Here is a 57,671-nt window from a genome sequence, read left to right on the forward strand (position 1 = left end):
GGGTGGCCGCTTCGGGTTCGGATCGTTCTTTCGATCGCTGTTATCTCCGGATTTTTTCGATCCCCTTCTCCAAGGAGAAAATCCGGAGATAAAGGCGAACGCTTCGCTTCTACAGAATCGATTCCTTCCCCTCCGCTACTGATTCGCAGCTACCGGCTCGGTAAGCAAGTTGCCGCGAATATAAAACGTCATCGGATCGGTAATTTCCACTTGTACAAAGGTACCAATCAGCTCCTTAGAGCCTTCAAAATGCACCAGCTTGTTACTGCGTGTTCGTCCAGCCAGAACAGTTGAATTACGTTTACTCTCGCCTTCGACAAGCACCTCAACAATCTTGCCACGTTGCTGCTCGTTGCTACGCTGGCTGTACTCATTTACCGTTTCGTTCAGGCGTTTCAGACGTTCTTTTTTCACTTCCATCGGCACATTATCTTCCATCACTGCTGCAGGTGTACCTTCGCGTGGAGAGTAGATGTACGTATAGGCAAAATCATAACCAACTTCACGAACCAGAGAAAGTGTATCCTCAAACTGCTCGTCCGTTTCACCAGGGAATCCAACAATGAAATCCGTTGTCAGAACGACGTCTGGAATGGCCGTTTTGATCTTCGCCGCCAGATTCAAATAGTGTTCCCGCGTATATTTACGACTCATCCGTTTGAGCACTTCCGTGCTGCCTGATTGCACCGGTAAGTGGATGTGCTCCACCAGATTACCACCTTTGGCAAGCACCTCGATCAAATGATCATCAAAGTCACGCGGATGGCTCGTTGTAAAACGCACACGTGGAATATCTATTTTACGAATATCGTCCATCAAGTCACCAAAGGTGTATTTCAGATCCGTAAAATCCTTACCATACGCATTCACATTCTGACCCAGCAGTGTAATTTCCTTGAATCCCTGTCTAGCCAGTTCTCTTACTTCTGCAATGACGTCCTCTGGACGACGGCTACGTTCTTTCCCCCGGGTAAACGGCACGATGCAATATGTACAGAACTTGTCGCAACCATACATAATGTTTACCCAGCCGCGCATGCCTTCTCGTTTCTTCGGCAGGTTCTCAATGATGTCGCCTTCCTTGGACCACACTTCCACAACCATCTCTTTGCTAAAGAGCGCTTCCTGAATCAGGTGCGGCAGACGGTGTACATTGTGGGTACCAAAGATCATGTCGACAAAACCATGCTTCTGCATGATCCGGTTAACGACACCTTCTTCTTGAGACATACACCCGCATACCCCAAGCAATAAACCTGGGTTCTCCAGCTTCAGTGTTTTCAGATGGCCCAGTTCACCAAATACTTTGTCTTCAGCATTTTCACGAATCGCACACGTGTTAAGCAAAATAATATCCGCTGCTTTGCGATCTTCCGTAGCTTGATACCCCATCGTCTCCAGCAAACCTTTGATCGTCTCGGAGTCGTGTTCATTCATCTGACATCCATAGGTGTATACGATATAATGCTTGCCCTTTCCGATCGTTTTCAACTCTTCGGGAACAGCCGTCTCATACAGTACCTGAATGTCTTCCTTGCCCCTTTGTTTCTCCTGGCGATGGTTCGGTTCCGCTTTGATATTAATCTCGCGTCCGCGAATTCTAATCTTTTTGCTGAATTCATCTTGCGAAATTACTTTGGCATCGGAGAAATCAAAATATTGGGAGTAATCCTTTTTTGAGTCTTTAGCCATTTCCTTCGGTCACTCCTTACAGCCTCTATTCATAAAAAGCGTTCTTTTCATCACAAAATTCAACCATTTGGTTCCTCATGCTTCAAAAGAGCATTACAGCAAATTATAACATGAATTGGGCTGTAGTTCCACAAGCAAACATGGTCCTGTTGGCTCCATTCTACCGTCCTGATCTGCCTTGCACAAAAAAACCTGAGCGCATTGACGCACAGTTCAAGATGAACTGCCTCTGCCAGTGTACTCAGGTCATTTTTACTTATATCCGGCCTCTTCGTTGTACTGCAACGCTATAGACCGTGTAAAGTCATTAGTCAATAATTTCAGCAGTGTCGCCATTGCGAGCGCCTGCTGCATTTGCTTCATCTGTATCGATGTGCATATCCAGTGCAAAAGAATCAGATACACGAGCCAGTACATTTTCAAGTACCAGACCACGATCCCCACCCAAGCGAACTTTCAACATTTGTTTGTCCTCAATGCCCCATTTTGCTGCATCGGACGTATGGAAGTGGATGTGACGAGCCGCAACGATAACACCTTTGTCAATCGTTACTTCGCCAGCTGGACCTTTGATTGTGATTCCAGGTGTACCTTCGATGCTACCAGATTCACGCACAGGTGCTTTTACACCGATCGCAAAAGAATCCGTCATGGAGATTTCCAATTGTGTTTCTGGACGAACAGGTCCGAGGATACGCACTTTATCAAACTGTCCTTTGGAACCAATGACCGCTACGGTTTCATTGGCAGCGTATTGTCCGGGCTGGGACAGAGGTTTAAATTCAGTCAGTTCATAACCTTTGCCGAACAAAATGTCAACGTGCTCTTGGGATACATGAATGTGACGGGCGGATACGCCCACAGGTACTGTTTTACTCATCGTAAATTCACTCCTTGTTTATCTATGGCCTGTAGACAGGCTCTTAACAATCCAAGTGGTATTATACTCCTTTTTACTGTGAAATGAAAACAAACTGATGAAAATTCATGAAATACACTTATTTTCGCTAATTCATTTCCATTTTGGGACACTTATCTTGAAAAAAGCGAGATTTATTACATCCTCTTTCTTTTACTTGCATGCACTAGTCCACCCTCTGGCAAGTGTTCCCCGAGATAACGTATTGCATTCCCCCATAACCAACCATGCACAAGTGCTTCGTCATAATGCTTCAGCAATATTTCTGTCAGCTTTGGATAACATCCAGCATGCTCCAAATCCTGAATTTTGGTTGAGATCCCGTCAAAATCTGATCCCATCATCAGATGATGAGCCCCGCCTAGCGAACAGATCTGTTCGATGTGTGGTAGCAAGTCCTCTATTCGCACTTCATCCGCTTCTTTGACAAACCAGGGTACAAACGTCAGGCCAACACGTCCATCTCTCGCAACTATGGCCTGAATCTGGTCATCCTTCAAGTTACGTATATGCGGACATACGTTATAGCTGTTAGAATGCGAGGCTATGAAAGGACGTTCGCTCAGATCGGCCAGTTCCCAGAACCCCTTTTCGGATAAATGAGACACATCCAGGAGCATCCCCATCTGATTACAGAGACGCACCAGTTCCTTGCCTTTCTCTGTCAGACCCGCCCCCCGCTTTTCCATAATGCCGTCCGCAGCCCAATTCGCATGATTCCATGTAAGACCAACGACGCGTACCCCCATCTGAAAACACAATTCCAGATAAAACAAGTTTCCTTCTAGCCCATCGACACCCTCCAATGTGATTAGGCCCCATGGAGCGGTTTCCACTTCCGTTTGCAAGTTTGCTACCTGTTCACGCCAAAGCAGCGTCTTGACCCCTCCAGAGCGCTGTGCGCTATGCTCTACCTTTTTACGGTACAACTCCAGCTGTCCCATCACATGTTCAAACTTGCCTCTGCCCAGAACTTCGGGTAAATAAATCGCAAATGCCTGCAGATGAACACCACCTTCTTGCATGCGTTCCAGGTTGACATCCAGTTCGGAAGCCTTCTCAAAAGAAAGTTCAGGTTTCATCAGCAGTTTACTTAATGCATCACAATGAAAATCAGCGATACGCTGGCCTATTCTCGCCATTCCTAGCCCTCCTATTAACGTATACTTACCCATTTACACTCCAATTCTTTTGGAAAATAACGCAAAAAAACCTGTCTACTTTATTCGTAAACAGGCTCATGCGTACGTTAACTCATGTATTATCTGGGCTCCACAATCAGCTTAATGGCCGTTCGGTCCTCACCGTCAATCACAATGTCTGTAAAAGCTGGAATACAAATCAGGTCAACTCCGCTTGGTGCTACAAATCCCCGGGCAATCGCTACCGCTTTAATGGCTTGGTTCAGTGCTCCTGCTCCAATTGCCTGCAGTTCAGCATTTCCACGTTCACGAAGAACTCCTGCAAGAGCGCCGGCTACAGAGTTAGGATTGGACTTTGCTGAAACTTTTAATACATCCATGGTAAGTACCTCCCTGGGAATGTTGAAAGTTTGTTTCCACTTACTAGATGTTATTCGCGGGAGGAAAAAAAATTCCTTCTTTTTAGCAGGGTTTCCCGGCAAAATGGGACAATGCCCCTATTCCATGCGCCACTCATCTTCCATTAAACGTATTTTCTCAATCCGCGTAGCCGCACCGGTTTCTTCGTCAATATCCACGATCACGCCATGAAAATGCCATTTGCCGTCATCTACGACAAATCTCACTGGAAGCTGGGTGTAAAATTTACGTAGCACCGCATCACGCTCCATGCCCAGAATGCCGTCACGCGGTCCTACCATACCTGCATCTGTCAAATATGCCGTACCTCCAGGCAAAATACGTTCGTCGTTGCTTTGCACATGGGTATGCGTACCTACAACGAAGGATGCGCGTCCATCGAGATGCCAGCCCATCGCAATCTTCTCAGACGTTGCTTCCGCGTGCATATCCACAAGAATACACTTATAGTCTCTACGTAGCTCGTCCACAATCTCATCCGCTGCGCGAAACGGGCAATCAATCGCAGGCAAGAAGGTTCTGCCTTGCAGGTTCACGATCGCAAGTTCTTTCCCTTCTCCCTTAACTACGGTATACCCACGTCCAGGTGTACCTGGTGGAAAGTTGGCTGGTCTGATCATACGTGGTTCATCATCTATAAAATCAAAAATATCCTTATTGTCCCAAGTATGGTTGCCAAGCGTAATGCCATGCACGCCCCAGTTAAAAAACTCATTGGCAATTGCACCTGTAATGCCGCGTCCTGCTGCAGCATTCTCACCATTGACAATGATTACATGGGGTTTATATTTCGATTTCAGGTATGGTAAGTTCTCCTTAAGCGCTTTACGCCCTACGTTTCCTACAATGTCCCCAATAAACAAAACTTTCATGATTTGTTGCCTCCTCAATTCCTGCATGGCTTATCAACAGGAAAAGTGGCCCACTGAAGCGGCCACTTTTCCAAAATACTCTATTTTGCGTATTCAACCGCCCGGGTTTCCCGGATCACGGTGACTTTGATATGACCTGGATAATCAAGTTCATTCTCGATCATCTTCGTGATGTCACGAGCGAGGCGGAAAGCTTCAGCATCATCGATCTTCTCAGGCTGCACCATGACACGAACTTCGCGTCCAGCCTGGATGGCGTACGATTTCTCGACACCTTCGAAAGATTCCGAGATTTCTTCCAGCTTCTCTAGTCGTTTGATGTATGTCTCCAATGTTTCGCGGCGTGCACCTGGACGAGCTGCGGACAGCGCATCAGCTGCACCCACCAGCATCGCAATAACTGAAGTTGCTTCGCAGTCCCCGTGATGGGAAGCGATACTGTTGATAACCACTGGGTGTTCCTTGTATTTCTTCGCCAGCTCCACGCCAATTTCAACGTGTGATCCTTCCACTTCGTGATCCAGCGCTTTACCGATGTCGTGCAACAAACCTGCACGTCTTGCCAAAGTTACGTCTTCTCCAAGTTCTCCAGCCATTAGTCCTGCCAAATAAGCAACTTCCATCGAATGTTTCAGGACGTTCTGACCGTAACTTGTGCGGAACTTCAGGCGGCCCAGAATTTTGATGAGATCTGGGTGCAGACCATGCACGCCCACTTCAAAGGTAGCTTGTTCACCGTATTCACGGATACGCTCATCCACTTCTTTACGTGATTTCTCCACCATTTCTTCAATACGTGCCGGGTGAATCCGTCCATCCGCCACCAGTTTTTCCAGTGCCGTCCGGGCAATCTCACGGCGAATCGGGTCAAAGCCCGACAGAATAACAGCTTCAGGCGTATCATCGATAATGAGGTCAATCCCGGTAAGGGTTTCAAGCGCACGGATGTTACGTCCTTCACGACCGATAATCCGGCCTTTCATTTCTTCATTAGGCAGCGTTACAACGGATACCGTTGTCTCCGCTACATGGTCAGCCGCACAACGTTGGATGGCGAGTGTAATGATCTCGCGGGACTTTTTGTCCGCTTCTTCCTTCGCTTGCTGTTCAATGTCCTTGATCATTTGAGCCGTCTCATGACGAACTTCCTGTTCTACGTTGGACAGTATGATACTGCGTGCGTCTTCCATCGTGAGATTGGAGATTCGTTCAAGCTCCGTCACCTGGTTTTTGTAGATCATTTCGATCTGTTGCTGTGTTTCATCGATACGTTTCTCTTTGTTAGCCACTTGCTCTTCTTTACGTTCGAGTGATTCCAATTTTTTATCCAGCGACTCTTCTTTTTGCAACAATCGTCTCTCTTGTCGTTGAATTTCGTTCCGACGTTCACGAGTGTCCTTTTCAGCTTCGGCGCGAATGCGATGAATCTCATCCTTCGCTTCCAGCACCGTTTCTTTCTTCAGTGCCTCTGCCTCTTTTTTCGCGTTCTCCACGATTTGTACGGCAGCTTGTTCCGCACTAGAGATTTTAGCCTCTGCAAGAGATTTGCGAATAAAATATCCGACTCCGAACCCAATAACGAGCGCGGCCACAACGAGAATGATCGTGATAGCAATATCCATACTGTTCACCTCCTCGTTGGTTCCTCCAAGGCACTCCTTGGGTCAACTTTTCTGTTTTCATGCTTTACATATGTTTGGGAATAACGAATACTCACGGCGATCCCCCGCCGATTTTCATTTCACATGTACATGATTACATGTACTATCCACTGTTTCCAGTGAACCCATAATCAGGAATGGACTAAATCTGAAGAAACCGAAACCGCTTTTTTGGAAGGAAAAAGGGTTGTCCATTTCTTACAGACTCATGTCCATTTTAGTATTTGACGAAAGAAATTGTCAAGAGAATGCAGTATTGTTAGTCTCCTCGTCTAGTCCCATAACAATGCTTCATCCTCTTTGGCATCTTCTGCCCCATCCTCTTCCATTAAACGATTCATGACTCGGCGCACCAGATCCATGCTAAAACCGCGTCGCATCAAGTACGGGAACGTTTTACGTTTCTTCTCCTGCACGTCTCCTCGAACTTGTTTCCACTTCTTACGGCCAGCTGTTAATGCCGTGTCGAATTCTGCATCTGCACTAACATCATCCAGTACCTCCGCAATAAGTTCATTTGTAATTCCTTTTTGACGCAATTCTTGCCTTATCCACAGTTTTCCCTTCCGCTGCCCCTCCATACGCTGTCTTGTCCATTCCTTGGCAAACAGGTCATCATCGACAAGCTTTTCTTGCTCAAGCCGATCGAGGACCTCTTCAATAATCGGTGCCGCGAACTCCTTTTGCTTTAGCTTTTGCCGTAATTCATGACGTGTCCGCTGCTTAAACTCCAAAAAACGCAGTGACTGCACGTATGTCCTCTGGCGTTCATCCGCAATAATGATTTCCTCCAGATCTTTCTTCATAAAAATGTTGCCACGTGTCATCCTGTACTTAATCATCACATCTTCCAGAACCGTAAGCGAATAGTGACCAAATGAAATCCGGTAGCGTGCTTCACGACTCTTCGTCCGCTCTACTCTGGTGATGATAAGTTCTTCATCGTCTGGAAATTGGGAGACGGCGTTTAGTTCTGCTTCTTCTTGCAACTCTTCGTCATCATCATGTGCATCATATTCCTGCTGATATTGGCGACGTTTCACTTTGATCCTCACGCTCCCTTGTTTGTGTTTTAGGGTAAAAAAAGACTTCCTCAGCTAATCCTCTTATTTGATTTTCATTCAGGCCACATATGGCATAGATGCTAACAGCCCCTGTCCGGAATGGACAGAGGCTGTTAGCTGGCGAGAACCAATCCTATTTAGCTTCCTAAGCATTAGCACCCGCTTATTACAGGTTTTAGGACGTCAGAATACAAAGTGCCTTCCCCTGTAGAGAAAGATTACTCATTAATTTCGAATAATTCCTGTTCTTCAGCCGCTTCTTTTTCTTGCTCTTCACTCGTTGGAGCAGGAACAGCCGTTGTCAAATTGCTGGCTTCACGAATTTTCTGCTCAATCACATCAGCAATTTCTTTATGTTCTTTCATAAACTGCTTCGCGTTCTCACGGCCTTGTCCTAAACGTTCACCTTCATACGAATACCAAGCACCGCTTTTGTTGACGATATCCAGCTCTGTACCGATATCGATGATACTTCCCTCTTTGGAAATACCTTCACCATACATAATGTCAACTTCCGCTTGTTTGAACGGAGGTGCCACTTTGTTTTTAACAACTTTAATACGGGTACGGTTACCTGTAATGTCATTTCCCGATTTGATACTCTCAATACGGCGTACATCTAGACGAACCGTGGAATAGAACTTTAATGCACGGCCACCTGGTGTCGTTTCCGGGTTACCAAACATAACACCAACTTTCTCACGAAGCTGGTTGATGAAGATGGCAATCGTTTTAGATTTACTGATTGCACCGGACAATTTACGGAGTGCCTGAGACATCAAACGAGCCTGCAGACCAACGTGAGAATCTCCCATCTCTCCTTCAATCTCCGCTTTTGGTACAAGCGCTGCTACCGAGTCAATAACAATGATGTCTACTGCACCACTTCGTACAAGAGCCTCGGCGATTTCCAATCCTTGCTCACCTGTATCCGGTTGTGACAAGAGCAATTCATCAATGTTAACGCCCAGTTTGCTTGCATAATTCGGATCAAGCGCATGCTCAGCATCGATAAACGCAGCTTGTCCACCTACACGTTGGACTTCAGCAATGGCATGCAATGCCACAGTTGTTTTACCTGAAGATTCAGGTCCATATATTTCAACAATACGGCCTTTCGGCAAGCCGCCTGTTCCTAATGCAATATCCAAAGCCAAAGATCCGCTGGGAATAATTTCCACATTCATGTGAGTTGACTCACCCAATTTCATGATGGAACCTTTACCAAATTGCTTCTCTATTTGACGGAGCGCCATATCAAGCGCGGCACGACGGTCTGACAATAAACTCACACCCTTTACTGTTTATAATATAATGATACCTTGTTTTAACTCGTTTGCCAAGCTTTTTTTCGAACATACATTCGTTTTTTTGTTCAGGACGAGGCGCCTCTTCCTCATGAAAATCGATGAAAAAACAGAAAAAGAACCGTAAACAAGGCTGTAAAGCCACATTTTACGGTTCTTCCGTCTACAATCATTATACTTCCTCAATTATGCAAATGCAATCTGCCTGCGTAATCATCAATCAATAGCGACTAACTTTTGCCATAACCGATATAGAATGGCCTTTGCCGAGCGAATGCGAACCGTTTCGCGGTTACCGTTAATCCGGAGTTCATGAATCTCCGTATCCTTCCCACGCTCAGCCAAAGCGATAAACACGAGGCCTGGTGGTTTACGTTCCGAATATCCCGGACCGGCTACTCCGGTAATCGCCAATCCAAAATCAGCATCCCCAATCATACGGATCTGCTCTGCAAGCACTTTTGCCACCTCTGGGCTAACGGCACCTGGTGCATCTTCACCCTCCAGGTAACTGTGAGGCACATTTAACAGCTTTTCTTTGATCTCATTAGAGTAACATACAATGCCACCTTTTAACATCGAGGCACTTCCAGGCACCGAAGTTAAGCTCTGCATCACAAGCCCTCCTGTGCAGCTTTCAGCCGCGCTCAGAGTCAGCCCCATATCAGACATCATTGTAACAATCGTGTACTCTATAGGCACATCCTCGTTAGCGTAGAGATGTTCAGATAAACGCTCACGAATCTGCACTTCCATCGCATCCAGCTTTAGCTTGGCTTCTCCTTCGCTCGGAGCCTTGGTAGACACACGTACGGTTACTTCTCCCTCACTCGCGTAAGGAGCAATCGTAGGGTCTGTCTGTCCGTCAATCAAGTCAAGCAAACGGTCCTCCAGAGCAGATTCTCCAATGCCTGCGAATTTCAACATTCGTGAATAAATCGGCATTTCTTCTGTAAGAGCATGCTGAAGCAACCAAGGTTTGACTTCCTGCTCGAACATTGGAATCAATTCTTTAGGTGGCCCAGGCATAACAACATAATATTTATCGTTATCCGCAATCGCGTTTCCGGCAGCAAGTCCGGTTTCATTCGCCAGAGGGGTTCCACCCTCAAGCACAATGGCTTGGCGCCGATTATTTTCCGTCATTTCCACATTACGATCGAGGAAGAAACCTTCAATTTTATCCATAGCCATACGGTCAATATGCAACTTCCGATTCAACACTGCAGCCAGTGCGTCTTTAGTCAAATCATCCTGCGTTGGACCGATGCCTCCAGAAAATAAAATAATGTCTGCACGGCCCTGCGCGATGCGTATCGCTTCACTAAGCCGATTCTGATTATCTCCAACTACCGTTTGAAAATATACGTCAATCCCCATTGCAGCAAGTTCACGGGAAAGGTATCTGGCATTGGTATTTACGATCTGTCCCAGTAGTAACTCTGTCCCAACTGCAATAATCTCTGCCTTCATTTTGACTTCCTCCTGTACATATGTGGAGTAGTCAAAGGGCAATAGGATGAGTTCCTATTGCCCTTTGACCCAATGAGTCTTTCATCATTACCCGATTCAGCTTAAATCATTACGCTTTTGATAAATGAAGCAAGTTTTTGTTTTTGATAAAGTAGTCAATTCCAGACCAGATGGTGATCAGAGCCGCTACATATACCGCAATTTCATCGACATGAATACCCGTGTATGAGAAGGGGAAATTGTTCAGCAGTAGCAAAACAATGGCTACAATCTGTACTACTGTTTTCAGTTTACCCCAAGCACTCGCAGCTACAACCGAACCGTCCAACAAGGCAATCTGACGTAGGCCGGTCACGGCAAATTCACGGCTGATAATAACGACTGCAATCCATGAATCCAGCTTACCCATTTGAACCAATGAAATCAAAACAGCGGTAACCAGAAGCTTGTCTGCCAGAGGATCAAGCAGTTTGCCCAGATTGGTGACCATATTGTTTTTCCTTGCAAGATAGCCGTCTATTCCATCCGTGCTTGCAGCAACGATAAAAATAAAAGCAGCAATTAACTGATTATACGGAAGCGTAAAGCTCCCGAGATGTAACGGCTCTGGATAAAACGGAAAATCCACGAGCAGAAACACCATCAAAAAAGGGATTAAGCAAATTCGTGCAAGCGTAATCCGGTTGGGTAAATTCACAAGACGCCCTCCCTTTGTATCCTCCATTACTTCAAACAATCATCTTACATTCCGTATTCATCATCTGAAGCAAGAAATGAACGATTGAAACGTCGACTTATATTTACATAAAAGCCTATGTAGAAACGCAAAAAATAAAGTCTACCGCTCAAACGCAAAACTGCTTTTAAACGCTCCGGTGACTTCCAGAAGTGTACTGCTTTTCACAAAGTCAGCTAACGATGAAGACTGGACTTGATGCATGACTGCCAGCAATGCACATTCAGTATAATATACGTACCAATACAGTGTCAAAAAGACATTTCTGTACAAGAGTTTTATTTAAAATTAGTATATTGCAGATCTAGTGGCAAGTTAGCTCCATTAAGAAGTTGCATAACGGCTTGCAGATCATTTTTGCTCTTACCTGTCACCCGAAGCTGGTCTCCCTGAATCTGACTCTTCACCTTCAGTTTGGAATCACGGATGAGGATATTGATTTTTTTAGCCACATCTTGATCAATGCCCTGCTTGAAATTCAAACGCTGGCGAACTGTACCGGATGAAGCTGGCTCCACTTTCCCGTAATCCATATTTTTCAGCGGAAGCCCACGCTTTGCCATTTTGGATTGTAAAACTTCAATAACCGCTTTTAATTTGGTCTCATCATCAGACACAATCGTAAGAGCATCCTTATCCAGTTTCAAGCTACTTTTACTGCCCTTGAAATCATAACGAGCACCAATTTCTTTTTCCGTTTGCGTAACGGCATTGGTCAATTCTTGCAAGTCCATTTTGGACACAATATCAAATGAATTTTCTGAACTCAAACCAAGTCACCCTTTCAATTAATCATATGTTCTGTAACATTATAGAGTAAACTTCAAGCAAAAGTCTAATTTTAGTCATGTTTACTCATAGAAAAAAGCATTTTTGGAGTACCATTCGGTCACCAAAAATGCTTGCTGGTCGAGCTGCCTTAATACCGGCTACGGTTAGGCTGTCTGAACATATCGAGCACACCGAGAACGATATGCGCAAGTCCAAAACCCAATATTCCGTAACCCCAGGCATTTGGAGTCAGGTAATAACCCAGGAGGCTGACAATGATCCCTAAACCGGTTACGATCCAGCTGACTGTCACGGCCTTCCACCTCACTTCACCATAAGTTAACTGCAATTGAAGACAAGATTATTGTCCCCTGCAGTTAGCCAGGTTATTCGTTGCTGGAGCTTCCGCCTTCCGAAGAACCACTGGTCGTTGTGCCTGTCATGCCTTCTGTTCCCGTGGAAGAAGCCGTGCTATCTGTATCCAATTTAAGACGAATACGGTTGGTTGCTTTGCCGTCCGTTACGACTTGACCGCCAACATCAATTGTTGTTGCCGCCGCATAACCGGATTTAATGTACATGCCAGCGCTGTCCAATGTAAATGTGAACGTGTCACCGTCAGCAGTATTGCCATACTCGAGTTTCTCACCGCTTGAATTCTCACCTTTATACACTTCAAGCCAACTATGACCTGTCGCCTTGATCGTCACGGTTACAGGCTGACCTGTGCTTCCGCTAACTTTGAAGTTTGTAATATTGCCTGATTTTCCATCTTCAGAAACAGTAACAGAACCAGGTGTGGTTGGTGTTGTTCCCTCTGGGGTCTCACCTGTTTGGCCATCCGTTTGTCCGTCAGTTTGTCCGTCAGTTTGTCCATCGGTTTGACCTTTATTTTCTCCGTCGGTCTGACCATTCGTTTCATTACCGCCGCCGTTTCCGCCAGCATCACCTTTACCGGCATCATTCGATCCCGAGTCGGTTGCAGGCGGAGTTGCAGTTTGCCCGTTATCGGATGGTTGATCAGGTTTGTCATTAGCAGGTTTTTGACTGTCCGTAATCTTTGTATCATCCAGCCCTTGTGGATTGGTGTCATCGCCCTTGTTGTTTGCCATATACAGATACAAGAGCACGATAATCAGAATAGGGAAAGTCCACATTAGAGCAACAGACATCCAGCGGTTGCTCCGCTCCGCCGGCCGGCTGGAGCGCTTCTGGATTACCGGCTCCATCGTTGCTTCCGCCGTTTCCGCAGGTACGTCCTTTTTGTGTCCTTCCAGCAGCTCATCGGCATTAAGTCCCACCGTTTCCGCATAGGTTTTTATAAATGCACGCACATAGAAGCTGCCGGGTAACACTTTATAGTCCCCTGCTTCTATAGCCTCCAAATACCTCTTGCGAATTTTCGTCATTTCCTGTACATCGTCGAGACTCATCCCTTTTTGCAGCCGGGCCTCTCTTAACTGCTGACCCAGTTCAGACATGCCATCTCCTCCTTATGTTTAACTCTTCAGTTGTTGCTGATCTATTCCATGATTCCGTACGGAGCTTTACAGTTCGTCGGTATAGCTTGCCGTAAACGTATCATAAATAATTTCTTCGTTAGGATTATTACGCAATTCAATAATAATATCAAAATCATTATAATCATATTCGGATTCCTGCACAAAAATATCCGGATGCTCAATCACTTTCGTACTAGGCATCGACATGATATCCTGCAAAAGATTATAGTGCCGCTCACTGGAGCGAATCGTACTGACAATCCCATCGATAATAAATACATTATTCGGGTTTAACTCGTCTTCTGACATCTGGCTACGTATCGTTTGGCGAAGAAGGGTAGAAGATACAAAAGTCCAACGCTTCATGGCACATACACTGCCTGCGATGATTGACTCTGTTTTACCAACTCGCGGCATACCCCGCAGGCCGATAACCTGATTGCCCTCTCTTTTAAATACTTCACCCAAAAAATCAACTAATAACCCAAGTTCGTCCCGAGTAAAACGAAATGTTTTGCGATCATCTGAATCCCGGTCAATGTACCTACCGTGACGTACAGCCAGAATATCCACCAATTTAGGTTGACGCAATGCAGATACCGTAATGCTGTTGACTTTACCAAGCATCTCTCCCAGCAGACGAATCTTTTCGTCATCATCTGACTCGAGCAACATGCCCCGTGTTTTGCCTTCAACACCGTTGATGGTCAATATATTGACTTCAAGCATCCCTAGCATGGAGGCGATATCCCCCAAAAGACCAGGTCTGTTCTTATGTATTTTATATTCCATATACCATTGTTTAGTTTCCATGTATACACCCCGTAATGCATTATTCCACATTATTCGACAACATCCGAACGTGTCCATTGGACGCTATTTCGGGTCATCTTCTAAAAATGGGTCACGTTAATGATATATAAAATGAAAATGAATTACAAGAACAGCTCTGTAATCCGTTTGTAATCATTAGAGAAAAGCCCCCTTGCGGGAGCTCTTCATCTCTAGCCTTATGCGTTTTGTTTGGCCAATTTGACCATCAGGCACGCAATCGTACGACGCTCATCCGCATCGCCGACATCCCATAGTTCCTTCAATGCTCGGTTGGAATGGTTCGCCGGGTCAACTTTCTCATCCAGAAAGTCGCCGATCTCGTATGCCAGTTTGTTGATGGTTTCTTCACTCATCCCCATCCTCTCAGCTTGCAGTACGCGATCACCCAGGAACTTCTTCCATGTGTCGAAGTTAGAAACCACTGTTTTGTCTGTTGACATGATAAATCCTCCTTGGCTGACGCATGAGATTTAAAATCAACAGTTGTAATATGTGCTTTCGGGACATTTTATATACGAGCATTTAAAATTAAAGTTCGCAATCCACTGACTTGCAACTTGAACACGGCATTAAGTCAGCCAGCCCCCATTCGGACTGATAATCTGTCCATTGATATATCCCGACTCAGGTAGCGCGAGAAAATAAACCAGTGACGAAATTTCGTCCGGCTGCGCCAGTCGCCCCGCAGGAATCTCCTCTTCCAACATCTTCAACTCACTCTGATCCAGGTGGTCTAACATCGTGGTCTGAACAGCCCCTGGAGCAACAGCATTCACCGTAACGCCGGAGGGAGCAAGCTCTTTAGCAAGTGCCTTCGTGAAGGCATTTACCCCGCCCTTGGTTGTGGAATACAACACTTCACAAGATGCACCAGATAGCCCCCAGATGGACGACACATTAATAATTCTACCGTATCTTTGGGAGATCATATGTGGCATCATCTCTTGTGTGCATAGAAAAGTACCTTTCAGATTAATTGCCATCACTTCATCCCATATTTCCTCTGTCACATCCGCTAGCAAACCATAGTGAGATATACCAGCGTTATTCACAAGAATATCCGGCAACAACTCGTGAGCAGCCAATTTTTCCCGCATACGCTGAATCTGTTCCCTGCTGCGAAGATCAGCTGAAACCGTCATGATACGTCCATTTCCTCGCTCCATACAACGTCTTGCCGCTTCATTGGCTGCTTCATGCGATTTCATGTAGTGCAACACAACATTCATACCTACACTGGCAAACCGCTCTGCAATTGCAGCTCCTATGCCTCCACTTGCCCCGGTAACCAGAACAGTCATTTCCCCTATAGCTTTCACAATGTGTTCCCCCCATAACTTTCACTCTCAATCTAGTGAACCCTTCGATCGCTGTCCTATTCCCTCTCCATGGTTAAGGACTAACAACGAGTGATACAGCGAGCTGATCCCAACGAATATGCTCTTTCAATCTTTGATTCACATCTTGAAGTGTAATCGTTTCATACAATGAAATCATATTGAAAAAATCACCGCCACGGAAATGCTGCCGTGTGAATTCATTCGCAATGTTTTCTGGTGAATTGAGCATGCGCAAATAACCGCCAATTTTCTTTTTGCGCGCACGTTCAAAATCGGAAGCATCGAATCCTTTTTGCATAATCGCTTCGACTTCTTGGCGTATCCGTTTCAACAATTGATCCGGGTCTTTCGTATCTCCACCGACTGCAGAGAAGGCATATTGTGGTGAACTGATATAGTCATGTCCAAAACTATCCGAGATCAGATCTTCATCATAAAGCTTCTGAAACAGACGTGTGCTGGAACCAAACAACAGATCCATCATCAGCTGCGTGGTCGTGTCCCGGCGCAAAAGTGGCTCTCCTGTAAGTCCAACATCCGTTTCTTTGAATCCAAACAAACATTTCGGCAGGGAAACGGATAATTTGACCTCTCGTCTGGCCTCCCCCACCTGTTCAGGCTCTGATTCAAAGAAGCGGTGAATCGGGCCCTGCGGCTCGAAATTTTTCTGCTCCTGATTGGAACGAACCATGCTAATGACCTGCTCAGGATCAACACCGCCGACAACAAACAAGAGCATGTTACTTGGGTGATAAAATGTGTTATAACACGTATACAACGTTTCTTTGGTGATCGTGTTAATGGATTGGACCGTGCCCGCAATGTCAATATGCACCGGATGTTTTTGATACATTGCTTCAATCAACCCGAAATAAACACGCCAGTCCGGATTATCGGCATACATATTAATTTCTTGTTCAATGATGCCTTTTTCCTTATTGACGTTCTGATCAGTAAAGTACGGATTTTGCACAAAATCAACTAATGTTTGTATATTTTCGTTCATATTTTCGGTTGCCGAAAACAAATAAACGGTCTGATCAAAACTTGTGAAAGCGTTCGCAGAAGCACCGTGAGAAGCAAATGTTGCAAAAATATCACCCGTTGGCTCCTCAAACATTTTGTGTTCCAGAAAATGAGCAATACCGTCGGGCACCTTTACCTCGGCTTGCCCTTCCACCTGAAAGTGATTGTCCACTGACCCGTATTTGGTCGCAAAGGTGGCGTATGTTTTCTGAAAACCCGGTTTAGGCAAAACATAGACATGCAGTCCACTCGCCATTACTTCGTAATATAATGTCTCCTGCAAATGTTCATACCGAATGCTCTCCACGACTATTCCTCCTTCTCGTCCCGCAAGAAATAAATCGTATCCAGACGGAACTGCTCTGCGGCCTCACGAACATCCTGCTTGGTAATCTGCTCGATTTGTGCAAGTAGCTCTTCAGACGTTCTTTCCTTACCAGACAACTGACGGTTAAAATCGTAAGCAATCATCTCAAAAGCAGCATCCTGCATTTCTTTTAACAGATTACGGATCATCGCTTTCGTCTGGGACATCTCCAGATCGGTGATATGGCCAAGTTTCATTTCCTCAAGTTGCTGCTTGATGATGGTCACTGCTTTTTCATAATTGGGAATTTCAATCCCGGATTGAACAGTAGCAATGCCTTTGTGCCCGTCGTATCTGGAAGAAGCATAATAGGCGAGGCTTTCTTTTTCACGAACATTGACAAACAGCTTCGAATGTGGGTATCCACCCAGAATACCGTTATACATTAGCGCTGATGCGTATTTATCGTCTGCATAGGTAATGGAAGTGCGAAGCCCCAGGTTCAGCTTGCCCTGCCCAATGTTCAGCCGTTCAATGACCGTATTTGGCTCCTCATCCCCACGCACCGACTTCTGAGCCTGATAGTCAGAGGAAGTCTTGCGTTCAAGGTTAAAATGACGCTCTACCAGTTCCTCCACTTCTTCCAGAGTTGTATCCCCGACCACATACAAGTCCATACTGGCTTCTTTTAGCCAGTTTTCATAAGTAGCTGTTAATTCAGGAGGTTCAATGGCTGGCAGTGCTTTTCGTTCACCCAAGGGATGAAGCCGGTAAGGTTCATGCTTGCACATTTCTTCGATACACCGTTCAGCTGCATAACGCATTTTATCGTTCACAATCGACTCCAGCTTTTTACGAACCGTCTCGCGTTCTGCCTGTACATACGGCGTTTTGAAGTGTCCATTTTCCCTTGCGGGCTTGGTCAACACTTCTCCGAGAAACGCGAACGAACGATCCAGAAGTTGCTGCTCCCCACCTCCGACAAACGAATCATTAATGGTGTCCATACGAAACTGCACAATCTGATAATCACCGCGTTTATAGACGTCAAAACCAAATCCTGCTCCGTACAAGTGCTCCAATTGCTCTCGAAACTGCGTTGTTTCCGGATACGACTCCGTCCCTCTTCTTAAAACAAACGGTGTCAGTGCCACGGGAGTAACGGTGTCCTCGCGTAGCGGAACTCCAGCATACAGTGAGATAGCGAACGTCTTGAAACGTTTGGTTGGAAGCACATGGATACGTAGCTGTTTACGGCTACCTCGTTCAAATGCTACGGTATTCAAATGTCAAAACCCCTTTACGGCGTCATTTAGATAACCATTTCCTCAAGCTTAAACGTAACCACCATTTTAAACTATCCAAAAGCCAAGAAGCAACCGAAGTCATGCCTTCTGGTTGCTTCCCGCCCGATTACATGCAGAATATATGCTGCCCAATCGTTTTCACCTGCGGACGAGTCCATATCCATTTGGATGTGGCTGTCTTCGGGTTAAAATAATACAAACATCCACCGGAAGGGTCCCACCCGTTCAATGCCTGTTCTACAGCTTTTTTCGCCTGTGCATTGGGCTCCAGATAAATCTGTCCATCTGCTACGGCTGTAAAGGCTCCCGGTTGAAAGATGACCCCGGAAGGCGTAGATGGAAAACTTGTTGAGTTTACGCGATTCAGAATAACAGCGGCTACGGCTACCTGACCTTCAAACGGTTCTCCTCGCGCTTCGCCATATACGGCATTCGCCATAATTTTAAGCTCGTTCTCGGAGAGTCCGAGCGCATTGGCAGAACCCATATTGTCCTTCTCATTACTTGAAGGTTCTCCACCTCCGCCTGTGTCTCCGCCAGATGCTCCTTCTTTATGCAAAGGAGGCTCGGTAGGTGACCATTTGGTGCTGGCGTTATACAGCTTTAGCTTCGTTTTGGCTCCAACCACGCCATCTGCCTTCATGCCAAATTCAGATTGAAACCATTTCACTGATTTCAGCGTGCTACTGCCGAAATTACTATCGATTTTGCCATTGTAGAAACCGAGATACTTCAATCGTCCCTGAAGCTCGTAGACATCCTGACCGTAACTGCCATATTTCACGGTATTGTTACTGAAGGTCGGCACTGCTTTTTCCTCTACTGGAGGGTTGTTCTGAGCAGCGCTTTGAGGTGCTGTATGCTCAGGAAGCAAATAACGGATTCCAAGCGCGGTTATCAGCAAAATAGCAGTGAAAAGCCATAGGTTCATTTTTCGCATCGACTATGCTCTACCTTTCTCTTGTGGGATTTAACAGAATCGCTACCGTTATTATGACAAGCAGTGTTGTTTCCTATGCACCAAACGATCCGAACTCTGGAGCAAATGGCAAAACCTCAAAAGCTGTGAAACAGCAAAAAACCTTCAACCATAACGGTTGAAGGTTTTCTAATGCTTTGCTATGAGCTTATTTTGTTCTGTTGATACTGTTCCAGCGAAACAAGGACTTCGCGCGGTTTGCTGCCTTCATATGGCCCAATCACACCTCTGGCTTCCATCGAGTCAATCAAACGCGCTGCACGCGTATAACCTACCCGCATTCGACGTTGCAAGAGTGACACCGAAGCCTGCTTCGCTTCCAGAATGATCTGTACAGCCTGTTCGTATAGCTCATCCTGTACTTCTTCCGTTGCTTGATTGGAATCATCTACCTCAGGTACAAGGGATTCATCATACTGCGCTTCACCTTGACCTCGGACATAATTCACAATATTTTCAACTTCCTCATCGCTCATAAATGCACCCTGAACACGAATTGGCTTGGAAGCACCCATTGGCATGAACAGCATATCGCCCCGACCTAACAGTTTCTCCGCTCCGCCCATATCCAGGATCGTCCGTGAATCGACTTGTGAGGATACGCCAAATGCAATCCGTGAAGGAATATTGGCTTTGATTACCCCTGTAATAACATCAACGGAAGGACGCTGCGTCGCAATGATCAGGTGAATGCCGGCTGCACGAGCCATCTGCGCAAGACGCGCAATCGCATCCTCTACATCTCCAGCAGCTACCATCATCAAATCAGCAAGCTCGTCCACAATAACCACAATGTAAGGCAGTACCGCCGCCGGATTATCTTTCATCAGATTGTTATATCCCTCAACGTTACGTGTACCTGATTTGGAGAACAACTCATACCTTTTCTCCATCTCGACTACGATCTTTTTGAGCGCAAGCGACGCTCTTTTCGGATCGGTCACAACGGGTGCCATCAGATGCGGAATTCCGTTATAAACATTCAACTCAACCATTTTGGGGTCAACCATCAGAAACTTGACCTCATCCGGCTTTGCTTTATACAAAATGCTGGTAATAATGCCGTTGATACATACCGACTTTCCTGATCCGGTAGCACCAGCCACTAACAAGTGGGGCATACGGGCCAAGTTGCCAATGATCGTCTGACCTGATATATCACGTCCAAATGCGATCGTTACTTTGGATTCAGCATCCTGGAACGTGGCTGTTTCCATCACTTCACGCATGGTCACAACGGATACCTCGCCATTCGGAACTTCAATGCCAATTGCCGATTTCCCTGGAATTGGTGCCTCCATCCGAATATCCTTCGCAGCCAGAGCTAGAGCGATATCATCGGTAAGACTGACGATCCGGCTAACCTTGACCCCGATATCTGGCTGAATTTCATACCTTGTGACCGCTGGACCTCGGACAACCTCCAGAACTTTGGCACGTACACCGAAACTTTCTAGCGTCGCTTCCAGCTTGCGTGCTGTCTGCATATAATCCTTCTGGTCGGCGCCTTTTCCATTATTATTAGGCTTGGACAAAAGACGGAACGAAGGAAGCTTGTATGGCTTCGGCGGTGGTGGTGGCGGTACGACCGGTTGCGCATTCTCTCCTGTCACACCATCCTGCTCCGTTCCTGAGTTCAGCGTTTCACTCGGTCCGTCTGCTCCATCCGTTATCTCTTGCTCAAGATCGGCTTGAAGCTTGTCTGTTGCGTCATACTCAGCTTCTACCAGTTCATCTGTAAATTTAATATCCGCTTTGTCTACCTGATCCAGAGTGCTGTCGTTATGATTCAGATCCTCTGGGAACGGATATGCATCATCCAGATCATCATCTTTGTCAGAGCCATCTGATCTGACATGTTCAAAGAAGTCACGAATGATCGGTGCCGAATCAGCCTTGGTCTGCGTTACTGATGCTGTTGCACCAACAGCTGCTACACCAGAACCTTTGATCACAGGTGACTCGGGCTCCCCAGACCATGCCTCGGTTGGCAACTCCTGCCCAGCACGATAAACGACCTGTTCCGATTCAAGCACATCTGTTTCCGATGATTCATCAGCCTGCTTCGCGGGCTGACGATCCGCCCCCCATTTTCCAAACAACTGGAAGAATATCGGTGCCTTACGTTTGGGCAGCTGTCCCTCTTGGGAATCGGGAGAATCATATTCGTCATCCTCTTCCTCATCATCAACGGGTACAGGTGCGAGTTTACGTGCGTTGTTTTTCTTAATCCCCGCAACACTGGAAGCGGAACGTTTTGCTGGTCTGGATTCCAGCTTTTTGTACATCGAGCTGCCAGCATCCCAAATCTTTGTTCGGAATATGCGTATCAAATCAACATAGGACAATCCCGTAACAAGCATAAAGCTAATCACAAACATGACGATCATGATCAATCTTGCGCCTAGACTGCCAAATAACCACAAAAATAAAGCAAACTGTCCTGCACCAAGATACCCGCCGCTAATATCCTTACCCAGCATGGAATCCCGTTCTCCAGAGGCAGCAGGTGTCAATAGTTCAATTTGCATATCATTATGTACCTGGGTCAGCACCGCACCTGGTTCAAGTGCGTCAACCGGAAGCAGCTTCTGATGCATGGCGGATATGGTGCTCATCAAGGTTAACGCAAAGACGAGCAGTACCAAACCAGTCTTGCGTGTAGTCCAGCCACTCGGCCACTTCCGATGAATCATCACCATCAAACCGTAATATATGCCCACAAGCGGAATCGCAAAATAAAACTTGCCAAGCATCAGTCCAAACATCTTGGAAAGCGAGCGTCCCACTGTAGCTTCACCCGATAGTGCTATAACTGCCAGTGTGATTAGCACAATGCCATAAATTTCATATTTTAAGACGCCGCTAAATCCGGCACCCTTTTTTTTCCTCTTTTTTCTTCTGGCCAAAATCAGGTCACCCCCAGAAGAATATTATACCATACAAATATATTCCGTACATATGTTCTTTTTCTGCACCATTTGTCTGAATTCGTCGCGTTATGTTGGACTTGTGTTACCCGAAAGCGGAACGGTTGCGCCCGGCAGATTGGACGGGTCCAGATACGCTTCAAGTGGGCAGTCAAGTAAACGCACAATAACAGCCTCGGTGTCGTTTACCGGTCTGACCTGCATTAACAAACCATTCATTCGAATCTCTTTCGTATCCCCCGCCTCTGTCCACATGCCTGACCATAGTTGCTCTGGAGGCATCACAGTATACATTGTCATTGCGTGTATCCTCCCGCCTGCATCGACTGTCTTTTATCTCCCATAAGCTTGTTCAATTGTGCAATGGCTTGACCAATACCACCAACAGCATCCATCAAACCGTACTTCACTGCGTCCGCACTTCCTACCGCTGTTCCAATATCCCGATTCAATTCTCCTGTCTTGAACATCAATTCTTTGAACATGTCTTCGGAAATGTTAGAGTGCGAAGTCACAAACCGTACAACACGTTCCTGCATCTTCTCCATGTATTCAAACGTCTGGGGTACACCTATGACAAGTCCGTTCATACGTATCGGGTGAATCGTCATTGTGGCACTTCCCGCAATAAGCGAGTACGTGGAAGCAACTGCGATGGGTACACCAATACTATGCCCTCCTCCAATGACAACGGTCACCGTTGGTTTGCTCAAAGAGGCAATCATCTCAGCAATAGCAAGTCCAGCCTCCACATCACCACCTACCGTATTGAGAATAATCAAAATGCCTTCAATCTTCGGATTTTGTTCTGCCGCTACCAGCTGCGGGATAATATGCTCATACTTGGTTGTTTTGTTCTGTGGGGGTAAAATCAAATGTCCCTCTACCTGACCGATAATGGTCATACAGAAAATATTAGATTCACTGGCTGGTGACTGTGTTTGTCCGAACTGCTGAATGGATTCTGTGACTGGAGAAAGTTGCTTCTCCTCCTGCACCGGAATATCTGGAGCTTCGGCCTCCGACTGATTGGATTTTGGCATTCGTTTGTTGTCATTCATCTGCTCATTCATAAAATGCTGTCTCCTTCTCCTGAAAAATATAATAGTTGTCTTTTCCTTAGTATGGGGAATCTGTCAACGACCTTATACTTTCCCTGAACAAACATTTCCATCAATCAGTCTTTGAAATTTTTGCTTCCCTCTCATACTCCCTTTTAAAAACACAAAAAAGCCCCTTCTCTACGAGGAACCGTCCAATATTACTCGTAGAGAAGGGGCGACTGTGTGCCTGATTATATGTTTTTCATTAAACTTATTTTAAACTTCCATAATGATTGGCAAAATCATCGGTCTACGACGCGTTTGCTCATACAGGAAACGTCCCAAAGCATCTTTAACATTTGTTTTAAGTGATGCCCACTCGTTTACATTTTCACTCATCAGCTTCTGCAAAGTACTGCTTACAATGCGATTAGCCTCATCGAGCAGTCCTTCTGATTCACGTACATACACGAATCCGCGGGAGATAATATCCGGACCAGAGACGATTTTACCATCCTGCTTGCTGAGTGTTACCACGACAACCAGAATACCATCCTGAGACAGCAACTTACGATCACGCAATACGATGTTACCAACATCACCTACACCCAGACCATCAATCAACACGTTACCTGCAGTTACTTTACCTGCTTTACGTGCAGCTCCACCTTGAATCTCGACAACTTCACCGATATCCGTAATGAAAATATTATCCGGGTCGATGCCTACAGATTCAGCGAGAACCGCGTGACGACGTTGCATCCGGAATTCACCGTGAATCGGCAGGAAGTATTTCGGTTTCATCAGGTTGAGCATAAGCTTCAATTCTTCCTGACTGCCGTGACCAGATACGTGAACGCCACTGTTAGCACCGCTGTAATGTACGTTAGCTCCCAGACGGAACAGTTCGTCAATTGTACGGCCTACATACTTCTCGTTTCCTGGTACTGGTGTTGCCGCAATGATAACAGTATCTCCAGGAAGGATGTCCACTTTACGATGCGTAGAACGCGCCATACGTGTCAATGCGGACATTGGCTCACCTTGGCTACCTGTGCAAAGAATAACTACACGATCTGCAGCCATTTTGCCAACTTCTTCTGGCTCAATGATCATTCCGTCTGGAATTTCCAGATAACCTAAATCCGAAGCAATCCCCACCACATTTACCATGCTACGTCCGATCACTGCAACTTTACGTCCAGTAACCTCTGCTGCATTGATAACCTGTTGAATACGGTGCACGTTGGAAGCAAACGTTGCGACAACGACACGTTGGCTAGCTTTGCGGAAAATATCTTCCAGCACAATGCCTACGTTTTTCTCAGATGGAGTAAATCCAGGTTTCTCCGCATTGGTACTGTCAGACAGCAGCGCAAGTACGCCGTTGGTTCCGATCTGTGCCATACGTTGAAGATCTGCATACTGACCATTCACTGGCGTATGATCAAATTTAAAGTCTCCCGTGTGAACAACTGCGCCTTCCGGCGTTTCTACACATACCCCGACGGAATCCGGAATACTATGGTTAGTAGCAAAGAATGATGCTTTCAGCGTTGTTCCCAGTTCGAGCTCTGAATCTGCGTTGATGAGGATACGTTTCGTCTCACCAAGCAAATTTGCTTCTTTCAGTTTGTTCTCGACAAGACCAAGTGTAAGTCTTGTTCCGTAAACAGGAACATTCAAGTGTTTGAGGACATATGGCAAACCGCCGATGTGATCCTCGTGTCCGTGAGTTAAAATAATGCCGCGTACTTTATCACGGTTCTCAGTCAAGTACGAAATGTCAGGGATGACAATATCAATACCAAGCATATCTTCTTCAGGGAATTTAAGACCAGCGTCTACGACTACAATGTCGTTCGCGTATTGGATAACATACATATTTTTACCAATCTCGCCTACGCCGCCCAATGCAAAAATCATCAGCTTCTCGTTATTATTATTTTTCTTAGACAAATGAATCTGAACCTCCTATGGTAGTTGGACGTCGTACCTTATTATTTATTGTAAGTTAAGAAAAGTAGTTCAAACATCACACCCCTAAGAATTAGGGATGAATGCAAAAGAACACCTTTATTCACGATATCTGGAAGAAGTTCTTCGAAGTTATACCCCATCACCAACAGGTTGGATCCGAATTTCCCCTCTTAGCCGTTCCTTCCTTTTTCACCGCAAAGCCACACCAACGAAACGATGTCGCTTTCAATTTCAAAAAAATACCGCACCCAGTCACTTGACATCATTATACATGATTAAAAACAGAAAAAACAAGTCACTCTCTCGTTAACCTGTAGGTTTCCCTTCCTGCAAAAAAAGAAACCTTACATCGCTCGTCAAAAAAAGAACCGCTGCCTCAACTTGAGAGGTGCGGTTCTTTCGTTAAACAAAGCGTTCATGCTTATCATTAATAAACGTCTAAAGAATCCAACTTTTATTTACAATTGAAGCAGATTTTTAATGTAATCCTGCTCCTCCGTAGTAGGCGGAATCAAAGGCAGACGTACTGAACCTACATCCAGTCCGCGTAAAGTTAATGCATATTTTACCGCTACCGGATTAGGCAAAGGCTGTGGGCACTCAAACAGCCCTTTGAAGAGCGGGAAGAGCTTCTGATGAATGCGTCTCGCCTGTAGAGGGTCGCCGCCATAAAAGGCATCGATCATATTTTTCATCTCCGCACCTACGACATGACTCGCCACGCTAACAATACCGTGAGCACCGACTGCAATAGCAGGCAGACCTGCTGCGTCATCCCCTGTATAGACTCTGAAATGGTCAGGCGCACCCGCTGCTATTAAAGTCACCTGCTCCATGGATGCACATTCCTTCGTTGCCACAATATTCGGGATTTGTGCCAGTCGCAATGTGGTTGCGGCAGACAGGTTTGCGACAGTACGTCCAGGTACATTGTACAGCATCACTGGTAACGTCGTTGCAGCAGCAATCGCTTCAAAATGTCTAAACATACCTTCTTGGCTCGGCTTGTTGTAGTACGGTACAACTAATAATACCCCGTCTACCCCGACACGTTCAGCTTCCTCTGTCAGATGGATAGAATGCGCTGTATTGTAGCTGCCCGTCCCGGCTATAATCTTGCACCTTCCAGCCGCATGTTTCACTGCAAATTCGAATAATTGAACTTTCTCTGTATCACTAAGTGTTGGCGACTCCCCTGTTGTACCAGAAATCACGAGAGTCTCCGACTTTTGATCAACGATCAGATAATCGATGAGACGTGCCGTTTCCTCCCAATGTATCTCTCCTTGTGCATTGAACGGAGTGACCATTGCTGTAATCAATCTTCCAAAGTCCAAATCGATTCCTCCCTCAAAACAAGTCTGGCTCCGCTAACATGGGTGAGTTACAAGTGAAGTTCGAATGAGGTATGAAGTGCCCTCAAGGCCTGAACCATATCTTCTTTTTTGACAAGCACCCAGATCGTAGTATTGGAATCCGCTGATTGCAAAATCTGAATGTCTGCGAGCGTCAGTGACTCCACAATGCGGGCCATAATTCCAGGCACACCGTTAATTCCTCCGCCAATAACAGATACTTTGGCACAGCCGGACAGACTTTGAGGCTTTAGACCGATCTCCTGCAATACGCGTATAGCCTTCTCTGAATCACTATCAAACACGGTATAGACGACTCCCGAGGGGGTAACATTAATAAAATCAACGCTAATTGAATTTTCAGCCATCGTTTTGAAAACTTTTAATTGCAGTCGATCCGTCCCACCAGGCACATCCACCGTAATTTGCGTAACATTGCTCACATAAGCAATACCGGTTACATAGCGGTCAATAATGCCTGTCTGTACATCCTGAAACCCTTCCGGATGGGTAACAAGCGTACCTTCTGTATCGGCAAAAGTAGATCTTACCCGCACGGGAATTTGCGATTGCATCGCAATCTCGACGGCACGCGGATGAATAACCTTTGCCCCATGATGAGCCATGTTACAGATTTCTGCATAGCTTACTACGGTTAGTGGACGAGCATCTTCAACAATCCGAGGGTCAGCCGTTAATATCCCGTTAACGTCCGTGTAGATGTCTACCATCTCAGCTCGTAGTGCTGCACCCAGAGCTGTAGCGGATGTATCACTACCTCCGCGTCCGAGTGTGGTAAAATCGCCTTTTTCCGTTTGTCCCTGGAATCCAGTTACAATGACAACACGACCAAGTTGAAGCTGTTCCAGCACACGAACAGGACGGACATCCAATATCCGGGCATTCCCGAAATTGTCGTCCGTCACAAAACCCGCTTGTGCGCCGGTCAGCACTGAAGTTGGAATGCCTTCATGTTCAAGCAAGCTGCTGAGCGTTGTTGCAGAAATAATTTCACCACAGCACAGCAGTAAATCTTTTTCCCGAGCAGATAGAGCATTTCCGTTCTGTGCAGCCCAGTCCAAAAGTGTATCCGTAGCATACGGCTCACCGCGGCGGCCCATAGCTGAAACCACAATAACGAGGTTAAAACCCGCTTCGAGCTCACGTTTAACATGCCGGAGCACATGCTCTCTCGCTTGCACTGTAGAGAGCGATGTACCTCCAAATTTTTGTACCATAATACGCATCTTTATTCCTCCATTTGTGTACGCAAGAAGACTGGACACGGGTCAAATCAACAAATGCATAACCCTTGGGAGCGTTCCGATGCGATAATCTCAGCAATGTATACGGCATGTATGACATGTATATCAAATACATCTCTCCTGCTTGCTGCATGAAGATCATATGCAAGCAGGAATGCCCTTATGAACAGGAACGTGTTTAGAGGTAGCTGTATAGACCAGCTATCGTCCCCCATGATTTTCTTTGTCTCTCGTACCCTTCTTCATTTCTCCAAGCGCATTGCCGTTATTGCCCTGAATGCCATCCTTAAGCCTGTGGAGCACGCTCCACAATCATCGGTTGCAATTGCTTTCCTTCTAGTGCACTCCAGCAAGCCTCCGGGATAAGTTCCATTTTGGCAACTAACGAGTTTGGTTTTTTCACTGGATCATCTTGACCAAACGGTACAAAATATACATATTTGGCCACTAATAATTTAGCTATATTTGCTGCATTCAAACCAAGTCCATCATTCGTCGATATCGCCAGCACAAGCGGACGCTGATTACGCATCTGCGCTTTTGCAGCCATAAGCACCGGACTATCCGTCATCGCGTTCGCCAGCTTGCTTGTGGTATTCCCCGTACATGGAGCAATGACCAGCACATCAAGCAGCTTAGAGGGCCCTAAAGGCTCCGCCTCAACAATTGTAGAGATGATATCATTACCCGTTATATCTTTCAATTGTTTTTGCCAATTCTGCGCTGTACCGAAACGTGTATCCGTCGTCAGTACCGAGTTCGAAATAATCGGAACGACATTCGCGCCTTCGGATACAAAGCGGCTAATGACTGGCATAACCTCTTCAAACGTACAATGAGACCCCGTAATCGCGTAACCTACCGTTTTACCCTGCCAGTTCATGATTTAACCTCCCGTGCGTTCTGTTCTTCCAAAAGCAAACGGATTAACGCGTCGGCAATAATGCCGCCAGCCGTTTTGGGAGCAACAATGCCGGGGAGGCCTGGTGCGAGCAGTGCCTTGATGCCACGTTTGTCGGCATATCTGAAATCGCAGCCGCCAGGGGCGGATGCAAGGTCAATAATAACCGCTTTTTGAGGCATTCTGGACAGGATTTGTGCTGTGATTATCATAGTCGGTATCGTATTAAAAAGCAAGTCAACTTCCCCGGTTTGAGCGGCCAAATCCGTTGTCATGAAAGGCTTCCAGCCCATGATTGTTGCTCTGGCAACATCCTCATTCCGCCGAATTCCCACTCGTACATTAGCTCCAAGTCCTTGCAATGTTTTGGCTAGCGTAAACCCTGTTCGACCGATGCCAAGCACGATGCATTCAGACCCGTGAATCGTAAAATCCGTTTCTTTAATTGCAATGGCGATGGCTCCCTCCGCTGTCGGAATAGAGTTGTATAGTGCAATATCATCACGATCAAGCACTTCCACAAGCCGAAGGCCATTCTCCTCGCAAAGTTCACGCAAAAACGGCTTTGCCATACCAGTAAATACGGTGCAATGCTCCGGCAGGGCGGCCATATGTTCCTTTTTCAGAACAATCGGTTCACCACTAAACGAAGAGCTCACTTTTCCTTGATCATCACAGCTCACAACAGGCAGTACCAGTACATCTGCAGAAGCAAATACTTCATCCTTGAGTTCGCGGTGCTCAATGCCCGGAATCACTTGCTCCAGTTGATCGAAGCCTACTACACTTACCGTCGCATCGAGCTCGGCGCATTTTTGAATGACTTCAAGTTGCCTTGCATCTCCGCCAAGAACGACTATCCGGACTCCGGTCAGCATCGGGACGTCACTCCTTTCACCACATGTATGCCTTATCGTATGCAGTGGCCTACAGGGGGGTGAAACAATAAAAGAATGAAATCCTTGTTCAACATAAAAAGCCGCCCTGTAAAGGACGGCTGGGATACACAATATTATTATAGTTATCCAACTATATATTTGTAAAAAAGAAATCGGTATTGTTATTTACCTGTGTGCCCGAATCCGCCTTCGCCCCGCACGGTCTCCGAAAGTTCAGCCACTTCCGTCAATTCGATGGCAGGCACCGTCTGAAACACGATTTGAGCAATCCGTTCCCCACGCACAATCGTAAATGGCTCCTGACCCAAATTAATGAGCAACACCTTCACCTCACCACGATAATCCGCATCAATGGTTCCCGGTGTATTCAGGCAAGTAATCCCGTGTTTGAAAGCAAGTCCGCTACGTGGACGAATTTGAGCTTCCAGCCCAGCAGGCATCGCCATCGCAAGACCAGTCGGAATCAATGTACGCTGCCCCGGCTCTAGCACAACTTCTTCTTCCAAAGCCGCCACCACATCAAAGCCAGCAGCCAGCTCGGACATCTTTTGCGGCAGTTTAATATCTTCGTTACCCGGTAATTTCTTTATTTGAACGTAATGCAACCAAATCATCCCTTCTAAGTCCAGCAATCGTCTTGTCTGAAGCTCCTACCATCGCGAGCGCAAACGGCTCTGCAAACATCAGATCAAGCACAGCATCAATGTCTTTCATCGTGACTTGCTCAATCTTGGCAATCATCTCATCAAGCGTATGATGTCTGCCAAGCATCAATTCATTTTTTCCCAGTCGGTTCATACGGCTGCCCGTGCTCTCCAGACTCAGGATCAGACTACCTTTCAACTGCTCCTTGCCTTTACGCAGTTCATCTTCGGATAATCCATTTACAGCCAGATCACGTAACACTTCTTTGGTTAGATCCAGTACTTCTTTGGTCTGTTTCGGCGCTGTACCCGCATAGATCGTGAATAGTCCGCTGTCCGCATGAGAGCTATGATAAGAATAAACGGAGTAAGCGAGCCCTCGCTTTTCACGGATTTCCTGGAACAATCTGGAGCTCATACCGCCGCCAATCGCATTGTTAAGAACAACCATCGCAAATTGTAGCGGGTCTCCGATTTTGCAACCTGGAAACGAAATACAGATATGATTCTGCTCCGTTTTCTTTTTGTGGAAGAGCTGACCGCTTTGAAAAGCCGGAATGTTTACTTCCTCGGTTACACCGTTAACATCAAACGCACCAAAGTGTTTCTCCATTAGATCAATCACGCTATCGTCAATGTTACCCGCAATACTGATCACGGTATTCTCGATGGTGTAATGTTCCTTCATATATGCACGTAAATGACTGGAATCCATCGCTTTAAGACGTTCTTCAGTTCCCAGGATTGGATATGCCAGCGGATGCTCTCCATATGCAGCGAGCGCCATTAAATCGTGAACCATGTCGTCAGGCGTATCCTCGTACATTGAGATTTCTTCCAAAATTACGTTTTTCTCTTTGACCAGTTCACCGTCGTCCATTTTGGAGCGGAAGAACATATCGGACAACACATCCACCGCAATAGGCAGATGCTCATCCAGCACTTTTGCATAGTAGCAGGTATATTCCTTGGAGGTAAATGCATTTACGTTACCGCCGATCGCATCAAACTGCTCCGCAATCGCCTTCGCATCAAACCGATCCGTCCCCTTAAAAAGCATATGTTCAATAAAATGGGATACCCCGTTATTTTCTGTTCGCTCATTACGCGAACCTGTTTTGACCCAGATTCCAAATGACACGGAACGACAGGTCGGGATTTGTTCCATCACAACTCTGAGGCCATTGCCCAGCTGAATTTTTTTCACGGTTGGCCCTCCTACATCTCTATAATTGCCCTGATTTCAATAATGATGAAATTGAAATCGACATTTGGTTCCAACTTTTTGATATTAACAAAAAAACGGCGTTCACTCAACCGTATGGCCTTGCACCCGTTCAGAAGACAACGTTTCACTTACAGTTCCTAACGACAGTCCTTTAGCATGGATGGAATCGATCATACCTTTCAGTGCTCCTGCGGAGGATGCGGTTGGATGCATGAGAATTAACGATCCGGCCTCGGTTTTATTGGCAATTTTGGCTATGACAGAGTCTGGGCTGGGTTTGCGCCAGTCCACTGTATCTACCGTCCACAAGACGGTTCTTAGCCCCATAGATGCCGCGATATCCACCGTTTTTTGATTAAAATCACCCGAAGGCGGAGCGAACCAACGATTCTCCACTCCAAGGGTTTGTTGCAACAGATCCTGGGTTTTGCTAATTTCTAATCGGGCTCGCTCTGCACTCAAACGACTCATGTCGGGATGTGAATATGCATGGTTGGAAAGCTCATGTCCACGCTTCTGAATTTCCTTGGCGAGTTCTGCATTTTTGCTCAGCCAACTTCCATCCAGAAAAAATGTAGCCTTCACCTTCTCCGCGTCAAGCGTGTCCAACATTGGAACAAGGAATTCATTGCCCCAAGCGACATTAATCATAAAAGAAACCATGGGTTTACTCTCATTGCCTCGATAAATCGGATGTGCCCCCAGGTCTTTTAACTGAATTTCCGGCTGGGTCTGGCGATAGACATATGGAATTTTAGTATTCAGCGTGCCACCCAGCGCCTTGCGATACGTAGCTTCTACGTCGATCTCCAGGCCGTTATAACCCGGGATCGCTTTCCATACTCGATCAACTCTCGCATTCACCGGTGCAATTCGAGTTTCAGCTGCCTTATCTTTGATCGCAGATAACAATGACTCTTCTCCGGTCGCTTCCTTAAACATGTCAAAAGCATTCTGAGTTCCCGGACCATCACGGATCTCCGTAATGTATGTACGTACACTGTCCACTTGTCCGATTAGCATGACCGCCGCCACACCCGCAAGAACAACCGCCAGTTTTTTGGATTGGTTTCTCACAGCTCCATCCTCCTGCCGTCTTTGTCCCCATCATATGAGGACAAGGACAGGAATATGAATAAAAACTGCAATCTTATGAATGGAACGTATTTTTGTTTAAACGTTAAAAAAAGAGCCAGAAATTCACATTCTGTCTCTTCATTCAATCATGCTTATGTTATTCAAACCAACGTCAGCAACCTAGGATTGCGCAGGAGCTTCTGCTGTTAGTACTGCTTTACGAGACAAGTTGATTCGACCTTGCGGATCAATCTCGGTTACTTTTACAGTAATAGAATCACCAATCGCCACAACATCTTCTACTTTCGCTACACGCTCAGTAGACAATTGGGAGATGTGAACCAGACCTTCTTTGTTTGGCAACACTTCAACGAATGCACCGAATTTCTCAACGCGTTTTACTTTGCCGACATAGATTTCGCCAACAAGTACTTCGCGTACAATGCCTTCGATGATCGCTTTGGCTTTATCATTCATCTCCTGATTGGAAGAAGCGATAAAGACACGTCCATCCTGCTCGATATCAATTTTAACACCGGTTTCTTCGATGATTTTATTGATGATTTTACCACCAGCGCCGATGACATCACGGATTTTGTCCGGATTGATATGCATAGTCGTAATTTTAGGCGCATATTGGGACAATTGCTCACGAGGTGTTTTCATCACTTCGGTCATTTTACCCAAAATGTGCATACGTCCCTCTTTGGCTTGAGCTAGCGCTTCGGACAGGATTTGACGATCGATTCCATCAATTTTAATATCCATTTGAATCGCTGTTACGCCTTCAGGTGTTCCTGCTACTTTGAAGTCCATATCGCCCAGATGATCTTCCATACCTTGAATATCACTCAGGATAGATACATGGTCTCCGTCTTTGATCAGACCCATCGCCACACCAGCTACCGGTGCTTTGATTGGTACACCTGCGTCCATCATGGCAAGTGTACTTGCACAGATACTTGCTTGGGACGTAGAACCGTTGGATTCCAATACTTCAGATACCAAACGAATCGTGTATGGGAAGTCCGTTTCAGAAGGAATAACCTTAGACAATGCACGCTCACCAAGGGCACCATGTCCGATTTCACGACGTCCTGGCGCACGAAGCGGACGAGCTTCACCTACGCTGAACGGCGGGAAGTTATAGTGATGCATGAAACGTTTCGTTTCTTCCAAACTGATGCCATCCAGAATTTGAACGTCACCCAGTGCACCTAGTGTACAGATGCTCAGTGCTTGCGTTTGTCCACGTGTGAACAGACCTGAACCATGTGTACGCGGAAGCAGTGAAGTATCACATTCAATTGCACGAATTTCAGCAAGGCCGCGTCCATCCGGACGTACTTTATCGTGAGTGATCAGACGGCGCACTTCTTCTTTGACGATATCGTGCAGCACTTCTTTCACATCTTTTAACAATTCAGGTGATTCAATGTATTTCTCTTCAAAATGAGCAACAGTTTCGTCATTCACGACATCAATCGCATCTTGACGGGCATGTTTCTCAGCAATTTTAACAGCTTCCACCAAACGTGCACTTGCAAACTCACGCACGCTGCTGTTCACTTCTGCATTAACGGCATGCAGTTTCACTTCCATTTTTTCTTTACCAGCTACTTGTACAAGCTGCTCAATCACCGTTACGATGTTTTTGATCTCGTCATGTCCGAACATGATTGCTTCAAGCATCACTTCTTCTGGTAACTCGTTCGCTTCGGCTTCAACCATCATGATCGCATCTCTAGTTCCTGCAACCACGAGTTCAAGTTCGCTGACTTCAAGCTGTGCAATTGTTGGGTTAATGATGAACTCTCCATCAATACGGCCCACCTTCACACCGCCAATTGGCCCACTGAAAGGTACATCGGAAATGCTCAGTGCTGCTGAAGTACCAATCATTGCTGCGATTTGTGGTTCACAATCCTGATCCACGCTCATAACAATATTCAGAACTTGTACATCGTTACGGAAACCTTCCGGGAACAATGGACGAATCGGACGGTCTGTCAGACGACTTGCCAGAATTGCTTTCTCGGATGGTCTACCTTCACGCTTGATAAATCCACCTGGGATTTTACCAACAGCGTACAATCTTTCCTCATAGTTCACCGTTAGTGGGAAAAAGTCCAAATCTTTCGGCTCACTGGATGCTGTCACGGTACACAATACGACGGTATCCCCGTATGTTACCTTTACGGCAGCATTTGCCTGCTTGGCCAAACGCCCGGTTTCAAGCGTAAGCTTTCTTCCACCAAGCTGCATTTCAACACGCTGTTCCATGAAATCCCTCCTTTAATTCGTTCCTATCACAATGGATTCTGCATATTCACAGTATTTCCTGCTTGTCCAGCATTCATTAACTATAGTTGGACAGGCCGGAGACTGACTTGCAAAACAAAAGCTCCTTGCGGAGCCCTCAGCTACAAATATATGGCAACATGTTCATCTACAAAACAACCCGGCTGTAAGCTCCGCTTGTCCTTTTAGACAAAAGAAAAGCGGATAACAGCCAGGTTGATTTTGAAAACATGTACGATAATTAACGACGCAATCCGAGTTTTTCGATCAGTGCGCTGTAACGTTTAACATCTTTGTTTTTCACGTAAGCCAAAAGCTTACGACGTTGACCTACCATTTTCAAAAGTCCACGACGTGAGTGGTGGTCTTTCTTATGCGTACGCAAGTGGTCTGTCAAACTTCTGATGTTTTCCGTAAGGATAGCAACTTGCACCTCAGGTGATCCAGTATCGGACTCATGAGTTTTGTGCTCGTCGATCAGTTGTTGTTTACGTTCTTGAGTCAATGCCATCCTATTCACCTCCTTCATTATAATCGCCATTAGCCTCGTCACCGCCGGTGAGAGCGTGTAACCAAGCTAAGGTTAATGTTGCCTCATTCGACAACGTAGTACATTATACCATACTTGCCCGGACAAAGTAAATGTAAACATCCATTTTATTAAAGTTTTTAGGACAGTAAGCGAGCTGCGGTCAGTGCATCTTCACGGATCTGAGCAATCAGAGCATCGATGGAATCGAATTTTCGTTCATTTCGAATGTAATGCACCAGTTCTACTTTCAGTTCCTGATCATAGATTTGGCCGTCAAAATTGAGCAGATGTACTTCGTACGTCGGTCTCATTCCATTCTCGTGAAAGGTAGGTTTGACACCAAGGTTCATCACACCTGTCAATTCTTGATCGCCAACGTTTACTCGTACAGCATATACACCTTTGGCTGGTGTAACATAGTGATCGGTAAGTTCGAGATTGGCGGTAGGAAAACCGATGGTCCGTCCCCTTTTCTCTCCGTGAATCACAGTACCTCTGACACTATAAGGACGTCCAAGCCACTGGCTTGCCTCATCCATCTCACCACGCTTCAACAGAGCACGGATCAGCGAGCTACTTACTTTCTCCCCGCCCAGCAAAAACGGAGGCACGGTCTCTACTGTCATTTCTCCATCCCCGAGCGCACGAAGCATTTGTTCATCCCCAGCACCTTTGTGCCCGAACCGGAAATCAAATCCAACAACCGCTGTACGCGTTTGGAGAGGAAGCAACAGTTCATGAACGAATTGCTCTGGCGAGAGCTGTGAAAATGATTCATTGAACTCAACAACATAGAGTATGTCTACGCCCATGCCAGCCAAAATTTCTTCTTTGTCTCTGAGAGGCGTCAGATAACCCTCGTAATCCCCTTTGCGCATAACTTCCTTCGGGTGTGGGTGGAAGGTCATGACGGCCGCCTTCATATCCGATTCCCTAGCGATGCGAACAGCGGATAGAATGACGCTTGCATGTCCGAGATGCAACCCGTCAAATTGACCGATAGCCAGCACTTGGGGATGTGTACTCAGTTCCGCCGATTGCAATGTTTGCGGATAGGTTAGCATTACGGTTTTCACAATCATTCACCTGCATTTCACTTGATAGGCCAAGCTTGAACCTCGTCATCACGCCAAGCCATTGCCTCTTTATTCCGGTAAGAAGACTTTAACAGCCCTCACGGTTGGTTTCGATTCATCCCGTTCAAAAATACCTAGAAACGTTCCATCTTGAGCGTATAGACGGAGTAGCCCTGGCTTCTCCACAGGTGGCTCCAGTAAACGTGCTGACAGCTTTTGGCCCTGTAGAGCGCCCTTTGTCTGTTCTTCTCCAACTTTATGGGCTGGAATGGAAGAGATCGCTTCATCTACGGAAATCAATGCTTCAGAGAGAGTCCCTTCGTTCATACGCTGTTCCACGTCTTCGATACGAAGACAATGATCTGCCGAGATACCAGCAGATATGGTGCGCTCCAGCTTAATCATGGTGGAAGGGAAACCAAGTTCACGACCGATGTCTACACATAATGTGCGAATATACGTCCCTTTTGAGCACAAGGCACGGAACGATATATCCGTTGTGCCATCATGGGTTTCGATCCCGATAAGCTCAAGCTCGTAGATGGTGACTTCACGACTCTTGCGTTCTACAGTCTTACCCTCGCGGGCAAGCTGATATAGCCGTTTTCCGTCGACCTTTACTGCTGAATACATCGGCGGAACCTGCGAAATGGTACCCAGAAACTTCTGTAATACCTCTTCCACCTGATCCTGAGTTACTTCTACAGGCGATTCCGAACGTTCAATAACTTCCCCCGTCAGATCCTCGGTGTCTGTAGCAAGGCCCAACCTTAGTGTCGCCAGATATTCCTTCGGAAGTTCTTGCATATACTCCACCACCCGTGTCGCTCGTCCAAGGCATAACGGAAGAACTCCGGTTACCTGCGGATCGAGCGTGCCCGTGTGACCGATGCGCTTCATTTTCAAAATCCGACGCATTTTGGCTACAACATCATGGGAAGTGAATCCCGCTGGTTTGTATACCGGGAGAATACCTTCAAACGGTTTTACCATTGTGTATTCACCTGCTTCAACACTTTTTCCACGCTTTCTTCGACTTTGCCTTCCAGTCGGCATCCAGCTGCGAGAACATGTCCGCCGCCACCAAAAGTTTGTGCCAGTGCTGCAACATCTATTTTACCGGCAGAACGCAAGGAAGCTTTAACAGCATTATCGTTGATCACTTTGAAAAAGATGCCCACTTCTACTCCACGAATGTTACGGGTATAGTTGACGATCCCTTCCAAATCTTCGTTGGCTGCTCCACACTCCTGCATATCTTCTGGTGTAATAACAACCCAGGCAACTCTACCGTCTTCTGACATTTGCAAAGAGGACAGTGCCTTGTTCAAGATGCGGATCTGCGGGAGCGTCACCTCTTCGAGTAGCGTTTGTGCCAAATAAGGCCCATCTACACCATGCTCCAGTAAGCGGGAAGCAACAGTCATCACATTGGGACTTGTATTCGCATAACGGAATCCACCCGTATCTGTTAGCAAGCCTGTATATACTGCCGTAGCTATATCCTTATCCCATGTAATGTCAAAGAGTTGTAGCAATTCAAACAAAATTTCGGCCGTTGCTGCTGCATCGGATTTTATAATGTTCACTGAACCATATCCGTTATTCGTAGGATGATGATCGATATTCAAAATAATGGCGTCTTCTTCAAAATATTGACGGGTAAGCCCCACTCTTGCAAAGTCAGCGCAATCAACACAAATGATTGCTTTAAACTTACGCTCCGGGGGTTGTTCGGTCATGTTCACAATGGCATCCGCATGATACAGAAAACGCATGCGTGATGGGATTTCGCCCTCATTAATCATTGTGAATGTTTTTCCCAGACATGACAGCAGCCAGCCCATCGTTACCGTCGAGCTGACTGCGTCACCGTCCGGCTGTACATGCGACACGACCAGGTAATCGTCATGCTCCAGCAAGAATTGTTTTCCTGCCTGGAGCGCCTGTTCATAAGTGTGCATTGCCGTCTCCTCTATTCTGTTACTGGGATTCGTTTTTGTCGTTGTCAGAACCAATATCGCCAAGCAGCTTTTCAATTCGGCTACCATATGCAATTGATTCGTCAATCTTGAATATCAACTCGGGAACATGACGGAACCGGATACGTTTGCCCAGCTCCGTGCGCAAAAAGCCGTTTGCTTTTGCAAGTGCTTTAAGCGAGTTATCCTTTTGCTCCTGTTCACCGAAGACACTCAGATAAACTTTGGCTTGCGACAAGTCGCCAGTTACTTCAACTCCTGTCACGGTAATAAAACCGATGCGTGGATCTTTCAGTTCTGACTGGATGAGCAGACTCAGTTCTTTCTTGATCTGCTCGCCCACTCTACCTGTACGAATCTTAGCCATTGTTGTTCACCTCAAACTTCCTTGCTTATCGTTGTACGGTCTCCATGATGAAGGCTTCAATTACATCGCCTTCCTTGAGATCGTTGTATTTATCCAATGTGATACCACACTCGTAACCTTGAGCCACTTCTTTGGCATCATCTTTAAAGCGTTTCAGGGAATCCAGCTTACCTTCGTAAAGGACAATACCATCACGAATCAGACGAGCTTCCGCAGAACGTGTGATTTTGCCAGAGGTAACCATACAACCCGCAATGGTACCCACTTTACTGATGGAGAAGGTATTACGTACTTCAGCATGGCCAATCACTTTTTCTTTGTAGATCGGATCAAGCATACCTTTCATTGCTTGTTCAATCTCTTCGATAACACTGTAGATGACGCGGTGCAGACGAATGTCTACTTGCTCTTGATCCGCAGTAATTTTGGCTTGGTTTTCAGGACGAACGTTGAAACCGATCACGATGGCATTGGAAGCTGCAGCCAAAATGATGTCGGATTCCGTGATCGCACCAGCACCGCTGTGAATGATCTTCACGCGTACACCTTCAACCTCGATTTTCGCAAGGGAACCTTTCAATGCTTCAACCGAACCTTGTACGTCACCTTTAATGATCACGTTCAAATCTTTGATCTCACCATCTTTGATGTGTTGGAACAGATCATCCAGAGTTACACGTGTGTTCGTACCCAGATCGGATTCACGTTGCGTAATCGCACGTTTGTCAGCGATGGAACGAGCTTTACGCTCATCTTCGAACACCATGAACGGATCTCCTGCTCCTGGCACTTCAGTCAAACCTGTAATTTCTACCGGTGTAGATGGTCCTGCTTCTTTCAAACGGCGGCCTTTATCATTGACCATTGCACGTACACGACCAAAACAGTTACCCGCTACGAACGCATCTCCGACTTTCAGTGTACCATGCTGTACAAGGATACGTGCAACTGGTCCACGTCCTTTATCAAGCTCAGCCTCAATAACCGTACCCCGGGCACGTTTATCCGGATTTGCTTTGTATTCATTTACTTCTGCAACGAGCAGAATCATTTCAAGTAAACCTTCCAGACCCATTCTTTGTTTCGCAGATACGTTTACAAAGATCGTATCTCCGCCCCACTCTTCCGGAACGAGTTCATAGTTGGTCAGTTCCTGTTTTACTTTGTCAGGATCAGCGCCCGGCTTATCAATTTTGTTAACCGCTACGATGATTGGCAAACCTGCCGCTTTCGCGTGGTTAATCGCCTCAACCGTTTGTGGCATAACACCGTCATCGGCAGCGACTACAATAATCGTCATATCTGTAACTTGTGCTCCACGCGCACGCATTGCTGTAAATGCTTCGTGACCCGGAGTATCCAGGAACGTGATTTTCTTGTGGTTAATTTCAACTTGATATGCACCGATATGTTGCGTGATTCCGCCCGCTTCGCCGCCAGTTACATTCGTAGAACGAATGGCATCCAGCAATGTTGTTTTACCATGGTCAACGTGACCCATAATCGTTACAACTGGAGGACGGGATTGAAGGTCAGCAGGATCATCATTCTCTTCAACGGTTTCAAAACGATCGTCTTCAAGCACAATTTTCACTTCAACTTCAACACCGAATTCACCTGCAAGGAGGAGAATAGTATCGATATCAAGTTCTTGGTTAATGGTTGCCATAACACCCATACCAATCAGCTTTTTAATAACTTCAGAAGCATCCTTGTGAAGAAGTTTCGCTGTTTCACCAACCGTCATATCACCACGAACGATGATTTTCTTCGGTGTGTTATCGATTTTCTCACGTTGCACATACTGTTGCTGGTTTCTGTTACGGTTGTTCTTGCCACCACGGTTATTACGGAAGTTGCCGCCACGGTTATCGTCGAAACGACGTCCGCCACCGCCACCACTATTGGAACGGTTACCGCTGTTATTATTACCGGAATTGCCTTGACCACCTCTGCGCTGGCCACCTTGTCCCTGACCTTGGCCTTGGCCACCAGTACGGTTAGCATTATTGCCAGAGTTACTACCGGTGTTCGGTCCTGTAGTTCTGCCTGGACCACCGCTATTGTTCGGACGTTGTCCGGACCCTTGCGGGCGGGAAGCCGTGTTTCCTTGACCGCTTGAAGATGGTCTTGGACGATTTCCTGTTTGTCCTCCTTGGCTTGAACCTTGGGAAGAAGAATTTGTTCTGTTACGGCTGTCTTGGCCGCTTGGTCTCTGAGTGCCATTGTTATTGTTGGAATTTGGTCTATTGTTCATACCTACCTGCTTTTCCTGTTGTATTTTTGTTTGTACGGGACTACCGGCTGTTGTGCTGTTATTCGGCGTGTTCACTCCGCCGCCCGGCTTGTTGCTGTCCACTGGTTTGTCACTGCGTACAGCCGAAGTCGCAACTGACTTGGCTTCGCCACCTTGTTTCGAAGCGGCAGTGGATTTTATATCTTTAAAAAATTGTTCCACTTTACCGACTGAACCATTCTCCATCACACTCATATGATTGTTAACGGGAATATCCAGCTTTTTAAGAATGGTTATAATTTCTTTACTGCTCATGTTAAGGGACTTCGCATATTCATAAACTCGCAATTTTTCCTTGTTTTCCTGTTTACTCAATATACTCCACCTCCGACATTATACCGACTTGCTTGGAGATCATTTTTGCAAACCCAAGGTCTGTTACTGCAAGAACCACCCGCGTGTCTTTACCGATACTTGACCCAATACGGTCACGATCCAATCCGATAAGAAGCGGAACCTTGTAAGTAGCACATTTGTCGCGAAATTTCTTTTGTGTATTCCCCGAGGCGTCGCCTGCAACTATAACCATCTTGGCTTCACCCGAACGGATCGCCTTGTGCACAATCTCATCACCTGTGAGCAGTTTACCAGCGCGCATGGATAGACCGAGGTAAGACAACACTTTCGTATCACTCATCCTCTTCACGCTCCTGTGCAGCAATGAATTCATCCTCAACTGCAACGAAATCGGCAGCGAGTTGTTCATAGATTTCTGGTGAAACTTTACTTTTCAGTGCACGATCAAGCGCACGATTTTTAAGTGCAAGCTTGAAACAAGACTCTTTGCCACACAGATATGCGCCTCGTCCGGACTTTTTCCCGGTCAAATCGATCAGTACTTCGTCCTCAGGCGTTTTAACGATGCGAATCAGTTGTTTTTTGGGCATCATTTCTTGACATGCCACACATTTGCGCAGCGGCACTTTTTTAGGTTTCATACGTCAGCGCCCCCTCCGTGCTTTCCTTTAGTCGACGGAGACGGAATCCTGATGCATTTCCGAAGAAGAATCTTTTTCTCTGCCGAATTCCTGCTCCGCCTGGCTCTCGCTCTTAATGTCGATCTTCCAGCCCGTTAATTTGGCTGCCAATCTAGCATTTTGACCTTTGATGCCGATGGCAAGGGACAGTTGATAGTCAGGAACGATCACCCGAGCCATCTTTTCCTCCTCAAACACGTGAACTTCTAAGACTTTAGAAGGACTCAGTGCATTCGCCACATATTCGTCCACTTGTTCGGAATAACGAACGATGTCGATTTTCTCACCGCGCAGCTCACCCACAATGGTCTGCACGCGCATCCCTTTTGGACCTACACAAGATCCAACCGGATCAACTTCCTCATTGCGAGAATGAACTGCGATTTTGGAACGGAATCCTGCTTCACGGGCAACCGAACGAATCTCAACTACACCGTCAAATATCTCAGGTACTTCCAGCTCGAAAAGGCGTTTTAAGAGGCCCGGATGAGTACGGGACAAAATGATTTGTGGCCCTTTGGTCGTATTCTCTACTTTGGTGATGTAAGCCTTGATGCGGTCACCGTGAACAAACTTCTCGTTCGGCATTAACTCTGTGAGTGGCAGTGCCGCTTCGATTTTGCCCAGGTCGATGTAGATATTGCGCAAATCCTGACGCTGCACTACTCCCGTAACGATATCTTCTTCCTTATCCACGAAAGCATTGTAGATCAGGCCACGTTCGGCTTCACGAATCCGCTGAGTTACAACCTGTTTAGCCGTTTGTGCGGCGATACGTCCAAAGTCGCGCGGCGTAACTTCAATCTCCGCAATATCTTCCAGCTGGAAGTGTGGATTAATTTCCCGTGCAGCAGGCAATGAAATCTCAGTGCGTGAATCCAGGACTTCTTCCACGATCAGTTTGCGGGCATATACGCGAATAACCCCCGTATTACGGTTCATGTCAACACGTACGTTCTGCGCCGTGTTAAAATTACGCTTGTAACTGGAGATAAGTGCAGCCTCGATCGCTTCAAACAGCACATCCTTGCTGATCCCTTTTTCCCGTTCCAATTCATTCATTGCTTCAATAAAATCCATACTCATGAATGTTGATCCCCCTTTCAAACATGGCATCCCATACGTAAAACGGCTAAGGCTCGAAACTTGTGAGCACCTTGCCGTTATCGTGAGATGTGTCTTTTTCATTAATCAAGTGAACAAGGCACTTTAAAACAAAATGGCCAAGCGCGCACTGGCAACCTTTTCATAAGAAATGGTATGCTGCTTCTTGCCTGCTTCAATCACAAGCTCCCCATTATCAAAGGAAAGCAGCTTGCCTTCGAATTCCTTTAATTTATTCACCGGCTCGTAGGTTGTAACAAATACGTTTTTGCCTACGGCTTTGGCAACATCCTCCGCTTTTTTCAGTGGACGCTCCGCACCGGGAGAAGACACTTCAAGGAAATAGACAGATGGGATCGGATCGTTCTCATCAAGCTTGGCGCTCAGCTTTTCGCTGATCAAGACACAATCGTCGATGTCGATTCCACCCTCTTTGTCGACATACACCCGTAAAAACCAGTTGCTGCCTTCTTTGACGTATTCGATGTCAACCAGCTCGAAGCCTTGTTCGTTCAAGTAGGGTTGGATCATTTCTTCCACGGTAGATTTAATATTCGTTGTGCTCAAAACCGATAACCTCCAACTTAGGTCACACCAACTATAATCGCTGGCAGATGATTAAATACCCAAGATTCTTGTATACCAAAGACTAAAGAGTGGGTTTCCCCACTCTTCAGAAATTCGTACTATCTCGTTCACTTCAAAAATTATAACATAGTCTGGTAATAGTGACAAGTAACCCACCTTTGCATACCAGCCACACTAATGAAGGAAAAATCGAAGTGTATGGCTTCAGACATAACAAATGAAGTTATCCTGCTAATTACCTGTCAATTAGAACAAGGACAGCTGATTGCTTTCAGGTAAACCACGGAAACATCCCATGTTGGTCAGCAACTCCACAATCGTTTTGGTTGCTTTGGACTTCTGCTGGAAATCCTCAATCGACAGAAATTCCCCATGCTCGCGGGCCGCTGCAATGTTACGAGCCGCGTTATCCCCAATACCTGCCAGTGCAGAGAATGGAGGAATCAGAGACTTCTCGTCCACAATGAATTTGGTCGCTTCTGAGCGGTACAGATCAATCGGTTTAAGCGAGAAGCCGCGAGCGGCCATCTCCAGTGCCATTTCAAGAACAGGAAGGCTGTTTTTCTCTTTTGGCGGCGCCTGGAAACCGAGCTGTTCGATCTCTACGATTTTGCGATAGATGGCATCATAACCTTGGCACACCAGCTCAATATCCAGCTCGTCTGCACGAACGGTAAAGTATGTCGCGTAATATTCAATCGGATGATACAGCTTGAAAAATGCTGTACGTACAGCTGAAATAACGTAAGCAGCCGCGTGGGCTTTCGGGAACATGTACTGGATTTTGAGACAGGAGTCAATGTACCATTGCGGTACCTTGCAGTTTTTCATCTCGTCAATCCATTCCTGTGGCAGTCCACGTCCTTTACGAACACTCTCTGTAATCTTAAAGGCCAGACTCGCATCCATTCCCGCCTTATAGATCAGGAACAACATGATGTCATCCCGGCAGCCAATTACCGTTTTGATGTTACATGTGCCGTTCTTGATCAGATCCTGCGCATTGCCAAGCCATACGCCAGTCCCGTGAGAAAGCCCCGAAATCTGCAACAAATCGGCAAAAGACGACGGCTGAGATTCGACAAGCATCTGACGCACGAATTTCGTACCCATCTCTGGCACACCGAATGTCGCAACAGGGGAGCGAATCTGCTCCGGGGTTACGCCAAGGGCATCCGTGGAGTTGAACATGCTCATTACCTTGGGATCATTCATCGGAATCGTTGTTGGATCAACGCCCGTAAGATCCTGCAGCATACGCATCATCGTCGGATCATCGTGTCCCAGAATATCAAGCTTCAACAGGTTTTCTTCAAATGCGTGATAGTCAAAGTGGGTCGTTTTCCACTCTGCTGTAACATCATCTGCCGGATACTGGACAGGTGTAACATCTTCCACCTCAATATAATCCGGTACAACGACGATTCCGCCGGGATGCTGTCCCGTGCTTCGCTTTACACCGGTACAGCCGGATGCCAGACGATTCAGCTCGGCGCCGCGCCATTTCTTTTGATGTTGTTCTTCGTATTTCTTCGCAAAACCAAACGCCGTTTTCTCAGCGACCGTTCCGATCGTACCCGCACGGAACACACTTTTCTCACTAAACAGCACTTTCGTGTAATTATGGGCATGGGGCTGATAATCCCCCGAGAAGTTCAAGTCGATATCGGGAACTTTATCCCCTTTAAACCCAAGGAAAGTTTCAAACGGAATATCCTGTCCTTCCCCTTTGAGTTTCCCACCACAATCAGGACATGGTTTGTCTGGCAAGTCAAATCCACTCGGTACACTACCGTCAAGGAACCATTCGCTGTGCTTACATTCAGGGTTCACGCAGATATAATGTGCAGGAAGCGGATTAACTTCCGAGATGCCCAGGAACGTTGCTACGACGGACGAACCCACTGATCCCCGCGAACCTACAAGATAACCATCTTGATTTGATTTTTTAACGAGACGTTCCGAGATCAGATAGTTGGCAGAAAATCCGTATTTGATGATTGGCTGCAATTCTTTTTCCAAACGAGCAATAATGACTTCCGGCAGGTCTTCACCATAGATCGATTTGGCCGTGTTGTAACAGGTGTTACGGATTTCCTCCTCCGCACCCTCCAAAATCGGCGTAAAGAGTTTGTCCGGAAATAGCTTGATCTCCTCAAAACGATCGGCTAGCTCAATGGTATTGGTAACCACAACTTCATACGCTTTATCCTGTCCAAGGAACTGGAATTCCTCCAGCATTTCGGCTGTCGTTCTGAAGTGAGCATCCGGTTTGCGCTGGTCTTTAAGCGGACTGAATCCGGTAATCCCATGAATCGTAATATCCCGATAAATTTTATCTCGTGGCTCCAAGTAATGAACATTACCTGTAGCAATGACAGGTTTATTCAATTTGGCGCCGATATCTACGACTTTACGAACCGCAAGTTTTAATTCTTCTGGCGTAGCCACAAGTCCTTTGTCCACCAGATGCATGTACATGGTCAATGGTTGGATCTCCAGAATGTCGTAAAACTCGGCGATTTCCTCGGCTTCTTCCACCGATTTGTTCAGGACAGCCTCGAAGAACTCACCTTTTTCACAACCGGATATAACAACCAGTCCTTCGCGCAAGCTTACCAGCTTGGACTTCGGTATACATGCAACACGTTTAAAATACTCGGTATGTGACAGGGAAACGAGCTTGTACAGGTTCTTCTTGCCCACATCATTCAAGGCATAAATTCCGCAGTGGAAAGGACGTGTATTCGACAAATCTACCCCAACGAAATCATTCAAACGATCCAGCATCGTCAGACCTTTTAATTGGGCTGCATCATTGATGAGTCCATTCAAAATGCCTGCCAAAGCAATCGTATCATCGATCGCCCGGTGATGGCTTTCCAGTGCAACTTTATATTTATCAGCCAGTGTATTCAACCGGTGATTTTTCATTTTTGGATATAAAAGACGAGCCAGTTCTAGGGTATCAAGCACCGGATTTGGTAGCTCAGGCATGTCCAGATTTTTGAGGGATGCCTGAATAAAGCCCATATCAAACCGTGCATTGTGCGCGACCAGTACACCATCTCCGGCAAAAGCAACAAAGTCACGAATAACCGGTTCAAGCTCTGGTGCATCTTTTACCATCTCATCTGTAATGTTGGTTAACTGTTGAATGTTGTATGGGATTCGTTCATGCGGATTGACAAAGGTAGCAAAACGATCCACCTCTTTGCCCTCTTGAACTTTGACAGCGGCGATCTCAATGATTTTGTTCTGCGTTACCGACAGTCCCGTGGTCTCGATATCAAATACGATATACGTCGCCGTTTTCAGATCCATTGATTGTGGATTTAGCACAACCGCTACAGAGTCATTCACCACATTCGCTTCCAGGCCGTAGATCATCTTAATCCCATTTTTCTTGGCTGCCTTGGATGCTTCCGGGTAAACCTGAACACCACCGTGGTCCGTTACGGCAATGGCCTTATGTCCCCAATCAGCAGCTGTTTTGACATATTTATCAATGGACGTTACGGCATCCATCGTGCTCATCGTGGAGTGTAAGTGGAATTCTACACGTTTCTCCTCCGCTGTATCCTTACGAGATGGCGGTGCCTTGATTTCAGTCAGATCCGAAGGAATCATAGCAAGCTCAGGAATTTGCATAAACCGGTCGTACTCTACACGTCCGCGAACTTTTACCCATTTTCCATTCGCCAGCAAGCTGAGAATTTTGACATCTTCTTTGGTTTTGGCAAACATCTTCATTTGCATTGAATCCGTAAAGTCTGTCAGATAAAAGGTGAATAACGTATTTCCATTCCGCAGTTCCTTGCGGTCCAGACCAAAGATCGTTCCCTGGAGTGTAATTTTCTTCTCCTCATCCTGAACTTCCTGCATTGGAACAGCCGGCTCTTTGATCTCATACCCCATCTGCAACCGCACATCACCTTGATCTTCTTCTTCCGGCAGTTCCGTCTCGATGACTTCACTCATCATTTTTTCGATTACCTGTCGTTCTTCTACTTTCTTCTGGGCCTGGAATTGCTCCATCGCCTCTTTGTTGCTTCCCGCTTCGCCCACCTGCATTTTAATACGCAGTGGCAAGTGAAAATACTTCTCGTAGAATCGAGTAATAGCTTGGTCAATCTGCTTCTTGCGAGCAAGTTCCATAGATGTGGAATCACTCATCGTCAGTTGCAGCAGATCGTCTTCACATTCCACTGTCGCACGATTCATCCAACCATTTACAGACGGAATTTCACGAGTAACCCACTCCAGAAACAGGTTCCAATACTCATTTACGATATCATTAGACAGCACCTTGTCTGTATATTTAAAAGCAAATGTAATTTTAGCTATATGATTTAACTTCTCCTGAATATGCAGACTGAACGTTCGATAGATCGGCGCTGGCACCAGTGTGTCCTTTCCAATCTGAATATGCCATTCGCGATTCGTACGATTGGTCTCGACCTGTTCAATCCACCCATCCAGGAAATAAGGGTCAGTCAAACCTGCCGGAAGTTCTGCCTGTTTCATCAACAACTCAAACCGTTTTCTCTTCTCCTCAAATCCACTCATCGTGTTCCTCCTGTGCCCCCTTAAAACATGAAAAGCCTCTGTATTCAAAAATGTCCCCGATCCGAACCCGCACCGATCCATTTTATCCGACAGAAGCTCTTCATTCATTACTAAACCGGTGAATAAGCTCTCTTCATCAAGCCGTCAACTAGTATGCTCTTGCAAACACAACAGTGTGCTGCGCTTTTTCACCACACGCCAGGCATGTGTGCTTTTCTTCCGCAGGCTGGAACGGGATGTTCCGACTGGTTGCACCCGTGACTTCTCTTACTTTATCTTCACATACTTCTGATCCACACCAGCCAGCCAGTGTAAATCCACGTTTGTTTTCCATCAGTTCTTTCATCTCATCCAGTGTGTCTACGGAGTAGAAGTTGTCTGACATAAATGTACGAGCACGATCAAGCATGTCTGCCTGAACTTTAGTTAACATCGTTTGAATCTCTTCAACGAGGTTTGCTTGCTCAACCACTTTCTTCTCTCCAGTAATACGGGAGACAAGAACACATACGCCGTTCTCCATATCACGAGGGCCAATCTCCAAACGGATCGGTACACCACGCATCTCATACTCGTTGAACTTCCAGCCTGGACGAACATCACTGCGATCATCCATTTTCACACGAATACCTGCTTTTTTCAGTTCAGCAAACAATTCATCCGCACGACCTACAACGGCATCACGTGTTTTTGGCGGTCCAATCGGGATCATCACCACTTGCGTTGGTGCCACTTTTGGCGGCAGCACAAGACCACGGTCATCTCCGTGAACCATAATCAAAGCTCCGATCAAACGTGTACTTGTTCCCCATGAAGTGGTATGCGCAAGTTCCAGAACGTTATCACGGCTCAAATATTGAATTTCAAAGGCTTTGGCAAAGTTCGTTCCCATGTAGTGAGAAGTACCTGCCTGTACGGCACGTCCATCTTTCATCATGGCTTCAATCGAGAACGTATCCACAGCCCCGGCAAACTTCTCGGATTTGGTCTTCTGCCCCGTAATAACCGGAATGGCAAGGTATTCTTCGACTACTTCACGGTAGATTTCAAGCATTTTCATCGTTTCTTCGCGAGCTTCTTCTTCTGTCTCGTGCGCTGTATGCCCCTCTTGCCACAGGAACTCACTCGTGCGAAGGAACGGCAACGTTCTCTTTTCCCAACGAACCACGTTAGCCCATTGGTTAATCAATACTGGCAGATCACGATAGGACTGAATCCATTTGGAGTACATATGTCCAATGATCGTTTCGGAAGTTGGGCGGATCGCCAAACGTTCTTCGAGCTTTTCTCCGCCTGCTTCAGTTACCCAAGGCAACTCAGGGTTAAACCCTTCTACGTGCTCTTTTTCCTTTTGGAAAAAGCTTTCGGGAATGAACATTGGGAAGTACGCGTTGCGATGGCCCGTTTCGCGGAAACGGCGATCCATCTCATCCTTGATGTGCTCCCAAATTTCGAAGCCGTCCGGTTTAAATACAATGCAGCCACGAACCGGTGAGTAGTCCATCAGATCTGCTTTTTTAATAACATCAATGTACCAGCGAGAGAAATCCTCACCCTGCGGTGTAATTTCTGTCACGAACTGTTTATCGTTTTCCTTTGACATAAGACTCCAGCGTCCTCCCATAACGACTAGTACTGAATACTCAGCACATAGTCAAACCGTAATTATCCGTTAATTAAACGTAGTATATCATTATATGTTACAGCCAGCATTAGCACAAAGAGCATCGCGAACCCGACAAAATGCACCATACCTTCCCGGTTAGGGTCAACCGGACGTCCTCGCAACGCTTCGATTCCGAGGAAAACGAGACGGCTTCCATCAAGCGCAGGAATCGGGAGCAAATTGAAAATTCCCAAATAAAGGCTTAGAATCGCCGCCCATCTTGTTAATTGCTCGATACCTTGCTTGGCGATCTGACCAGTTACCTCAAACGTACGCACAGGTCCACCAATGTCATCCATGCTAAACTGATTAATCAAATGTCTGAATCCTTCAAAGATAACCCTGGTCGTATCCACCATAGCTACTCCCGAGAACTTAAACATTTCCACGAATCCAACAGAACGAGTCGGCAAGACAGGCGCAATGCCTACCTTTCCGCCTTCCTGACCTTCTACCGCACGAGGTGTAATCGTGACATTAAATGTCTCGTTCCCACGGCGCAGAGTCCATTCCATCGGCTTGTCTTTGGACTCAGCAATCATGGATACCATCTTCTTAGAATCCGTACCGATAACTGTACCGTTAATGGTTTCAATGATATCGCCCTTTTGTAGATTCGCTTGATCTGCCGCTCCGCCTTTAAACACTTCACCGATCTGCAAATTCTTTGGATTTTCCACCGGAACGCCTGCCATCTGTGCATAAACAGCGAACAGAACAAAAGCAAGAATAAAGTTCATGAGTGGACCTGCAAAAATTGCCATAGCTCGTTGAGCAACCGTTTTACTGCCGAACTGTCGATCTTTAGGCGCAATTTGTGTCTGCTTGCCTCGGCTGACCAACATTGCTTGTGGATGTATTTGATAATGCTGCACTTCGCCATCCACATCCAGTTGTAACTTAAGCGCGTTCTCCATATCAATGGAGATCACTTCACCGCGAATTACATTTTTACGGTTATCCAATTGGTCCAAATAGATCATTTTGACCTGATTGTCCACAGTTCGTACCGCTATGGTCTGTCCTTCTTGAATCTCAATCAGTTCCGGGTCTTCTCCTGCCATCCGTGCATATCCGCCAAAAGGCAGCAAGCGCAGTGTGAACTGCGTCTCATTTCTTTTATATGAGAATAATTTGGGACCAAAACCGATCGCAAATTCCCGTACAAGAATGCCGGCGCGCTTGGCAAAATAATAATGCCCCCATTCATGCACCGTTACGATGACAAAGAACATAAGCACCGTTAGAAATACCACTTGTATGGTTTCCAATCCCTATTCATCCTCCTTCACGGCACGTACCGCAGTCTGTCCCTCTAGACTATCATTATTCTCTAATCCCGCACAAGAGAATCGCTTCGTTCCGTTTACCTCAAAAAAAGAGATTACAGCACGGAAGCAAGCTTGCGGCTATCCTGATCACAGGCAGCAATTTGCTCCAGATCAGGGTTGTCCACATTTTGGTGCGCTTCTAGCACTGAGGCAATGATATCTTCTATTTTAAGGAATGAAATCTCTTTCCGCAAGAATCGTGCTACAGCAACCTCATTGGCTGCATTAAAAGCCGTCGTTGCAGTCCCTCCCATTTTACCACATTCATATGCCATTCTTAAACACGGGAAACGATCCATATCCATCTCCCTAAAATGAAGTTGTCCAACTTGGGCAAGAGACAACCGTTTTGCCGGAGAAGGCATACGGTCAGGATAGGTCAAAGCATATTGAATGGGGACACGCATATCCGGAGTACCAAGCTGCGCAATGATACTTGTGTCTTCAAATTCCACATAAGAATGAATGATGCTCTCTGGATGAAGTAGTACATCAATCTGTTCATAATCAAGACCAAACAACCAATGTGCCTCAATGACTTCAAGGCCTTTGTTAACCATCGTTGCTGAGTCAATCGTGATTTTTGAACCCATGGACCAGTTTGGATGCTTGAGTGCATCCTCTACAGTCACCTGCTGTAGTTGCTCACGTGTAAGATGTCGAAATGAACCACCTGATGCAGTCAATGTAATTCCAGCCACACTGGAGCGATTCTCTCCATTCAAACACTGGAAAATTGCCGAGTGTTCACTGTCAACAGGTAAAATAGAAACTCCTTTGGCTACTGCCCTCTCCATAACGATGTGTCCAGCTGTAACCAGAGTCTCCTTGTTGGCAAGTCCAATCTGTTTTCCGGACTCGATCGCTGCAAGCGTAGACTCCAGCCCAACACTTCCTACAACAGCCGTAACAACCGTGTCTGCATCTGTTCCTGCAGCAACCTCGATGAGACCTTCTGAACCGTAATACACTTTCGTGCCTGCTGGCACATGTGGAGCAATCTTATCAGCCAACTCTTTTGATCCTACCGAAATCTTTTTAGGCTGATAACGTCTAGCTTGCTCGATCAGCAAATCTGTATTGCCCCCTGCAGCTAGTGCTTCCACTTGAAAGTGTTCTGGATGCATATCAACAACATCCAATGTCTGTGTCCCAATCGACCCTGTCGAACCAAGAATCGCTATTTTTTTCATTAATGCACCTCACCTCTAACGAATCCAATGCTTGTGGGCGAGCCACCTTAGTCATCTTAAGCTGTCTTCTTCTAATATGGCAGTAGCATCAGTATATGTACAAATGGAAACACCACAATCCAACTGTCGCACCGATCCAGAATACCACCATGCCCAGGAAGAAGATTGCCTGAATCCTTAATGTTGTAAACGCGTTTGTAGGCTGACTGGATCAAGTCACCCATCTGACCAACTACTGCACAAGCAATCCCGATGAGAATTGCTCTCTGCCAGGAGAGCAAGCCATCTGATACCAAGGCAAACACCACCGCGGTGGCAATCGCAATAACAATGCCGCCGAGTGCGCCTTCCACGGTTTTGTTTGGACTGATCGAAGGCCAAAGTTTGTTTTTCCCAATCCACTTACCTACAAAATATGCTCCGGCATCACTTGCCCAGATTGAACCTAACAGAAGGAAAGTCCAGAATAAACCATGATATAAATGTCTAGACTCTGCGATGTAATAGAATCCTGTTCCAATATACAACACGCCGATGAAAAGCATAGCGACTGTATTAATTGGTAATCTGTTCTTAGTGACAACCGAAGCGGTCATCAAAATGAGCATGATGATCCACGAAATTTGAAACAAGGATAACGGTCTTACATCCCATACCATTTCCCAAGGAAATACCATAGAAACAATTCCAGCATATCCGATTAGGGCTACACCTGAAAACGGCTTCACCCCGGTCATTTTCACAAATTCATAATAACCGATGAGAGCCATAAGCAAGACCAATCCGTGATACCAAGGCCCGCCAAGCATACAAAAACCCAAAAACAACACACCTGCAATAATTCCCGTCGTTAATCGCTGTTTCAACGGCTTCATCCTCCATCTATTTCAAACCGCCGTAACGCCTTGTTCTGCGCTGATATTCGGCTACTGCTTCAAGCAGATGCTGTTTGCCAAATTCGGGCCAGTATATATCCGTAAACCATAATTCGCTATATGCAAGCTGCCATAACATAAAATTGCTCAGTCGCAGTTCTCCGCTCGTTCGAATCAACAGATCCGGATCTGGCATATCTGCGGTCAGCATATGTTTGTCGATGAGTTCAGGTGTGATATCTTCTGCAGCCAGCTCCCCCGACTTTACCTGCAGAGCAATGTCTCTCACACATTCCGTCATCTCCCGGCGGCTTCCATAGTTCATTGCAAAGTTCAACACCAGACCAGTGTTATGCTCCGTAAGACGAATAGCTTCCCGCAAAGCATTAACCGTATGTGAAGGCAGATGTTCCTCATGTCCCATCATACGGATACGCACATTTTTTTCGATCAGTTCTTCTAACTCAATAGCCAAAAACTCTTGCGGAAGTCTCATCAGAAAATCCACTTCTTCTTTTGGACGCGTCCAGTTTTCTGTCGAAAAAGCGTACATCGTCAGATATTTGATGCCCAGTTCATCCGCCGCGATGGTTGCACGTTTGACTGCCTTCATGCCGTTCTGGTGTCCAGCTATACGCGGGAGACCCAGACGTTTGGCCCATCGTCCATTGCCGTCCATAATGATGGCGACGTGCTGCGGGATATTATCCTCGGATATAGTCAGCGTTTCCTGCTTGTCAGCCCCATTCCACCACGACCGAACCCGTTTGATCATTCCTGTTCCTCCAAAATCCCTGAAGTTTCTTCATCTGAAGCTTGGAAAAAGAGACAAAACCCCACCGTATTGGAGGGGCTGCGCTTGTCTTACACTTCCATGATTTCTTTTTCTTTGGCAGCAAGTACCTTATCGACTTCAGCGATAAATTTATCAGTCGACTTTTGGATGTCGTCCTGATGTCTCCGGGATTCATCTTCGGAAATCTCGGACTTTTCCATTTTCTTAATATCATCATTCGCATCACGGCGAATGTTACGAATCGCAACTTTACCTTCTTCGCCAAACTTTTTGGTTAGTTTGACAAGCTCAGCTCTACGCTCTTCCGTCAGCGGCGGAATAGCGAGACGAATCATACTGCCATCGTTAGCCGGGGTCAGACCCAGGTCTGATTTCATAATCGCACGTTCGATATCACTCATCGCTGATTTGTCCCAAGGCTGAATCATCAATGTCCGAGAATCCGGTGTACTGATATTTGCCAATTGGTTCAGAGGTGTCATTGCACCATAATACTCAACTTGCACACGATCCAGAAGAGCAGGCGTTGCACGACCTGCACGCAACGTAGCTAGGTCACGGCGCAATGCCTGAATCGCTTTTTCCATACGCTCTTCAGCATGTTGTTTAACTGCTTGTGGCATTAATCTACACTCCCTTTAACGATTGTTCCGATACGCTCGCCCAGAACAACACGTTTGATGTTACCTTGTTCAGTAATGTTGAATACAATCAACGGAATGTTGTTATCCATGCAGAGCGAGGACGCCGTTGAATCCATTACGCCAAGGTTTTTGTTAAGTACATCCAGGTATGTCAACTGCTCAAACTTTTCAGCTGTGCTGTCTTTGAATGGATCTGCCGAATAGACACCATCCACTTTATTTTTAGCCATCAAGATCACTTCTGCTTCAATCTCCGCTGCGCGCAGTGCTGCTGTTGTATCCGTGGAGAAGAACGGATTACCTGTACCTGCTGCAAAAATAACGACACGGCCTTTCTCCAGATGACGAATGGCTTTACGACGAATGTACGGCTCAGCAATCTGCTGCATAGCAATTGATGTCTGCACACGAGTTGGCACTTCAATCTGTTCAAGTGCGTCTTGCAGCGCCAGAGAGTTCATCACCGTCGCGAGCATACCCATATAGTCCGCAGTTGCACGATCAATCCCGTTTTCACTGCCAGCAATGCCGCGCCAGATGTTTCCTCCGCCGCATACAATCGCAACCTGTACGCCAAGCGCAACTACATCTTTTACCTGCTGGGCAATGGATGAAATCGTTACTGCATCAATGCCATAGCCGTTTTGACCGGAAAGAGACTCTCCGCTCACCTTTAAGACAACACGTTTAAATACTGGCTGTTCCAATTGTTCACCCTCCACTTTGAATTGAACACCTTCCAGTGTCCAACCAACAAAACTTCTCGCGCATGGACTCCTGCTTAAAAAGAAAGGAACACAGAAGTGTTCCGCTCTTTTAGGAAAAACAAATTGCCGTTCAGTCATTGTTTTCCTGAGATATAAGGGAGTTTACGCTTCGAAGTTTCATCATTCTTATATCTTCGAAAATCAATCCTGCTTTGTCGGCTTGATAACGTCTTATTTGTTAACTTGGGACATAACTTCTTCTACGAAGTTATCCACTTTTTTCTCCAAACCTTCACCCAGTTCGTAACGAACGAAACGACGGATGGAGATGTTTTCACCAATTTGGCTGATTTTTTCATTCAACAATTGGGAAATTGTTTTGTCTGGATCTTTAACAAAAGTTTGTTCCATCAGGCAATATTCTTCGTAGTATTTACCGATACGGCCTTCAACCATTTTTTCAATGATTTTTTCTGGTTTACCTTCGTTAAGAGCTTGAGCTTTCAAGATTTCTTTTTCTTTTTCCAACTCATCTGTAGGAACTTCTTCGCGTGTAACATATTTAGGATTAGCTGCAGCGATTTGCATAGCTACGTCTCTAACGAAATCCTTAAATTGATCTGTTTTACCAACGAAGTCAGTTTCGCAGTTAACTTCAACCAAGACACCGATACGTCCGCCAGCGTGGATGTAAGATTCTACAGCGCCTTCAGTAGCTGCACGACCTGCTTTGCTTGCTGCTGCAGAAAGACCTTTTTCACGCAACAATTCAGCCGCTTTCGTTACATCACCGTTTGCTTCTTCCAGTGCTTTCTTACAATCGAGCATACCAGCGCCCGTTCTTTCGCGAAGTTCTTTTACTGCACTCGCATTAACTGCCATTATAAATTCCCTCCAGATTAAGTATTGTACGTACACGTACACTCTAAAAAAAGGGCAGTGAGAGGTTATCCACCTACCAACCACCCTTTTCATTTAATTCATGAATGTTATGTTCGAAAACTATTAAGCGGAAGTTTCTTCGCCTTGGTTAGCTTCGATAACGGCATCAGCCATTTTACCTGTCAGCAATTTAACAGCGCGGATCGCGTCGTCATTACCTGGGATAACATAATCGATCTCGTCTGGATCGCAGTTAGTATCAACGATACCAACGATTGGGATACCCAATTTGCGAGCTTCAGCAACAGCGATACGCTCTTTGCGTGGATCGATGATGAACAGGGCGCTAGGCAGGCCTTTCATATTTTTAATACCGCCCAAGAATTTCTCGAGACGATCTTTTTCTTTGCGAAGCAAGATAACTTCTTTTTTAGGCAGAACAGCGAAAGTACCGTCTTCTTCCCAAGCTTCCAACTGTTTCAAACGATCAATACGTTTTTGAATAGTAGAGAAGTTAGTCAGGGTACCGCCGAGCCAACGTTGGTTGATGTAGAATTGACCAGCGCGTTCAGCTTCTTCTTTAACGGAATCTTGAGCTTGTTTCTTAGTACCTACGAAAAGAATAGTACCATTCTCGCCTGCGATTCCTTTAACGAAGTTGTAAGCCTCTTCGACTTTTTTCACCGTTTTTTGCAAATCGATGATGTAAATTCCGTTTCTTTCAGTGAAGATATAACGATCCATTTTTGGGTTCCAACGACGAGTCTGGTGACCGAAGTGTACCCCAGCTTCGAGAAGCTGCTTCATGGAGATTACTGCCATCTTCACACACCTCCTAATATGGTTTTTTATTGTGTCCTCCGCCAGCATCATTTTTCGCTAAGACTCTCCATTAGGAAAGCACCCTCAACAAAATTAGCACAGCGTGTGTTTTAACACCGTTATCTAATATATCATAAGTGTCAGCCTGTTGCAACATTTTCTAAATCTAAATTTTATAGTTTCATTACATCAAAAATAACCCATCTATCATCAAAAAGAACCGTCCAGTCCGAGCATGTACGCTCAGCTTGACGGTTCTTTGGTAATTTTGGCGATAATCGACTTAAAA

General features: G+C 46.1%; 52 protein-coding genes (1 of these 52 running past the window's edge). All 52 read right to left on the reverse strand.

The genetic code is table 11. The features are described from left to right. Positions 1 to 135 precede the first annotated feature (135 nt). A complete protein-coding gene (gene miaB, locus BLQ13_RS21820) occupies positions 136 to 1,692 on the reverse strand; it encodes a tRNA (N6-isopentenyl adenosine(37)-C2)-methylthiotransferase MiaB (protein WP_090923804.1) in 1,557 nt (518 codons plus the stop codon). Between the two features lie 307 nt (positions 1,693 to 1,999). Beyond that, positions 2,000 to 2,572, reverse strand: a complete 573-nt coding sequence (pduL, locus tag BLQ13_RS21825; protein WP_090923805.1) for a phosphate propanoyltransferase — start codon at positions 2,570 to 2,572, stop codon at positions 2,000 to 2,002. A 176-nt stretch (positions 2,573 to 2,748) separates the two neighbouring features. After that, a complete protein-coding gene (locus BLQ13_RS21830; RefSeq protein ID WP_090923806.1) occupies positions 2,749 to 3,753 on the reverse strand; it encodes a dipeptidase in 1,005 nt (334 codons plus the stop codon). Positions 3,754 to 3,872: 119 nt separating this feature from the next. Beyond that, a complete protein-coding gene (locus BLQ13_RS21835; RefSeq protein WP_007430104.1) occupies positions 3,873 to 4,133 on the reverse strand; it encodes a stage V sporulation protein S in 261 nt (86 codons plus the stop codon). 117 nt (positions 4,134 to 4,250) lie between these two features. Next, on the reverse strand, positions 4,251 to 5,045 hold the full coding sequence (locus tag BLQ13_RS21840; protein WP_090923807.1) for a TIGR00282 family metallophosphoesterase: 795 nt from the start codon (positions 5,043 to 5,045) through the stop codon (positions 4,251 to 4,253). Between the two features lie 80 nt (positions 5,046 to 5,125). Beyond that, complete coding sequence (gene rny, locus BLQ13_RS21845; RefSeq protein WP_090923808.1) at positions 5,126 to 6,667, reverse strand: ribonuclease Y; 1,542 nt, start codon at positions 6,665 to 6,667, stop codon at positions 5,126 to 5,128. 311 nt (positions 6,668 to 6,978) lie between these two features. Then, positions 6,979 to 7,749 carry a regulatory protein RecX gene (locus BLQ13_RS21850; protein WP_167375815.1) on the reverse strand — a complete coding sequence of 257 codons (771 nt, stop codon included), beginning with the start codon at positions 7,747 to 7,749 and terminating at the stop codon, positions 6,979 to 6,981. Positions 7,750 to 7,988: 239 nt separating this feature from the next. Continuing rightward, positions 7,989 to 9,053: a recombinase RecA gene (recA, locus tag BLQ13_RS21855; RefSeq protein ID WP_090923809.1), complete on the reverse strand. Its 1,065-nt coding sequence runs from the start codon at positions 9,051 to 9,053 to the stop codon at positions 7,989 to 7,991. 240 nt (positions 9,054 to 9,293) lie between these two features. Then, complete coding sequence (locus tag BLQ13_RS21860; protein ID WP_090923810.1) at positions 9,294 to 10,550, reverse strand: competence/damage-inducible protein A; 1,257 nt, start codon at positions 10,548 to 10,550, stop codon at positions 9,294 to 9,296. Between the two features lie 109 nt (positions 10,551 to 10,659). Then, positions 10,660 to 11,247: a CDP-diacylglycerol--glycerol-3-phosphate 3-phosphatidyltransferase gene (gene pgsA, locus BLQ13_RS21865; protein ID WP_090923811.1), complete on the reverse strand. Its 588-nt coding sequence runs from the start codon at positions 11,245 to 11,247 to the stop codon at positions 10,660 to 10,662. Positions 11,248 to 11,564: 317 nt separating this feature from the next. Beyond that, a complete protein-coding gene (locus BLQ13_RS21870) occupies positions 11,565 to 12,056 on the reverse strand; it encodes a YajQ family cyclic di-GMP-binding protein (RefSeq protein ID WP_090923812.1) in 492 nt (163 codons plus the stop codon). A 149-nt stretch (positions 12,057 to 12,205) separates the two neighbouring features. Then, entirely contained in the window at positions 12,206 to 12,370 is a 165-nt protein-coding gene (locus tag BLQ13_RS28595) for a hypothetical protein (protein WP_167375816.1), read from the reverse strand. Between the two features lie 73 nt (positions 12,371 to 12,443). Continuing rightward, positions 12,444 to 13,538, reverse strand: a complete 1,095-nt coding sequence (locus tag BLQ13_RS21875) for a helix-turn-helix domain-containing protein (RefSeq protein WP_090923813.1) — start codon at positions 13,536 to 13,538, stop codon at positions 12,444 to 12,446. Positions 13,539 to 13,604: 66 nt separating this feature from the next. After that, a complete protein-coding gene (locus BLQ13_RS21880; RefSeq protein WP_090923944.1) occupies positions 13,605 to 14,372 on the reverse strand; it encodes a DUF3388 domain-containing protein in 768 nt (255 codons plus the stop codon). A gap of 197 nt (positions 14,373 to 14,569) precedes the next feature. Next, positions 14,570 to 14,833 carry a DUF3243 domain-containing protein gene (locus BLQ13_RS21885; RefSeq protein ID WP_090923814.1) on the reverse strand — a complete coding sequence of 88 codons (264 nt, stop codon included), beginning with the start codon at positions 14,831 to 14,833 and terminating at the stop codon, positions 14,570 to 14,572. Positions 14,834 to 14,962: 129 nt separating this feature from the next. Then, complete coding sequence (gene ymfI, locus BLQ13_RS21890) at positions 14,963 to 15,694, reverse strand: elongation factor P 5-aminopentanone reductase (RefSeq protein ID WP_090923945.1); 732 nt, start codon at positions 15,692 to 15,694, stop codon at positions 14,963 to 14,965. 91 nt (positions 15,695 to 15,785) lie between these two features. Beyond that, entirely contained in the window at positions 15,786 to 17,066 is a 1,281-nt protein-coding gene (yfmH, locus tag BLQ13_RS21895; RefSeq protein ID WP_090923815.1) for an EF-P 5-aminopentanol modification-associated protein YfmH, read from the reverse strand. 2 nt (positions 17,067 to 17,068) lie between these two features. Next, the gene (gene yfmF / locus BLQ13_RS21900) at positions 17,069 to 18,352 is read right to left on the reverse strand and encodes an EF-P 5-aminopentanol modification-associated protein YfmF (RefSeq protein ID WP_090923816.1); all 1,284 of its coding nucleotides are present in this window, start codon (positions 18,350 to 18,352) and stop codon (positions 17,069 to 17,071) included. Between the two features lie 127 nt (positions 18,353 to 18,479). Next, positions 18,480 to 19,313: a spore cortex-lytic enzyme gene (gene sleB, locus BLQ13_RS21905; RefSeq protein WP_090923817.1), complete on the reverse strand. Its 834-nt coding sequence runs from the start codon at positions 19,311 to 19,313 to the stop codon at positions 18,480 to 18,482. A 179-nt stretch (positions 19,314 to 19,492) separates the two neighbouring features. Then, the gene (locus BLQ13_RS21910; RefSeq protein WP_090923818.1) at positions 19,493 to 22,261 is read right to left on the reverse strand and encodes an FtsK/SpoIIIE family DNA translocase; all 2,769 of its coding nucleotides are present in this window, start codon (positions 22,259 to 22,261) and stop codon (positions 19,493 to 19,495) included. Between the two features lie 90 nt (positions 22,262 to 22,351). Next, positions 22,352 to 22,582, reverse strand: coding sequence for a YlzJ-like family protein (locus BLQ13_RS21915; protein ID WP_090923819.1), 231 nt, complete (start codon positions 22,580 to 22,582; stop codon positions 22,352 to 22,354). Next, positions 22,579 to 23,355 (reverse strand): ClpP family protease, encoded by a 777-nt coding sequence (locus BLQ13_RS21920; RefSeq protein WP_418792739.1) that lies wholly within the window; start codon positions 23,353 to 23,355, stop codon positions 22,579 to 22,581. The genes BLQ13_RS21915 and BLQ13_RS21920 overlap by 4 nt, the downstream gene beginning before the upstream one ends. Positions 23,356 to 23,601: 246 nt before the next feature. Then, positions 23,602 to 25,251, reverse strand: coding sequence for a ribonuclease J (locus BLQ13_RS21925; protein ID WP_373323207.1), 1,650 nt, complete (start codon positions 25,249 to 25,251; stop codon positions 23,602 to 23,604). Between the two features lie 512 nt (positions 25,252 to 25,763). Further along, on the reverse strand, positions 25,764 to 26,642 hold the full coding sequence (gene dapA / locus BLQ13_RS21930) for a 4-hydroxy-tetrahydrodipicolinate synthase (RefSeq protein ID WP_090923821.1): 879 nt from the start codon (positions 26,640 to 26,642) through the stop codon (positions 25,764 to 25,766). 47 nt (positions 26,643 to 26,689) lie between these two features. Continuing rightward, positions 26,690 to 27,907 carry an aspartate kinase gene (gene dapG / locus BLQ13_RS21935; RefSeq protein ID WP_090923822.1) on the reverse strand — a complete coding sequence of 406 codons (1,218 nt, stop codon included), beginning with the start codon at positions 27,905 to 27,907 and terminating at the stop codon, positions 26,690 to 26,692. A gap of 304 nt (positions 27,908 to 28,211) precedes the next feature. Beyond that, positions 28,212 to 28,808 (reverse strand): dipicolinate synthase subunit B, encoded by a 597-nt coding sequence (locus BLQ13_RS21940; RefSeq protein ID WP_090923823.1) that lies wholly within the window; start codon positions 28,806 to 28,808, stop codon positions 28,212 to 28,214. Next, positions 28,805 to 29,704 carry a dipicolinate synthase subunit DpsA gene (gene dpsA / locus BLQ13_RS21945; protein WP_090923824.1) on the reverse strand — a complete coding sequence of 300 codons (900 nt, stop codon included), beginning with the start codon at positions 29,702 to 29,704 and terminating at the stop codon, positions 28,805 to 28,807. The genes BLQ13_RS21940 and dpsA overlap by 4 nt, the downstream gene beginning before the upstream one ends. A 182-nt stretch (positions 29,705 to 29,886) precedes the next feature. After that, the gene (gene dut, locus BLQ13_RS21950; RefSeq protein WP_090923825.1) at positions 29,887 to 30,330 is read right to left on the reverse strand and encodes a dUTP diphosphatase; all 444 of its coding nucleotides are present in this window, start codon (positions 30,328 to 30,330) and stop codon (positions 29,887 to 29,889) included. Next, entirely contained in the window at positions 30,296 to 31,576 is a 1,281-nt protein-coding gene (locus BLQ13_RS21955) for a M16 family metallopeptidase (RefSeq protein WP_090923826.1), read from the reverse strand. The genes dut and BLQ13_RS21955 overlap by 35 nt, the downstream gene beginning before the upstream one ends. A gap of 102 nt (positions 31,577 to 31,678) precedes the next feature. After that, complete coding sequence (locus tag BLQ13_RS21960) at positions 31,679 to 32,674, reverse strand: polysaccharide deacetylase family protein (protein WP_208606817.1); 996 nt, start codon at positions 32,672 to 32,674, stop codon at positions 31,679 to 31,681. Positions 32,675 to 32,854: 180 nt separating this feature from the next. Next, positions 32,855 to 34,957 carry a polyribonucleotide nucleotidyltransferase gene (gene pnp / locus BLQ13_RS21965; protein ID WP_090923827.1) on the reverse strand — a complete coding sequence of 701 codons (2,103 nt, stop codon included), beginning with the start codon at positions 34,955 to 34,957 and terminating at the stop codon, positions 32,855 to 32,857. A gap of 259 nt (positions 34,958 to 35,216) precedes the next feature. Then, positions 35,217 to 35,486 carry a 30S ribosomal protein S15 gene (gene rpsO / locus BLQ13_RS21970; RefSeq protein WP_056700672.1) on the reverse strand — a complete coding sequence of 90 codons (270 nt, stop codon included), beginning with the start codon at positions 35,484 to 35,486 and terminating at the stop codon, positions 35,217 to 35,219. 158 nt (positions 35,487 to 35,644) lie between these two features. Then, positions 35,645 to 36,583, reverse strand: coding sequence for a bifunctional riboflavin kinase/FAD synthetase (locus BLQ13_RS21975; RefSeq protein WP_420848956.1), 939 nt, complete (start codon positions 36,581 to 36,583; stop codon positions 35,645 to 35,647). A 69-nt stretch (positions 36,584 to 36,652) separates the two neighbouring features. Continuing rightward, positions 36,653 to 37,576 carry a tRNA pseudouridine(55) synthase TruB gene (gene truB / locus BLQ13_RS21980; RefSeq protein ID WP_090923829.1) on the reverse strand — a complete coding sequence of 308 codons (924 nt, stop codon included), beginning with the start codon at positions 37,574 to 37,576 and terminating at the stop codon, positions 36,653 to 36,655. After that, entirely contained in the window at positions 37,570 to 38,547 is a 978-nt protein-coding gene (locus BLQ13_RS21985) for a DHH family phosphoesterase (RefSeq protein WP_090923830.1), read from the reverse strand. Before BLQ13_RS21985 ends, truB begins: the two co-directional genes overlap by 7 nt. A gap of 19 nt (positions 38,548 to 38,566) precedes the next feature. After that, positions 38,567 to 38,932 (reverse strand): 30S ribosome-binding factor RbfA, encoded by a 366-nt coding sequence (gene rbfA, locus BLQ13_RS21990; protein WP_090923831.1) that lies wholly within the window; start codon positions 38,930 to 38,932, stop codon positions 38,567 to 38,569. Between the two features lie 25 nt (positions 38,933 to 38,957). Then, positions 38,958 to 41,543, reverse strand: coding sequence for a translation initiation factor IF-2 (gene infB, locus BLQ13_RS21995; protein WP_090923832.1), 2,586 nt, complete (start codon positions 41,541 to 41,543; stop codon positions 38,958 to 38,960). Further along, positions 41,536 to 41,865: a L7Ae/L30e/S12e/Gadd45 family ribosomal protein gene (locus BLQ13_RS22000; protein ID WP_208606818.1), complete on the reverse strand. Its 330-nt coding sequence runs from the start codon at positions 41,863 to 41,865 to the stop codon at positions 41,536 to 41,538. The genes infB and BLQ13_RS22000 overlap by 8 nt, the downstream gene beginning before the upstream one ends. Then, complete coding sequence (rnpM, locus tag BLQ13_RS22005; protein ID WP_090923834.1) at positions 41,858 to 42,166, reverse strand: RNase P modulator RnpM; 309 nt, start codon at positions 42,164 to 42,166, stop codon at positions 41,858 to 41,860. Before rnpM ends, BLQ13_RS22000 begins: the two co-directional genes overlap by 8 nt. Positions 42,167 to 42,193: 27 nt before the next feature. Continuing rightward, positions 42,194 to 43,291, reverse strand: coding sequence for a transcription termination factor NusA (gene nusA, locus BLQ13_RS22010; RefSeq protein WP_090923835.1), 1,098 nt, complete (start codon positions 43,289 to 43,291; stop codon positions 42,194 to 42,196). Between the two features lie 123 nt (positions 43,292 to 43,414). Beyond that, positions 43,415 to 43,876 carry a ribosome maturation factor RimP gene (rimP, locus tag BLQ13_RS22015; protein WP_090923836.1) on the reverse strand — a complete coding sequence of 154 codons (462 nt, stop codon included), beginning with the start codon at positions 43,874 to 43,876 and terminating at the stop codon, positions 43,415 to 43,417. A 267-nt stretch (positions 43,877 to 44,143) separates the two neighbouring features. Next, the gene (locus tag BLQ13_RS22020) at positions 44,144 to 48,466 is read right to left on the reverse strand and encodes a PolC-type DNA polymerase III (RefSeq protein WP_090923837.1); all 4,323 of its coding nucleotides are present in this window, start codon (positions 48,464 to 48,466) and stop codon (positions 44,144 to 44,146) included. Between the two features lie 148 nt (positions 48,467 to 48,614). After that, positions 48,615 to 50,069 carry a proline--tRNA ligase gene (gene proS / locus BLQ13_RS22025; protein WP_090923838.1) on the reverse strand — a complete coding sequence of 485 codons (1,455 nt, stop codon included), beginning with the start codon at positions 50,067 to 50,069 and terminating at the stop codon, positions 48,615 to 48,617. 62 nt (positions 50,070 to 50,131) lie between these two features. Then, the gene (gene rseP, locus BLQ13_RS22030; protein ID WP_090923839.1) at positions 50,132 to 51,403 is read right to left on the reverse strand and encodes an RIP metalloprotease RseP; all 1,272 of its coding nucleotides are present in this window, start codon (positions 51,401 to 51,403) and stop codon (positions 50,132 to 50,134) included. A 113-nt stretch (positions 51,404 to 51,516) separates the two neighbouring features. Next, the gene (locus BLQ13_RS22035) at positions 51,517 to 52,656 is read right to left on the reverse strand and encodes a 1-deoxy-D-xylulose-5-phosphate reductoisomerase (protein ID WP_090923840.1); all 1,140 of its coding nucleotides are present in this window, start codon (positions 52,654 to 52,656) and stop codon (positions 51,517 to 51,519) included. A gap of 71 nt (positions 52,657 to 52,727) precedes the next feature. Continuing rightward, on the reverse strand, positions 52,728 to 53,522 hold the full coding sequence (locus BLQ13_RS22040; protein ID WP_090923841.1) for a phosphatidate cytidylyltransferase: 795 nt from the start codon (positions 53,520 to 53,522) through the stop codon (positions 52,728 to 52,730). Positions 53,523 to 53,538: 16 nt separating this feature from the next. Continuing rightward, positions 53,539 to 54,306, reverse strand: coding sequence for an isoprenyl transferase (locus tag BLQ13_RS22045; protein ID WP_090923842.1), 768 nt, complete (start codon positions 54,304 to 54,306; stop codon positions 53,539 to 53,541). A gap of 89 nt (positions 54,307 to 54,395) precedes the next feature. Beyond that, on the reverse strand, positions 54,396 to 54,950 hold the full coding sequence (frr, locus tag BLQ13_RS22050) for a ribosome recycling factor (RefSeq protein WP_090923843.1): 555 nt from the start codon (positions 54,948 to 54,950) through the stop codon (positions 54,396 to 54,398). Beyond that, positions 54,950 to 55,678 (reverse strand): UMP kinase, encoded by a 729-nt coding sequence (gene pyrH / locus BLQ13_RS22055; protein ID WP_090923844.1) that lies wholly within the window; start codon positions 55,676 to 55,678, stop codon positions 54,950 to 54,952. The genes frr and pyrH overlap by 1 nt, the downstream gene beginning before the upstream one ends. A 231-nt stretch (positions 55,679 to 55,909) precedes the next feature. Continuing rightward, positions 55,910 to 56,560 carry a translation elongation factor Ts gene (tsf, locus tag BLQ13_RS22060; protein ID WP_056700641.1) on the reverse strand — a complete coding sequence of 217 codons (651 nt, stop codon included), beginning with the start codon at positions 56,558 to 56,560 and terminating at the stop codon, positions 55,910 to 55,912. Between the two features lie 123 nt (positions 56,561 to 56,683). Next, positions 56,684 to 57,382: a 30S ribosomal protein S2 gene (gene rpsB, locus BLQ13_RS22065; RefSeq protein WP_024630243.1), complete on the reverse strand. Its 699-nt coding sequence runs from the start codon at positions 57,380 to 57,382 to the stop codon at positions 56,684 to 56,686. A gap of 243 nt (positions 57,383 to 57,625) precedes the next feature. Further along, positions 57,626 to 57,671: the 3' end of an endolytic transglycosylase MltG gene (locus tag BLQ13_RS22070; protein ID WP_090923845.1), read on the reverse strand. 545 nt of this gene lie beyond the right edge of the window; only the last 46 of its 591 coding nucleotides appear in the window; the start codon falls outside the window, past its right edge — the gene reads right to left on this strand; it ends in the stop codon at positions 57,626 to 57,628.

The sequence above is a fragment of the Paenibacillus polysaccharolyticus genome, assembly GCF_900102085.1.
GTDB classification, from domain to species: domain Bacteria; phylum Bacillota; class Bacilli; order Paenibacillales; family Paenibacillaceae; genus Paenibacillus; species Paenibacillus polysaccharolyticus.

What these genes read in the sequence shown, in the direction of transcription:
- miaB (WP_090923804.1), bottom strand. Translation starts at nt 1,692, where the DNA reads ATGGCTAAAGACTCAAAAAAGGATTACTCCCAATATTTTGATTTCTCC.
- pduL (WP_090923805.1), bottom strand. Translation starts at nt 2,572, where the DNA reads ATGAGTAAAACAGTACCTGTGGGCGTATCCGCCCGTCACATTCATGTA.
- BLQ13_RS21830 (WP_090923806.1), bottom strand. Translation starts at nt 3,753, where the DNA reads ATGGCGAGAATAGGCCAGCGTATCGCTGATTTTCATTGTGATGCATTA.
- BLQ13_RS21835 (WP_007430104.1), bottom strand. Translation starts at nt 4,133, where the DNA reads ATGGATGTATTAAAAGTTTCAGCAAAGTCCAATCCTAACTCTGTAGCC.
- BLQ13_RS21840 (WP_090923807.1), bottom strand. Translation starts at nt 5,045, where the DNA reads ATGAAAGTTTTGTTTATTGGGGACATTGTAGGAAACGTAGGGCGTAAA.
- rny (WP_090923808.1), bottom strand. Translation starts at nt 6,667, where the DNA reads ATGGATATTGCTATCACGATCATTCTCGTTGTGGCCGCGCTCGTTATT.
- BLQ13_RS21860 (WP_090923810.1), bottom strand. Translation starts at nt 10,550, where the DNA reads ATGAAGGCAGAGATTATTGCAGTTGGGACAGAGTTACTACTGGGACAG.
- BLQ13_RS21875 (WP_090923813.1), bottom strand. Translation starts at nt 13,538, where the DNA reads ATGTCTGAACTGGGTCAGCAGTTAAGAGAGGCCCGGCTGCAAAAAGGG.
- BLQ13_RS21880 (WP_090923944.1), bottom strand. Translation starts at nt 14,372, where the DNA reads ATGGAAACTAAACAATGGTATATGGAATATAAAATACATAAGAACAGA.
- BLQ13_RS21885 (WP_090923814.1), bottom strand. Translation starts at nt 14,833, where the DNA reads ATGTCAACAGACAAAACAGTGGTTTCTAACTTCGACACATGGAAGAAG.
- ymfI (WP_090923945.1), bottom strand. Translation starts at nt 15,694, where the DNA reads ATGACTGTTCTGGTTACCGGGGCAAGTGGAGGCATAGGAGCTGCAATT.
- sleB (WP_090923817.1), bottom strand. Translation starts at nt 19,313, where the DNA reads ATGCGAAAAATGAACCTATGGCTTTTCACTGCTATTTTGCTGATAACC.
- BLQ13_RS21915 (WP_090923819.1), bottom strand. Translation starts at nt 22,582, where the DNA reads ATGACAATGTATACTGTGATGCCTCCAGAGCAACTATGGTCAGGCATG.
- BLQ13_RS21920 (WP_418792739.1), bottom strand. Translation starts at nt 23,355, where the DNA reads ATGAATGAGCAGATGAATGACAACAAACGAATGCCAAAATCCAATCAG.
- BLQ13_RS21925 (WP_373323207.1), bottom strand. Translation starts at nt 25,251, where the DNA reads ATGATTTTTGCATTGGGCGGCGTAGGCGAGATTGGTAAAAATATGTAT.
- dapG (WP_090923822.1), bottom strand. Translation starts at nt 27,907, where the DNA reads ATGCGTATTATGGTACAAAAATTTGGAGGTACATCGCTCTCTACAGTG.
- BLQ13_RS21940 (WP_090923823.1), bottom strand. Translation starts at nt 28,808, where the DNA reads ATGAACTGGCAGGGTAAAACGGTAGGTTACGCGATTACGGGGTCTCAT.
- dpsA (WP_090923824.1), bottom strand. Translation starts at nt 29,704, where the DNA reads ATGCTGACCGGAGTCCGGATAGTCGTTCTTGGCGGAGATGCAAGGCAA.
- pnp (WP_090923827.1), bottom strand. Translation starts at nt 34,957, where the DNA reads ATGGAACAGCGTGTTGAAATGCAGCTTGGTGGAAGAAAGCTTACGCTT.
- rpsO (WP_056700672.1), bottom strand. Translation starts at nt 35,486, where the DNA reads ATGGCATTGACTCAAGAACGTAAACAACAACTGATCGACGAGCACAAA.
- truB (WP_090923829.1), bottom strand. Translation starts at nt 37,576, where the DNA reads ATGGTAAAACCGTTTGAAGGTATTCTCCCGGTATACAAACCAGCGGGA.
- BLQ13_RS21985 (WP_090923830.1), bottom strand. Translation starts at nt 38,547, where the DNA reads ATGCACACTTATGAACAGGCGCTCCAGGCAGGAAAACAATTCTTGCTG.
- rbfA (WP_090923831.1), bottom strand. Translation starts at nt 38,932, where the DNA reads ATGGCTAAGATTCGTACAGGTAGAGTGGGCGAGCAGATCAAGAAAGAA.
- BLQ13_RS22000 (WP_208606818.1), bottom strand. Translation starts at nt 41,865, where the DNA reads ATGAGTGATACGAAAGTGTTGTCTTACCTCGGTCTATCCATGCGCGCT.
- rnpM (WP_090923834.1), bottom strand. Translation starts at nt 42,166, where the DNA reads ATGAAACCTAAAAAAGTGCCGCTGCGCAAATGTGTGGCATGTCAAGAA.
- nusA (WP_090923835.1), bottom strand. Translation starts at nt 43,291, where the DNA reads ATGAGTATGGATTTTATTGAAGCAATGAATGAATTGGAACGGGAAAAA.
- BLQ13_RS22020 (WP_090923837.1), bottom strand. Translation starts at nt 48,466, where the DNA reads ATGAGTGGATTTGAGGAGAAGAGAAAACGGTTTGAGTTGTTGATGAAA.
- proS (WP_090923838.1), bottom strand. Translation starts at nt 50,069, where the DNA reads ATGTCAAAGGAAAACGATAAACAGTTCGTGACAGAAATTACACCGCAG.
- BLQ13_RS22035 (WP_090923840.1), bottom strand. Translation starts at nt 52,656, where the DNA reads ATGAAAAAAATAGCGATTCTTGGTTCGACAGGGTCGATTGGGACACAG.
- BLQ13_RS22045 (WP_090923842.1), bottom strand. Translation starts at nt 54,306, where the DNA reads ATGATCAAACGGGTTCGGTCGTGGTGGAATGGGGCTGACAAGCAGGAA.
- frr (WP_090923843.1), bottom strand. Translation starts at nt 54,950, where the DNA reads ATGCCACAAGCAGTTAAACAACATGCTGAAGAGCGTATGGAAAAAGCG.
- tsf (WP_056700641.1), bottom strand. Translation starts at nt 56,560, where the DNA reads ATGGCAGTTAATGCGAGTGCAGTAAAAGAACTTCGCGAAAGAACGGGC.
- rpsB (WP_024630243.1), bottom strand. Translation starts at nt 57,382, where the DNA reads ATGGCAGTAATCTCCATGAAGCAGCTTCTCGAAGCTGGGGTACACTTC.